Raw genomic sequence first — 43,726 nt, 5'->3', positions numbered from 1 at the left:
CCCGCCGAGGGGCGGGGCCCGCCGCGGGCGCTTGACGACCACCCGCCGCACCGGCTGCGCCAGAGCCCAGGTCACCAGCGCGGCGGCGGTGGCCTCGTCGTCGTCGAGAAGGTGCTGCAGCACCGTCATCGCCTTGCCGGATGCAGCGCGTTTGCGGGCCGCGGGGAACATGGGATCAAGGTAGAGCGCGTCGGCGCCGGCCAGGACTCCGGGCGCCAGAGTGCGGACGTCTGCCGGGACGAGCTGCAGGCGCCCGGCGACCTCCCGGAGCCAGGGATCGCCGCTCGCTGCGGCACTGGCAAGCGCCTCCCCGAGGAGCGCCGCGAGCACTGGCTGACGCTCGCAGACGGTGACCTCGGCGCCGAGGTCGGCGAGCACAAAGGCATCGCGCGCAAAGCCGCCGGTTCCGTCGATAATACGCATGCCCGGCGCGCGGCCCACCGCCAGGGCCCGGCCGATGGCCTCGTTGTGACCATTGCGGCGGCGATGGCGGAGGCTGCCGTCATCGAAGCGGCAGCGCACCGGGCCCGAGGCGCCAGGCCCGAGCGGCCGAAGCGCCGGGCCCGCTGCGTCCACGAGCAGAAGCAGATCCAGGCCCTGCTTCCCGTCGAAGCCGTCGCCGGGGACGGCCAGCAGAGGCAGGCTCAAGGTTTCGGCGAGCTGGCGCGCCAGCGCCGGGTCGCCGCCGTCGCCGAGGGCAACGGCGAGCCGCGGTATCGTGGTCACGGGTCCCCGGGGCGCAGGCCAAGGTGCAGAGGTTCGCCCTCGAGGTCGACCTCGAGTTCAAGGTTGTAGGCACGGTGGGCGAGGCCGTGTTTATCGCGAAACGCCAGCGCCCGCGGCTCGCCGCCGCCGGCGGTGCCGGTGAGCCAGCAGCGCAGCCCGTCGAGGGACTGTCCCATCATCTTCAGACCCAGGACCCGCGCCAGGCCCGCGCTGCGCTCGGCGACGAAGGCCGGTGCGCCGGCGCGGAAGTCACCGACGAGCAACTGGCCGGGCTGTGCAGCCTCAAGCATACGCGCCAGCTCGATGGTGACCGTACCGACGATGTAGCTGAAGACGCTCGGGTTGACACCTTCGGCCTGGTAAAGCTCGTAGTGGCTGCCGCAGTGGAAGCCGGCGCGAAGCACCGGCACGGTTTTGCCCCGGGAGGCGGCCCGGGCCAGGGCGTTATCCAGCGCCGTGAGCACCAGGAAGTCGAAGAGCAGCCGGTCGGCCTCCGGCCCCGTATCCCGGTTCCACACATAATAGCCGTCGCCGGTGGTGGTCCTTGCGAAGTGGATTTCAAGGCCCAGCGCAGAGAGCTTGTTGTAAACGGAGTTCATGGAGTAAGACAGGCTGTTCAGCTGGCTTGCCTGCTCAAAGGGTGTATGCAGCGAGAAATCGCAGATGTCGAAGAGCAGTACCCCGCGGCCTTCGACAAAGTTGAGGCCATAGCGCCGAATGAGCTCCTCGACACCATCGATCACCGGCGGGGTATCCTGCAGAGGCTGATCGAGCTTTATGAAGGTCGGCGCAGCGCTCAGGCGCTCGGCGATAGCAAAGAGTTCGTCCCTGGCCTTGCGCCGGCAGCCGGAAATCAGGCTGCGCACGTAGCGCTCGTTGTCCTCGGCGCCCACCCTGCCGTCCCGCCCCGGCGCGCAGAAATTGCCGAGGAAGTAATGCGGTACGAAAATCACCAGCAAACCGTGCTCATCCAGCGACCAGCAGAGGACGATGTTCTGCCCAAGACGCCACTGGCGGCGCAGCGTGCGCTCGAGGCTCTGCAGGTTTCCTCGCTGTACGAGACTGATTGCTTCCACGGGGGTCCCACTCCTTAGAAGGTGCGGCCGGCATCGGCGCAGCCGGCAGCAAAAACGCGTGCTATGCTACCACGACCTGCGGCAGCCCCGATGGACCCGCCCATGCGACCGCACCGCTTCGCATTGCTGTTCGCCGCTCTGCTGACCGCGGGCTGCGCCGATTACGCCGTCACCTTCAACGACCGCACTCTGTACACGCCGCCGGCCCTGTTCAGCGACTTCTCGCTCGCCGACGAGGCCCTGCGTGAATGCGTCATCCAGCACATCATCGATCAGGAGGTCACCAGTGCCGACGAGCTCACGCTGCTGGACTGCAGCCAGGCGGGCATCACGGACCTCACCCGTCTCGAGGTGTTCACCGGGCTCACGCGGGTGCGCCTCTCCGGCAACGCGATCGAAGACGTAACACCGCTGACCGCGGCGACGGGCCTCGAGATTCTGCTGCTGGCGAACAACCGCATCGACGACCCGGCGCCGCTGTTCGCCCTGGATGCGCTCGAGCGCCTGGATCTGTCCGGCAACGACCGGATGACCTGCCCGTCGTCTCGCCTCAAGATCGCCGAACTGAACCTGCCGGAACACTGCTGAGGCCCTCCCGGAGTGTACCTGCTAGTGGATTCCCGGGGCGCCAGCGGGAAGATGCCCTCAGTCGCTCCCCGACACTACGCAAGTCCCCGACAAAACCATTCATTCACCCGTCGAGAGCAATCCAGCCGAAGCCCTCGCCCTGGCAGGCCCAGTGCGCCCGCTCCAGCCAGCCGGGATGCTCCGCCGCGAGGACCTCGCGTACCGCCGCCTGGCTGTTGTTCTGCTCGCTCATGTGAGCGATCACCAGGTGCCGGAGCGCCGGGCCGTCGACGGCCGCGAGGAGCTCGCTGGCCTGGCGGTTGTTGAGGTGGCCCCAGTCGCCGCCGACCCGGCGCTTGAGTGCCGGCGGATAGGTGCCGGCGGCGAGCATGGCGGTATCGTGATTGAACTCGAGCACCAGGCCCTGACAACCGCGGTAGGCGGCCACCACGTGGGGGGTGACGCTGCCGAGGTCCGTGAGGACGCCGAGCTCACGGCCGCCGGCGGCGAGGCGGTACTGGCAGGGCTCGCGGGCGTCGTGCGGCACGGCCACTGAGCACACGGTTACCCCGCCGACGGTAAACGCCTCCCCGGCGTTGAAGCGGACGAGGGCGGCACACTCGCCGAGGCGGCCACTGGCGGCCGTGCCGTGGCTGGCGTAGACGGGAATGCCGTGGCCCCGGGACAGGGTGCCGACGCCGGCAGCGTGGTCGCTGTGCTCGTGGGTGACGAGAATGGCGTCGAGATCGCCGGGGACAAGGCCGAGGCGGGCCAGGCGCCGGGTCGCCTCGCGCACAGAGAAACCGCAGTCGACAAGCACACAGGTGTCGCCGCTGGCGACCACGGTTGCGTTGCCTTTGCTGCCGCTGCCGAGGGACGCGACGCGCACCACTGTCCCCTAGTCGATGTTGCTCTGAATCTTCGCCAGAAGTGACTGATGCTGGCGCTTTTCCAGCGGATCGCCGTCGTCATCCTGGGCCAGGCGGATCTCCACGCCATCACCGTTCACGGCGTCCACGGTGAGCAGGAAGCGGCGGTCCGCAAGTGGGTCGCGTTCCTTGCCGCCCGTGAGCCAGTCGAACCAGCCGCCCTCGTCATCCTTGTCGGGGCCGAGGAAGCGCAGGTAATAGCGGCCAGCACTGCGGTCGCGGTCCGTAATCTCGAAATAGGCATCCTCCACCGCCAGGGCGAGGGACGCCCATGCCCGGTTGAAGGGCAGGCCAAGGGCTATGTAGGTCTCGCCATCGTCGGCCTCTTCCAGGGAAACGCGTCCGCCGGCGCTGATCGCCTGGTCCGCCATCATGGACACCGGCGCGGTCTCGGCGCTGTTGGCGAGGTACTGCGCAACACCGCGCAGCATATCGGCCTCCTGCGCCCTGTCGTCGGACACCGCCGGCCATTCGTCGTCCTCACCAAGGCGGGACTTCTGCAGCACGTGCAGCTCGCTGCTGCCGCGCTGCACTCCCCGCTCGATGCGGAAGCGGAAGCGCGACTCACCAGAGGCGTCCTGGAGCTGCAGCCAGTCTGTGTCGATGATGCCCTGGCGCGCGTCGGCCCGGGCGACCTGCACGCCGGCGGCGGAGAGGAAGCTGCGCACCTGGGGCCAGAGCTGCCCGGGAGCAACGCCGATGAGGGCCCAGCTGTCGTCGCCGAGCTTCTGGATGCGCACAAGCTGCTCCGCCGAACCGGCGGCGAGCGGATCCGGCCTGGGTACTTCGAACTCCCCGGCGAGGAGCAGGTCGCTCTGCACCGGCGGAATAGCGTAAAGTTCCTCGAGGGCCGTGCTGTCCATGTCCGCCGGCACGTCGATCACCGCCAGTTCCACCGCTTCGCGGTAGGCCTGGGAACGGTCCTGGAAATACCCGTCGTCGCCAAAGAGATAGCCGCAGCCGCTGAGGGCGATCGCGAGCAGGCCGGTGGCCAGGACGCCGGCACCCCCTCTCATGCCGTGACTCCCGCCAGCGCATCGCGCAGGACCGCTTCAAGCTTGTGGTCCAGCGGGGTCAGCGGCAGGCGGATGCCGGGGCCGATGAGCCCGAGGTGGGCCAGGGCCCACTTCACGGGAATGGGGTTCGGTTCCAGAAACAGGGCCGAGGTCAACGCGGCGAGGCGCTCGTCAAGGGCAGCGGCTTCCTCCGCGTCGCCGGCAATGGCCGCCCGGCAGAGCGCGGCCATGAGTTCCGGCACCACGTTGGCGGTGACAGAAACATTGCCGTGGCCGCCGGCGAGCATCAGCTCCCGCGCCGTGGGGTCGTCGCCGGAGTAGACGGCAAAACCCTCGGGCGCGCGGGCCAGCAGGTCCCGGGCGCGCTCCATGTTCCCGGTCGCGTCCTTGATCCCGACAATATTGTCGTGCCGCGCCAGCGCCAGTGCGGTGTCATTAGCCAGATCCACACCGCAGCGCGCCGGCACGTTGTAGAGAAGCTGGGGGATGGCCACGGCGTCGGCGATGGCGCGAAAGTGTTCGTACATACCGGCCTGGGTCGGCCGGTTGTAATAGGGGGTGACAAGGAGACAGGCGTCGGCGCCGGCTTCCGCGGCAGCGCGGGTGAGCTCGATGGCCTCACGGGTGGCGTTGGCGCCAGTGCCGGCAATAACCGGTATGCGGCCGCTCACATAGTCGACGCAGTGGCGGATGATCGCCATATGCTCGGGCACGGAGAGCGTCGCGCTCTCGCCGGTGGTCCCGGTCACGCCGACAGCAGCGGTCCCGGACGTGATATGAAGATCCAGGAGCCGCTCGAGCGCTGCCCAGTCGAGACTGCCGTCGACGTGCATCGGGGTGACGAGGGCGACAATACTGCCAGTGATCATGCGAGGACTCCGGGGGACGGGACAGGCGAGCGGCGCTCGGCGGCCGCACCGCGCCAAAGGCGCAATTATCCACGCCGCGGCCTCGAACACAACCGGATTGAGCGTCAGCGCCCTCCGCGCTACTCTCCGTACATGATGTTGTCCGGTACCCCCACCATGGCCACTATGCTTCTCTCCAAGCGTTTCCCTGCCCGATTTTCCGCCCGTCCATCGCTGAGCACCCTGGCGCCGGTGCTCGCGTTCTGCCTCCTGCTCTGCGCGCTGGCCCCAGCGCCGGCCGGTGCCCAGGGCACAGGCACGCCGGGCGCGGGCCTCGAAGCGCGCATCGACGAGCTGACGGATCTCGACCGCCGCTACCTGGCGCAGCAGCGCGAAGACCTCGAGGAACTCGCGCGCAGTGAGCTGGGCGCTTTTTTCACCGGCGACCCGGCCGAAGACCTGCCCGTGCTGCAGCGACTCCTGGACCAGGACGTCGTCACCGCTGACGACCGCCGGAACCTCCAGGCCATGGGCGTCGTTCTCGGCGACCTCCTCGCCGAGGAACTGGACATGCACTGGGTCATCTACGAGGACCGCGTAGGACGCAGCCGGGCCCTGCGCTATCGGCAAAGCGACAATTACCTATTCCCCGCTACAATGGTGTCGCGCCGCCGGGAGGCCGGAGACCTGACGCCGGTGCAGGCCATCTATGACAAAGCGGTGGCCATCATCCGTCCGCTGCAGGATCCGCTGCCTTTCCAGTAGGCAGCCCACACACCGCTGCTTCAATGGCGCCTCGCCGCCGGCGGCCGTAGACTGCCCCGGGGCAGTTAAAGCAAGGGGAGCAAGGCACCGCGATGGCTGACGTCGGGCCCAGCTGTGATCTCACCGTCGATGCCGATGGGGCGTGCCTGCGCCTCGCAGGCCCCTGGCGAGGTACCCGGCTCCCGGATACCGATGCGATTGTCGAACGCCTGCGTGCAGTGCCGCCAAGGCGGCTCACCGTGGCGGCCGATGCCGTGGCCGACTGGGACTCGCGCCTTCCGGCCTTCCTGCTGGCCTGCCATGAGGCCTGCCGCGGGGCCGGGGGCAGCCTCGACAGCACCAGCCTGCCCGACGGGCTTGCCGCGCTCCTGCGGCTGGCCACCGCCACCGCTCCGGCGGCGTCCTCGCGGGCATCGCGGCACGGCCTTTTTTCCGCAGCAGCCCTGCGGCAACAGCTGCACGAGATCGGCGAGGAAGTCCTCGACTCCCTGGCCTTTCTCGGTGACGCCCTGCGCGCCTGCGGTCGCACTTTCGTGCCGGGCTCCGCGACCCGCTGGGTCGACCTGCGCGACTGCCTCTACCAGGCCGGCCCCGACGCCCTGCCCATCATCACCCTGACCAGCGTGCTGGTCGGCATGATCCTGGCCTACCTCGGCGCCGTGCAGCTGCAGCAGTTCGGCGCGGAGGTCTACGTGGCCGATCTCGTGGCCATCGGCATGCTTCGGGAGATGGGCGCGCTGATGACCGCCGTCGTTATGGCCGGGCGCACCGGCGCCGCCTACGCCGCACAGCTCGGGACCATGCAGGGAAACGAGGAGGTCGACGCCATCGCCACCCTCGGCCTGTCACCCATGGAATTCCTCGTCGCGCCGCGGATGCTCGCCCTGGTGGTCACCATGCCGCTGCTTGTGGTCTACGCCGACCTCCTGGGCATTATCGGCGGCGGCATCGTCGCCGGGGGCATGGGCATCAGCGCCCTGCAGTACCTGAGCCAGCTGGAGGATGCCTTTTCCTTTACCCATGCCTTCGTGGGAATCGGCAAGGGCGTGCTCTTCGCCTTCCTCATTGCCCTCGCCGGCTCCCGTGCGGGCATGAGTGCCGGCCGCAATGCCGCCGCCGTCGGTCGCGCAACGACCGAGGCTGTGGTCACGGCCGTGGTCTATCTCATCGTTGCCGACGCCGGCATGAACATTCTCTTCCAGCAACTGGGGATCTGAGGTGGACCGCGCCGATGCCGCCATTTCCGTCGCCGGGCTGACCATGGCCTTCGGCAGCAACGTCCTGCAGCGCGACCTGACCTTTAACATCAACCGGGGCGACATCTTCGTGATCATGGGCGGCTCCGGCTGTGGCAAGAGCACGCTGCTCAAGCACCTCCTCGGGCTCCTGCGCCCCGCCGCCGGCGACATCTGCTACGGCGGCGAGAGCCTGGTCCGGGCCGACGCTCGCACACGGCAGCGGCTCCGGCGCAGCTGGGGCATCACTTACCAGGCCGGCGCCCTGCTCAGCGCCATGACCCTGGCGGAGAACGTGGCGCTACCGCTGACGCACTACACCGACTACAGCACCGACGCCATAGCAGGTATCGTCCGCTACAAGCTCGCGTTAGTGGGGCTTGCCGGCTACGAGGACTATCTGCCCTCGGCGATCTCCGGCGGCATGCGCAAACGAGCGGCGCTGGCCCGGGCCATTGCCCTGGACCCGGAGATTCTCTTTTTTGACGAACCCTCCGCCGGCCTCGACCCGATCAGCTCGCGGCGCCTCGATGACCTGATTCTCGAGCTGAAGGAGTCCACCGGCGCCACGGTGGTGCTGGTCACCCACGAGTTGCCGAGCATCTTCGGCATCGCCAGCAACTCCGTGTTTCTCGACGCCGGCTCGAAAACCATGATCGACGGCGGCGATCCGCGCTGGCTGCGGGACCACAGCAGCCAGCCGCTGGTGCGACAATTTCTCAATCGCTCGGCAGAGCCGGAGAACGACTCCCATGGATGAACGCAAACACAGCGTCCTCATCGGCGCATTCGTGGTCGGCGCCGCCGTCGTAGCCATCGGCGCGGCGCTGTTTTTCGGCGGCGCCGGCTTCACCGGCCAGCGCGACAAGGTAGTGATGGTCTTCGACGGCTCCGTGAAGGGCCTCAATGTCGGCGCACCGATAGCCCTGCGCGGCGTCACCGTGGGCCAGGTCACGGACATCCAGCTCGTGCTGTCCACGGAGCGACCGGAAATCAAGATGATCGTCGAGGCCGAGCTGGTCGCCAACAACCTTCTGGTTCAAGGTCAGAAACTGGGGCGCGGCGCCATGCTCGACTACCTGGTAGGCAATGGTCTCCGGGCCCAGCTGAACATGCAGAGTGTGCTCACCGGCCTGCTCTATATCCAACTGGACTTCCACCCGGAGAGTCCGGTCACGGCCGCGGCCATCGACTCACCCTATGGGCAGATACCCACTATACCCACAGAGCTGGAGATCCTGCGCAGGACTCTTCAATCCGTGGACTATGCGGCCATGGCAGAAGCGGGGCAGAGCATCGTTACCAGCTTGCGCACCTTCGTGGAGGATGAGGATTTCCTTGCCCTCCCCGGCGAGCTGCGCGGAACGCTGGCCTCCCTGGCGCGGGCGGGCAGCCGTCTTGATGACAGCCTGGCAACGCTGCAGCCGGAGCTGAGCCGCACGCTCGGGAGCGTCGGTGACGCCGCCGCCGGGGTGGACAAGGCGCTGCCGGCGCTCAACGCCGAGCTGACGGCCGCCCTGGTGAGCCTGGACGAGGCCCTGCGTGCAACCCGCGACGCCATTGGCGGCCTCGGCCGGCAGGTCGCCGACGATTCGCCCACGCTGCAGCAGCTGGGGGCGACGCTGCGAGAGATGTCCCGCGCCAGCCGGTCCCTGGAGGGCCTTCTGCAAACGCTGGAAGATCAACCGGATGCGCTCCTCCGCGGGCGCCGGGAGAAATAGCCATGAAGCACCCTGCCCGCCGTCCAGCGGCCCTGCTTGCCCCCGTTCTTGTCCCCCTGCTTGCCCCCCTGCTCGCGCTTCCGCTGCTGCTCGCCGGCTGCGCCTCGCCGGTGGAGCTCAGCTATGTGACCCTCGCGCCAGCGGCACCGCCCGCCGCGCGCGGCGCCGGTCCACCGTTGGCGGTGGGCCCCGTCACCCTGCCCGAGTACCTGCTGCGCGCCGATCTCGCCGAGCGCCTCGATGCGCACCGTATCAGCTACCGGCGGGACCGGCGCTGGGCGGAGCCCCTGGACCACGGGATCCAGCGCGTCCTCGTCGCCAACCTGGCAGCGCAGCTCGATTCTGCCGCGGTAAGCGAGTTCCCGGGGCCCATGCCCGTGACCGGTCAGCGCGTGAGTCTGGTGGTGCACCGCTTCGAGGCCCAGGGCACAACCGCCGTGGCCGTCGCCGACTGGACCCTGCACGGCAGCGCCAAGGAAAATGCCCCGGCCCGGGGCACCTTCGAGGCGCGGGAGGCTCTGCCCGATGACAGTGCCGCCACCCAGGCCGCAGCCCTCAGCGAACTGCTCTCGGCCCTCGCCGGCGTTATCGCCGCGGCGGTTACAGCGGCCGGGCACTGACCCCCGGGGTCAGGGCGTCGCGCCGAGGCGTTCGTCAAGGCGCAGCAGGCGCCGCGCCCCCGGATGTACAGAAATGGCGCGCGAGATTATTATCTCGCTTTTCATACTGCAACCAGAAAGGGCAGCACGATGGATGTGATCAATCAGCTGGACCTGACAGCGCTCGTGAACGACTACGCGATTCCCTGGGGAATCCGCATCGTCTTCGCCCTGGTCATCTTCTACCTCGGCCGTGGCGTGGTAGCGCTGGTAGTCCGGGGCGTCGAGAAAGTGCTCGAGCGGCAGAAGGTCGACGATACACTCGTCAGCTTCATGACATCGATTCTGCGCTGGCTGCTCTTGCTCTTTGTGGTCATCGCCGCGCTGTCGCAGCTCGGCATCGATACGACCTCCCTGATCGCCCTCCTCGGTGCCGCGGGCCTGGCCGTCGGCCTCGCCCTGCAGGGCTCCCTGGCGAACTTCGCCGCAGGGGTGCTGATCATCATCTTCCGGCCGTTCACGCGCGGTGATTTCATCGATGCCGGCGGCGCCATGGGCACGGTGGACAAAATCAGCATCTTCACCACCATCCTGACCACCCCGGACAACAAGGAAGTGATCGTACCCAACGGCAGCGTCATCGGCGGCGTAATCACCAACTTCTCCGCGCGGCCCACGCGGCGCGTGGATATGGAGTTCGGTGTCGCTTACGATGACGACCTGCGCAAGGCCAAGCAGATCCTGGAGGAGATCATCGCCGCGGACGAGCGGGTGCTTGCCGAGCCTGCGCCCGTGATCACGGTGGGGGCGCTCGCCGATTCGAGCGTGAACTTCCTGGTGCGGCCCTGGGTAAACGCCGCCGACTACTGGGACCTGCTCTGGGATACCACCGAAGCGGTGAAGCTGCGCTTCGACGAGGCCGGTATCACCATCCCCTTCCCGCAGCGGGAGGTGCACCTGCGCCAGCCGGCGACGCCCGTCGCCGACTGACGCCGCACCCTCAGGGCGCGCAGGCCAGGCACAGCATGTACAGGTCGGCGGGATCCTCGAGGACGTCGAGGGTCTCCCGCACTGCCGTGAGCGGTGCCCGCAGGGAACGAGGCACCGGGAGAGCCGCCTCCAGGGTGGCGGTAATGCCGAGCCGGTCCGCCAGGGTCTGCAGCAGCAGCTGTCGCGGCGACTGCGGCGGATTGACGTAGTCCACCCGGTATTCTCCCTCGTCCAGACCGGCCAGACCCGCCGCCGCACGGGCCGCCTCGGCGAGGCTGCCCAGCTCATCCACCAGGCCGACGGCCTTAGCCGCTGGCGCGCTCCAGACGCGCCCCTCTGCCACCGCCTCCACCTGCGCCGGGGCCATGTCCCGGCCGGAGGCCACGATCGCGACAAACTTGCGGTAGCGATCGTTCACGGTCAGCTGCAGAGTCTCGGCCAGGGCCGGCTGCAGGGGCCGATCGAGGCGCAGGGCACCGGCCCGTTCTGTGGTCCCGACCCCATCCGTGGCGATGCCCGCGCGCTCGAAAAGCTCCTCCACCGTCGGGAAGGCGAGAAAGACCCCGATAGAACCGGTGATCGTCGCCGGAGTGGCCCAGATCTCGTCCGCCGGGGCGGCGATATAGTAGCCGGCTGACGCCGCTACCCGGCCCATGGACACCACCACCGGGAGCTCCCGCCGCCGGGCGAGGTCCTCGAGGCCGGCGCGCACGACCTCGGCACCGAAGGCGCTGCCCCCCGGGCTGTCAATACGCAGAACGATCGCAGCGACATCCGGCTCGGAAGCCACCTGCCGCAGCTGGCGTACCAGCGTCTCGGCGCCGATAGCACCCGGATCCCGTTCGCCGCTGAAGAGTGGCCCCGCGGCGGTCACCACGGCAACCCGCTTTCCGGCCTCGGCAGCCGGCGGCCGACCGCGCCGCGCAAGGTAACGCTCAAAGGGCACAGCCTCAAAGCGGCCTTTGTCATCCGCGGCGCCGACCAGCTCCACAAGGTAATCGTTGGCCGCCTCCCGCGAGAGCAGCCGGTCAATGAGCCCGTCTGCCAGGGCGAGCCGCGCCGGGTCTCCGCCTTCGGCCGCGAGCCGCGTCGGATAGCTGTTGATGTGCGCAGCAACGGCCCCGGCCGGCAGCGCCCGACGTGCCTCTACCAGCGCCGTGTACTGGCTCCAGAGGTCGTCGAGCCAGGCCCGGGTGATCGTCTTCTCATCCTCGGACATGTCCATGCGCGTGAGCGGCTCGGCGATGGCCTTGTGCTCCCCGGCGCGAAAAACGTGCATGTTCACGGCGAGCTTGTCGAGGGCATCACGGAAGTAGTTCTGGTAGCTGGCAAAGCCTTCCAGCGCCAGCGCACCGTGGGGATGGAGGATCAGCTCGTCCGCCTGCACTGCGAGCAGATACTGGTCCTGGGTGAAGTAATCCCCGAGGGCAACGATGGGCTTGCCACCGGCCCGGAAGCGCTCGAGGGCCGGCGCCAGCTCCTGGGCCCGGCTGAGGCCGAGGTAGAGCAGGTCGTCGGTGTCGATGACCAGGGCGGATATCGCGGGATCATCGGCAGCACGGTCCACGGCATCGATCAGGTCGCGGAGACGGACTTCCGCCGTCGCCGGAGACGGATCGCCGAGAAGCGCCAGGGGCTCTACCCGGCTGCGCTCGTCCACCACCCGCCCGGCCGGGGCGAGGAGCAGCGCCGCCCGCTCCGGCAGTTCCCGGGAAGGCCCGCCCGTCAGGGCAAAGTAAAGCAGGAGCAGCGCAACCAGGAACAGCAGGTTGGCCAGCGCCAGGCGCAGCACCGTGATGCCGCGCCACAGGCCGCGGAAGAAGCGTCGTAAAAAGGAAGCTTTAGCCATCGGTATCTCCCGGGGCAGAGTCCTCAGCGCGGCGAAGCTGGGGGCCGCGCTGGCGCACATAGAGCATGGCGCAGGTAAACAGGCCGATAACGGCAACCATGCCGACGATCGGCGCCGGCGCACCGGGCTCGGCGAAGAGCCGCTCCACAAGCCGGATGAAGTAGAGCAGGCTGACGAAGCACAGCCAGACATAGCTGCGCAGCCGGTCCCGGAGCATACCCGGGAGGAAGATCAACAGCGGCACCAGGTAGGCCACCCAGATGATCCAGGGCGCCCCGCGGGTGAAGGCGTCCAGGCCCTGCTGGAGCAGCAGGACGAGCCAGCAGCCCCAGCTCAAGCCCCAGAACCAGGCCGCGGCGCCGGTGCGCGGCACAGCGCTCATGACACACCCCCACCGCCCGCCAGGGCCGATGCCAGCCGGGCCACCCGCGCGCCGAGGCTGCGACAGAGGCCGGCTTCGTCTTCATCGAGGGCTCGCTGGTTGTCGACACCACCGACGTGGCTGGCGCCGTAGGGCGTACCGCCGCCTTCAGTGCGCATGAGGCCGGGCTCGCCGTAATCGAGGCCCACGATCACCATGCCGTGATGCAGAAGGGGCAGCATCATGGACAGCAGCGTGCTCTCCTGGCCGCCGTGCAGACTCGAGGTGGAGGTGAAGACGCCCGCGGGCTTGTCCACCAGGGCACCGCTGAGCCAGCTGTCTCCGGTCTGGTCGAGGAAATACTTGAGGGGCGCCGCCATGTTGCCGAAGCGGGTGGGGCTGCCGAGCACCAGGCCGGCGCAGCCGCGCAGGTCTGCCTGGCTGCAGTACAGGGGTCCCTCGGCGGGAACCTCGTCGGCCACCTGCTCCGTTTCCGTGGAAACGCGGGGCACCGTACGCAGCCGCGCCTCGAGGCCGGAGACCGTGGCCACCCCGCGGGCGACCTGCGCCGCCATGGTCGCCGTGGCGCCGCCGGCGGAATAGTAGAGCACCAGAATGTAGGGTGCTGAGCTCACGACAGGAGCTCCAGCACGCGCTCCGGCGGCCGGCCGATCACCGCCCGCTCACCGGCGACTGCTACCGGCCGCTCCATGAGCTTCGGGTGCGTCGCCATGGCGGCCAGCAGCTGGTCCTCGTCGCTGGCGGGGCCGAGGCCCGCCGCCTTGTACTCGGGCTCGCTACGGCGCACCAGCTCCGCCGCTGGCCGCCCCAGGCGGCGCAGCAGCTCGCGCAGCCCTGCCTCATCCAGCGGCGTAGCAAGATAGCGGACAACCTCGACCGCCGCGCCACGCTCCTCAAGAAGCGCAAGCGCCGCCCGGGACTTGGAGCAGCGGGGATTGTGGTACAGGGTGACCGCGACCATGCGGGACCTCCTTGTCATGCAGGGCGCCGCAGTATAGCAAAGGGTGGCCCCGGCTCCGGGGCGCCTTGCCGCGGCGAGCGGCCGCGCCCCCGGGGCACGGTTCGCCCGGGGGAGCCATCCCGCCAGCGCCGGATTTCATGCGATACTGACCCCCATGCCGGCGATACCCGCTCAATTCCTCCCCTGGCTGCACCGGCTGCAGTACCTCTACGAGCGCTTCATCAGCGATCGCTGCCGTGACACGGCTGCGGCGCTCACCTACATGAGCCTGTTCGCCATGGTGCCGCTGCTCACGGTGCTCTACACCATGGCATCCGCAATACCGGCTTTCCAGGGCGTCGAGGCCAACATCCAGAACCTGCTCTTCGAGCACCTCATGCCCGAGACGTCCTCGGAGATGGAGCAGTACCTCGAGGATTTTTCGCGCCAGGCCAAGAACCTCACAGGCTTCGGTATCGCCTTCCTGGTGGCCACCGCCATTCTGATGCTGCGCAACATCGAGCGCAGCTTCAACCGGATCTGGCGCACTCCGGAAAACCGCAGCCCGGTGTCCAGTTTCCTGCTCTACTGGGCCGTGCTCAGCCTGACGCCGCTGACCATCGGCCTGGGGCTGGCGGCCAGCACCTACCTCGCCTCCTTCGCCAGCCGTCTCGACTACCTCGACGTCCTCGGCGCCGGCACCGCGCTGCTGCGCGTCGCACCCTTTCTGCTCAGCATCCTCGGCTTCACCCTGGTCTACGCCGCCGTGCCCAATTGCCGGGTTCCCCTGAAGCACGCGCTCATCGGCGGGGCACTGGCGGCGATCGCCTTCAACATCGCACGCTCCCTGTTCACGACGCTGGTGGCCGGCTCCAGTATCACTTTCATTTACGGCGCCTTCGCCGCCGTTCCGCTGTTCCTGTTGTGGATTTTCATCTCCTGGAATATTGTCCTCATTGCTGCCATCGTCGTGCACAGCCTCTCCGCCTACCAGACCTCGGAGCAGGCAGCCCGGCCACTGGTGCTGAAGGCCCTGGAAGCGCTCTATTTACTCTGGATCCGGCAACGCCGCGGCGAGGCTCTGCGCGAGATCGACCTGCTCACGGACCGGAGCTGTGGTATCGACAGCGAGAGCTGGGGCAGGCTGCGGGACAGCCTCCTCGCCCAGCAGGTGATCTCCCAGAACGACCGCGGCCACTACCTCCTGGCCCGGGACCTGCACGACATCACGCTCTGGCAGGTGCTCCACTGGACCCGCGGCGATGCGCTGGCGACGGCGTACGACCGCTCCCACAGCGTCAACGGCTGGGAGCAGCGCGCGCTCGCTCTGCTGGCAGCCCAGGAAGACAGCAACCGGGACGCCCTCTCCATCAACCTAGCGGAGCTTTTCGACCAATGACCCTGCCTGCTCGTATCGCCTGTCTCACCCTGTCCCTCGGCCTCACTCTGGGCGTCGCCGGCTGCGGTGAGCGCCCGGGGGCCCTCGGTCCCATCGAGGAGCAGCTTGGCAGCTGGGTGCTCGTCAACTACTGGGCCGAGTGGTGCAAACCCTGCATCCGCGAGATCCCGGAGCTGAACAGCCTCGATGGCGAGGATGATATCGCGGTCCTCGGGGTGAACTACGACGGCGTCACCGGCGACGCTCTGGCCGCGCAGATCGACGCCCTGGACATCCGCTTCGCCCAGCTGCCGACGGACCCGGCCGCCGACCTCGGCATCGACCGGCCCCAGGTCCTGCCCACAACGGTAGTGATCGATCCGGACGGCCGCCGCGTCGCAACCCTGCTTGGCCCGCAGACCGCCGAGAGCCTGCGTGAGGCCATGGCCGGGAGCGGAGGCTGACAAAAGGTTCCTCGTAGCTTTCCGGGGCGGAGACCGTGGTTGCACCGTACCGGGGTGAGCACCGAGGGCAGACGCGGCTGCAGGAGGGTCCCCCCACCAGGCGAAGATCGTGGAGCGACCGGGGACACCCGCCTGTGGCCGCGCCGGCAAGCTAAAACGAGCTCAAACCATGGAGCGCCCCGACCGGATAAGGCCTGGGGCATACCCCCGGCATCCGCCCCGGAAATCCACGATGAACCAAAAAAAAGGCCGGCAAAAAGCCGACCAGGGAGGAGTCTCGCTCCAGAGGGGTTTACATGACCTGAACGTCGTCTGTTCATGGGGAGCGGGCGCAGAAAGCAACGCCCTCCCAGTCACTATGACCCCCTCCTGCCGCCCCGGTTCCACCGCCGGACGAATTTTTTTCAGGTCAGCAGCGTCGGCCGCCAACCTCGGCCACGGAGACCGCGCGGACGGTCATCGTCGCGACCGTGTCAGGACCCATCCGCACCGTAGCGTTCAAACCAGGCGAGCACCGCCGCCACCTTCCCGGCGAGCTGGCTCGGCCGCTTGGCAATGCTGTGGAAGGCACCGGGCATGCGCACCAGGGCCGTCTCCACCCCGCGGAGCTTCAGGGCCTGGTAGTACTGCTCGCTCTCTGAAATCGGCGTGCGCAGGTCAGCCTCCCCGGTGAGCAGCATCGTCGGCGTGGTGACGTTGCCGACCAGGGAGAGCGGAGAGCGCGCCCAGTAGCCCTCAGGGTCCTCCCAGGGCATCGCCGGGAACCAGTAGCGGGCGAAATACGGCGCCATATCGGCGGTGAGCACAAAGCTTGCCCAGTTGATTACCGGCTTGGCCACCACCGCCGCGCGGAAGCGGTCGGTCTTGCCGACAATCCATGCAGTGAGCACACCGCCCCCGCTGCCGCCGGTGACAAAGAGCTGCTCCGGGTCGACGTAGCCCTCGTCGATCACTGCGTCCACAGCGGCCATGAGGTCATCGTAGTCCCGGCCCGGATAGGCGTGATGGATCAGATTGCCGAAGTCCTCACCGTAGCTCGTACTGCCGCGGGGGTTCACGTAGAGCACGACATAGCCCTGCGCGGCATAGAGCTGCACCTCGGCGCTGAAGCGGAAACCGTAGTTGGTAAAGGGGCCGCCGTGGATCTCGAGGATCATCGGGTACTGCTTTGACGGATCAAAACCCGGCGGCAGGGCCACCCAGGCCTGGATGTCGCGGCCGTCGGCGCCGGAGGTGACCCAGCGCTCTTCAACGCGGGCCAGCTCGCGATGGCCAAGGAGGTTCTCGTTCAGTGCCGTGACTTTCCTGACCCCGTCGCCGCCGCGGCGACCGACAGCGATATCCGCAGGCCGCGCGGTGTCGCCGGCGGTGTAGGCGAAGCGGTCCCCGCCGCCCACGGCAAAGGCGGCCCCGGCGTAGGGGCGCCCGATCGTGGTGCCGCCGAGCCCGGCGGCGAGCTGCTCGAGCCCCCCGGCCAGATCAGTGGCTGCGAGCACGGTGTCGCCACGATCGTCATAGCGGAAGAACAGGCGTTTGCCATCGGCCGACCACCGGGGGGCTTCGATAGCGCGGTCAAGGTCCGGAAGCAGCTCGCGTCGGCCGCTGCCATCGAGCCCCATGACATAGAGCCGGCTGCGATGGTAGCCGAGCCGCCGGTCATCCCAGCCCGTCCAGGCGACCGCTTTGCCGTCCGGGGAAACGACGGGGCCGCTGTCCGGGCCCTCGCGGTCCGTCAGACGCGTCATGGCGCCACCGTCCAGGGGCACATGGAAAAGATCCGTGTTTGCCGGATTCGTCTCCCAGTCCTCGCCGCGGTTGGCGGAGACAATCAGCGCCTGGCTGTCGGCAGTCCAGGCGAGGCCGCCGTCGTGCTCGTAGTCGCCCCTGGTGAGCTGGCGCGGGCTGCCGCCCTCGGCCGGAATCACGAAAACATGTTGAAAGCCGTAGGGGCGCGGGCCCGTGCCATCGTTGCGGAAGACCGAACGCTCCACAATCACGGGGGGCGGCGCCCATTCGGCGCCCTCCGGTTTTGCCGGCAGTTCGCCCAGTACCGTCGGCTCGTAGGGCACCAGCATGGTGAACGCCAGCCAGCGGCCGTCGGGAGACCAGGCCAGGCGGCGCGGCGTGTGCGCAACGCGGGTCAGCTGGGCGCGCTCGCCACCCTCGACCCACTGCACAAAGATCTGCCGGCCCACGTCATCGGCATCGACGTAAGCAATCCGGCGCCCGTCCGGTGACAGGGCGGGGTTCGACAGGCTGCGTGGGCCCGTGGTCAGGGGCCGGTGGCCACTGCCATCGGCGCCGACGGTCCACAGGTTGGCCCGGCGCCGGTCCTTGAGGGCATCCATGGTGTGGCGCAGGTAATAGACACGCTCCCCGGCGGGGTCGACGATCGGATCGCTGGCGTAGGCGAGGCCGAAGACATCGGCGGGAGCAAAGGGCTTGCCGGCCGTCGCGGCGTCGACAGGCAGGGCCAGGGCGGCAGCGCAGAAAGCCAGAGCGGTGCGAAAGGCACGGGTTGCAACAGGCATAATGATCCCCATTGACACTAGACGTCACTTTGAATGTGGTCGCCGGTGGCACGCCGTCCTGCGTCAGGACCGCGGGCCCGGGCCGGCCCGAGCGCGGAGTATAACCCCGATGAACCACCCCCTGCCGGCAGACGCCGAACTGCCCCGTTACGGCGCCATTGATCCCGCGAGCATCGAAGCGGACCTCGACCAGCTGCTGGCGAGCAACCGTGCCGCCATCGAGGCGCTGCTTGCCGAGCCGGGCCCGGCCACCTGGGAGCGGCTCTGTGCGCCCCTCGAGGAGCTGGAGGACGACCTCGAGCGCTTCTGGGCGCCGATCAGTCACCTGAACAGCGTCAACAATAGCGAGCCCCTCCGCCACGCCTACAATGTGTGCCTGCCGAAGCTCTCCGCCTGGCGCAGCTGGCTCGGCCAGCATCGCGCGCTCTACGAGGCCTTCCAGGCGGTGGCGAAGGAAGACCCGTCGGTCGATGCCGTGCCCGGCCGGCGGCGTGCCCTCGACAACGCCCTGCGCGACTTCGCCCTCGCCGGCGTCGCCCTGGAGCCGGCGCAACGGGACCGCTTTGCCGAGCTCAGCCAGCACCTGGCGACGCTCAGCGCACGCTTCAGCGACAACCTGCTCGATGCTACCGACGCCTGGTCGCTCACCGTGGACGAAGCACGCCTCGCGGGCCTGCCCGGGAGCACACGGGCCGCCGCCCGGCGGAACGCCGACGCGGCGGGCGAGAGCGGCTATCGGCTCGCCCTTGACGGCCCGACCTACCTCGCGGTCATGGCCCACGGCGAGGACCGCGACCTGCGCAAAGCCTTTTACACCGCCTGGCAGACCCGGGCATCGGACCAGGGACCGCACGCGGGGCAGTGGGACAACAGCACGGTGATGCACGAGATCCTCGACAGCCGCCGCGAACTTGCCGATCTGCTGGGCTTCGCCAATTACGCGGAGCTATCCCTGGCGACCAAGATGGCCCCGGACACGGCGAGCGTCATCGCCTTCCTCGAAGACCTCGCCGCCCGCGCCCGGCCCCAGGCCGAGGCCGAGTGGGACGCCCTCTGCGCCTTTGCCCGGGAACACGATGGCACGACGCAGCTCGAGGCCTGGGACGTGCCCTACTACAGCGAACAGCTGCGGCAGGCCCGTTATGCCATCTCCCAGGAGGACCTGCGCCCCTACCTGCCGCTACCGCGGGTTCTCGAAGCGCTCTTCAGCCTTTGCGGCGAGCTCTTCGGTATCGAGTTCCGCCCCGGGGAAGCCTTCGACAGCTACCACCCGGACCTTGTTCTCTATGCGATCTACCGCGACGGCGAGCTGCTGGCGCACTGCTATCTGGATCTCTACGCCCGCAGCGGCAAACGCGGCGGGGCCTGGATGGGCGACTGCCGGGTGCGCCGGGAGGGTGTCCACGGTCTGCAGCGGCCGGTAGCCTGGCTGGTCTGCAACTTCTCGCCGCCGGAGGACGGGCGCCCCAGCCTGCTCACCCATGACGAGTTGACCACCCTGTTCCACGAGTTCGGTCACGGTCTGCATCACCTGCTGACGCGGCAGACTGTCGCCGCCGTTTCCGGCATCAACGGCGTCGAGTGGGACGCGGTGGAGCTGCCGAGCCAGTTCCTCGAAAACTGGTGCTGGGAAGCCGGCTTCCTCGCCCGCCTCGGCCGGCACGTGGACAGCGGTGAAGCTATCCCGCAGGCCCTCGTCGAGCGCCTCCTGGCCGCCCGCCGCTTTCAGGCCGCAATGCAGACCGTGCGCCAGCTCGAGTTCGCCCTGTTCGATTTCCGCCTGCATCTGGTTTGGAAACATGCCGAAGAAACGCCGGTGGAGACGGTGCTGGAGGCGGTACGCCGGGAGGTCGCCGTGGTCCATCCACCCGCCTGGAATCGCTTCCAGCACGGCTTCGGCCATATTTTTGCGGGGGGTTACGCGGCAGGCTATTACAGCTACAAATGGGCCGAGGTGCTGTCGGCGGACGCCTACGCGCGCTTCGAGGAGGAGGGCATCTTCAACGGCGAGACCGGCCGGGCTTTTCTCCGGGAGGTGCTGGAGATGGGCGGCTCACGGGATGCGATGGCGACGTTCCTGGCCTTCCGGGGCAGAGCGCCCGACATCGAGCCCCTGCTCAGACATAGCGGCATAGCGGCCTGAGACTCAGCCGGCGCGCCAGCTGGCACAGCCCTTCTGCCCCGGGCCGGAGGCCACGCAGACCCGCAGCTCGCGAAGATCGTCGCCGCGGGAGGTGTGCTGCAGCCGCTCGAGCAGATAGCGGGACAGCTCCTCAACGGTGGCATTGACAATGGGGAGCACCAGCGTGTCGCTGCGCAGGAAGTGCATCACTTCGTCGCCGAAGGTCACGCGGTACTCGTGGCCATGCTCCTCGATGCGCTGGTACGGTGAATCCGCCGGGAGAATCAGGTACTCGTCGAGCTCGTCGCAAAGCGCCTTGATGCGATCTTTATACACATTGTAGTCAGCGGCAAAACCATTGTTGCCCATGGGCGCGACGATCTTCGCCGAGACAGCGTAGTTGTGGCCGTGCAGCCGCTCCCGATCGCCGGCGGCGAAGATCGTGTAGTGCGCAACGGAGAACTTGTGACTCTCCTTGTCGATATACAGCGTGGTCAGGCGCTCACGGTTGCTCATCAGCGTTCCTCGCTCGGCATGGGTGCGGGAGGATGGCATGGCCGCTCACCGCGGGCAATGCGCAAGCCAATCCAGTGGCGCCTGCAGCCGGTATAATGCTGGACAGGCGGCGGCCAACCGGCCGCGAAAGCACCGTACAACTTCCGGGGGAATCCATGCCCATCGCCATCATCACCGGCGCCAGCGTCGGCATCGGCCGCGCCAGCGCCGCCCGCTTCCTGGACCGCGGTTTCACGGTCTACAACCTGTCCCGCCGGCCCTGCCCGCTTGACGGCGTACACAACCTTGCCTGCGATCTGACGGACGCCGCCAGTATCGCTGGGGCCCTGGAGACCCTGGCACCGGCGGTGGCCGCCGCCGACAGCGTGGCCCTGGTGCACAACGCAAGTCAGATGCACAAGGATTCAGCCCTCGACTGCCCCGATGCGCAGCTGCGCGCCGTGCTGGAAAGCAATGTCCTGGCGGTGAATGCCCTCAACCAGGGCCTGCTGCCGGCGCTGCCCGCAGGCTCGAGCGTGGTGTACGTGGGTTCAACGCTCTCTGAGAAGGCGGTCGCCGGCGCCTTCAGCTACGTGGTCTCCAAGCACGCCCAGCTCGGCCTCATGCGCGCGACCTGCCAGGACCTCATGGGCCGCGGCGTGCACACGGCGCTGGTCTGCCCCGGCTTTACGGATACGGAGATGCTGCGCACGCATCTGGGCAACGACAGCTCGGTGATCGACGCCATCGGTGCCATGAACAGCTACCATCGGCTGGTCGACCCCGACGAAATTGCCGAGCTCATCACCTGGGTACATCACAACCCGGTCATCAACGGTGCTGTGCTGCACGGTAACCTGGGGCAGCGGGAAAGCTGATGGCTGAGCACATTCTGCAGGAGCGGCGCGAGCGGGTCTTTCTGGTCCTGGCCGGGACCTTTCTCTGCGCGATGACGCTGCTCAACGTGATCGGCATCACCCGTTTTGTCCAGCTCGGGCCCCTGGCGCTGGCCGTGGGTGTTCTGCCCTACCCGCTCACTTTCCTGTGCACGGACCTGGTCTGCGAGCTTTACGGCAAAGCGCGGGCAAACTTCCTGGTAACGGTGGGCCTGGGCCTGAACTTCCTGATTCTTTTTGTGCTCTTTCTCGGCAACAGCATGCCCTCAGTGCCCCTCGAGGCCATGCCGCCCTGGCAGATCCTCCAGCTTGCCGCACCCGTCGCCCTCCCCAACGGCGAAATGGTCGAGTCGAGTATCGGTCTGTACCAGCTCATCTATGCGACCACTTCCGGGGCCGTCTTCGCGTCCATGCTGGCCTATATCGCCGCCCAGTACTGCGATGTGCACCTGTTTCACTTCTGGAAGCGGGTCACCCGCGGGCGCCACCTGTGGATCCGCAACAACTTCAGCACGCTCATGAGTCAGATGGTGGATTCGCTGATGGTGGTGTCGGTGACCTTCGGCGCCGCCTTCCTCCGCGGCGAGATCGCCCTCGGCGCGCTGCTCGTGCTCGTCGGCAGCAACTACGCCTTCAAAGCGGCGGTGGCGCTCCTCGACACGGGGCCCTTCTATTTGGCCGTGCACCTGCTGCGCCGCTATCTGTGCCTGGAACCGGGCCAGGCCGCCGTGCCAGGCGGCGCCTCGTTGTCACCGGCGGCGGACTGAGACCACAACGCAACTGCGCTAAACTGAGGCCCCCTGGCCGAACGGACTCCCTGCAGTGACCGACCGACGCAGTGCCTCCCTGTCTCTCAAACAGCTCGCCTACCTGCTCGCCGTACGCGACACGCTGAACTTCACCCGCGCCGCCGAGCAGTGCTTCGTCACCCAGTCCTCCCTGTCCGGCGGCCTCGCCGAGCTCGAACGCACCCTCGGCATGAAGCTGGTGGAACGGAGCCGGCAGCACGTAGCCATGACCCCCGCCGGCGAGGCGGTCTGCGGGCGCGCCGAGCAGATCCTGAGTGCCAGCGAGGACCTCCTCGCCTTCGCCCGGGCGCAGGCGGAGCCAGGGACCGGCAGCCTGCGCCTGGGCATGATCCCGACCATCGCTCCCTACCTGCTGCACGAGTTCCTTGCCGGCACCGCGGAGCACTTCCCGAAGCTCGAGCTGTTCCTCCACGAGCGCCAGACCGAAAGTCTCCTGGAGCAGGTCTCCGGGGGCGAGCTCGATGCCGCGGTGCTGGCGCTGCCGATGGATACGGGCACCCTGGCGGTCACCCACCTGTTTGACGACCCGCTGCGACTGCTTGCCGCTCCCGGGCATGCGGTAGCGCAGCAGAGGGCGCCGCTGCGCCTGTCGGCGATCGATACCAGCCAGGTGATCCTGCTCGAGCCCGGGCATTGTCTGCGCGAACACACCCTCTCCGCCTGCGGGGTCGGCGCCCAGGCCAGCAGACGCTTCGAGGCAACAAATATCGATACGCTGGTGCAGCTGGCCGAGGCCGGTTGCGGTCTCGCCCTGCTCCCGGCCATGGCCGTCGCCAGCGGGGTCCTCGAGGGGACCTCCCTGCGCGAAGTACGCCTGCAGGCACCGCCACACCGCGGGATCGCCCTGATCACCCGCGCCTCTCACCCGTTGCGGGCTTTCCTGGAGCGCGAAATCGCTGCTCTTCTCACCGGCAATCGATGATCGGAGCCGGGAAGAAAAACGCGAACAGGCTCACAAGCTGCGAAAAAACTTTGAGCGTTGCAACGCAAGAACTAGGCGAAACGAGAGTTTTATTGCAAAATGCATGGCTGGATGTGACCGTGTGGGACAACAAAGACGGTTCACGTGAACGAGCGAGGCGGGCGCAACGACACATGAGAAATTCTCCCAGAGTATTACTGGTCGAAGACAGCCAGTCGATGACCTCTATTTATCGGGGCTATCTCAGCAACGCCCCCTACGAAGTCTCGGCCGTGGCCTCCATCGGCGCTGCGCGCCAGGCCCTGGCTGAGATGCCCGTCGATATCGTTCTGCTGGACGTACAGCTGCCCGACGGCAACGGCCTCGATTTCGTCGATGAACTCCTGTCCCACGAAGACGCGCCGGATATCGTGGTGATGACGGCTTATGCCACCGCCGACATGGCCGTCGAGGCCGTACGGCGCGGCGCCGTCGACTTCATCACCAAGCCCTTTGACGCCACCCGGTTGCTGGTCACGCTTGACAACACCGTTGCCCAGCAGAAGCTGCGTCGCGATTACGCCCGCATGACCCGCCGCCAGGGCACCGGCTTCGAGCAGTTTGTCGGTGATTCGCCGGCCATGCAGTCGGTCTACCAAACCATCGAGGCTCTCGCCGCAAGCGATGCAGCAGTGTTCGTGGTCGGCGAGAGCGGCACAGGCAAAGAGCTCGCCGCCCGCGCCATCCACGACAACAGCGTTCGTGCCGACGCCGGTTTCGTCGTCCTGAACTGCGGCGCCATGCCCAGTGACCGCCTCGACCATGCCCTCTTCGGCAGCGATGGCGCCGCCCGCAGCGCCGATGGGGGGACGCTGTTCCTCGACGAGGTCTGCGAGCTCGAGCCGGAGCTGCAGACCAAGCTGCTGCGTTTCGTCCAGTTCGGCACCTTTCATGGCAGCGGCAGCGACGAGACGCAGGTGGACTCGCGCATTATCTGCGCCACCAATCGCGACCCGCTGCGCGCGGTACAGGAAGGCACCCTGCGCGAAGACCTGTACTACCGGCTGCACGTGGTACCGCTGCGCATGCCCCCGCTGCGCGAGCGCGGAGGCGATGTTGCCCTCCTCGCCGCGCACTATCTCGCCCGCTTCGCCAGCGAAACGGGCAAGCGTTTCCGCGGCTTCAGCGAGGACGCCATGGAAGCGCTGCAGCGCTACCCCTGGCCCGGCAATGTCCGTCAGCTCCAGAACGTGCTGCAGGAGATTGTTGTGCTGCAGGATGCGGGTCAGGTCAGCGAGGCCATGCTCCCGAATTACCTGCAGACCGGGCATATACCCATGGAGGAGCCGACGGCGGAACCTGCGTCCCCAGTCGTCGCCTCGCCCACCGCCCGGGAGGTGGTCGAACCGCTCTGGATGGTGGAAAAACGCGCCATCGAGGATGCCATCGCCGCCTGCGACGGCAATGTCAACCGCGCTGCCGGACTCCTTGAGGTCGCCCCCTCCACGGTGTATCGCAAGCTGCAGTCCTGGAAGCAGTCCGGGGACGAGGAGTAGACGGATGAGCCGGGGCACGGCCTACGGGCCGGATCAGAAGCAGCTGGCGCGGCTCCGCACGGACCTTGGCAGTGAGACCCTGACCGCGATCCTGGCCCAGTGCCATGTCGAGTCCGGCGAACGGCTTGCGGCGCTGCGCGAGGCCCTGGCTCTGGGCGAAAGAGAGACCGCGGCCCGGGAAGCACACACCCTTGCCGGCCTCCAGCGCAGCGTCGGCCTGCCGGCGCTGGGCGAGGCCTTCGCGACCCTCGAGGGCGGGATCGAAACCGGCGAACAACCCGACGACGATCGCCTCGACGCCCTCGCCGCGGCACTGGCCGAGGGTCACCGCGCCGCGCAGAGCTTCCTCGGCGCTTGAGCCGCTAGCGGAGCGCCTGCACTCGGCAGACCACCTCAGGCGGCCTCAACGATAGTGACCGGGTCCCCGGCGCTCCTGCCGCGAAGCTGACTTAACAGCCGCTCCCGCCGCGGGGCCAGCTGTTCCCGATGGCGGTCCTTGACGTGCCCGAAGCCGCGAAGCTGCAGCGGCAGTGCTGCCAGCTCGACCACGAGCGGGTAGGCGTCCTCGTCCAGCTGCGGCAGGGCCTCGTCCAGGAGCGTGAGGTAGTCGGCGATGTCGGCACGCTCCTGGCGCCGTTCGGCGGTGTAACCGAACAGATCAAGGGCCGTGCCGCGCAGAAAGCGCAGCTTTGCCAGCAGCCGGAATGCCGGCAGGATCCAGGGGCCGAACTCACGCTTGCGCAGGTGTCCGGTCACCGGGTCCCTGCGGGCCAGCAGCGGCGGCGCCAGGTTAAAGCGCAGGCGGGGCCTGCCCTCGAACTGCGCCTCAAGTCCCTCAAGGAAAGCCGGAGCGGCATAGAGCCGGGCGACCTCGTACTCGTCCTTGTAGGCCATGAGCTTGTACAACGACCGGGCCACGGCCCGGGTCAGCGAATCCGCGGCCTCCGGTCGGGGGTCCACAGCGCGCACGGCGGCAAGGCGGTCAGCATAGCGCTGGGCATAGCGCGCATCCTGGTAGTCCGTGAGCCGTTGCACGTGGTCCGCTAGCAGCGCATCGACGCTGTCGTCCCGGGCATCGGCCTCTCCGTCCTCACCGGCTAGACCGGCCGCGGCCAGCACTTTCGCAGGCTGATGCGCGTAGCGGCGGCCCCAGAGGAAGGCCTGCTTATTGAAGTCCACAGCAACGCCGTTGAGCTCGATGGCGCGTTCGAGGGCCGCCGCGGACACCGGCACCAGGCCCTGCTGCCAGGCGTAGCCGAGGAGGAACAGGTTGCTGGCGATGGCATCACCCAGCAGCCGCGTGGCGACCTCGGTACTGTCGAGGAAGTTGCAGGCATCGCTACCGACCTCACGGCGGATGGTTGCCTTCAGTGCCGCCGTGGGAAAGGGCGCGTCGGGGTCGAGGATGAACGCGGCCGTGGGTACCTCCGCGTCGTTGATCACCGCGTGGCTGCGGCCGACGGCGGCCTTGCCCATGGCTTCATAGTTGGTCGCCACAACAAGGTCACAGCCGACCAGCAGGTCGGCCTCGCCAGCGGGAATACGCACCGCCTTGATGGCGTCCTGCGTTGGCGCCACGCGCACGTGACTGACCACCGCGCCGAACTTCTGCGCAAGGCCCGTCTGATTCATGGTGGCGCAGCCCTTGCCCTCGATATGCGCCGCCATGGCAACGAGCGCAGTGATCGTGAGCACGCCGGTGCCACCGACGCCGGCGACAACGATGTTCCAGGGCTGTATGAGCTCGCGCAGCGCAGGCTCCGGGAGCGGATCGAAGACCTGCTGGCTGTGCGCTGCCGCCTCCGGCTTGCGCAGGTCGCCGTCAAGCACGGTGACAAAGCTCGGGCAGAAGCCCTTGGCACAGCTGTAGTCCTTGTTGCAGCTACTCTGGTCGATCTGCCGCTTGCGCCCGAGAGGCGTTTCCTTCGGCACCACGGACAGGCAGTTCGACTGGATGCTGCAGTCGCCGCAGCCCTCACAAACCGCATCGTTGATGTACAGCCGCTTCGGTGGATCGGCGAGGATACCCTTCTTACGCCGGCGACGTTTCTCCGCCGCACAGGTCTGCACAAAGACAATCACCGACACACCCGGGACCTCGCGCAGCTCACGCTGCAGCGCATCGTAATCGTCGCGGTGGTGCACCGTAAGGCCGTCGAGGCGCGGCAGCCGACCGCGCCAGGCGCCGGGATCGTCACTCACCAGGGCAATACGCCGGACCCCTTCCCCGGCCACCTGGCGAAGGATTTCCGGCACCGTGAGAGAGCCGTCGATGGGCTGGCCACCGGTCATGGCTACGGCGTCGTTATAGAGAATCCTGTAGGTAATGTTCACGCCGGCGGCGACAGAGGCGCGGATCGCCAGCGACCCCGAGTGGAAGTAAGTGCCGTCGCCAAGGTTCTGGAACACATGCGGCGTGTCCGTGAACGGCGCCTGGCCGATCCAGGTGGCCCCCTCCCCGCCCATCTGCGTGAAGGTTTCTGTCGGCCGGTCCGGCATCCAGGTCGCCATGTAGTGGCAACCGATGCCGCCGAGGGCGTGGCTGCCCTCAGGCACCCGGGTGGAGGTGTTGTGCGGGCAGCCGGAGCAGAAGTGGGGCACGCGCTCGACGCGGGTCTCCAGCCGTGCGAGGGAGGCTTCCTTCTCGTCGATCCAGCGGATGCGCCGATCCATGGTTTCGGACCGGTAGAAGCGGCGGATGCGGCTGTGGATAGCCAGGGCCACCGTTGCCGGCGTCAGCTCCCCGAGATTGGGCAGCAAGTCCCGGCCGTTCTCGTCGAACTCGCCGAAGACCTTCGGCCGAGAACCGACGGGGTAGTTGTAAAGCTGACCGGTGAGCTGGTCCTCGATGATCGAGCGTTTCTCTTCGACCACGAGAATCTCCTCGAGGCCCTCGGCGAAATCGTGGGTCGTCCGCGGCTCCAGGGGCCAGGGCATACCAACCTTGTACACCCGCAGACCGATCTCCGCCGCCACGGCCGCATCGATGCCCATGTCCTCGAGGGCCTGCATGACGTCGAGGTAGGCCTTGCCCGAGGTAATGATGCCGAACCGGGGCCGCGGACTGTCGACGACAACCCGGTTGAGGCCGTTCACCCGGGCAAACTCGCGGGCGGCGTAGATCTTGTACTTGTTGAGGCGGCGCTCCTGCTCGAGAGGCTTGTCGGGCCAGCGTGCGTGCACACCGTCCGCCGGCAGCTCGAAGTCCTCGGGAATAACGATGTTCACCCGCGACGGATCGATGTCCGCGGAAATGGCCGAGTCCATATTCTCGGTGATTGCCTTCAGCGCCACCCAGCAACCGGTGTAGCGCGAGAGCTCCCAGCCGTAGACGCCGAGGTCCAGCACCTCCTGCACGTTGGCGGGGCTCAGTACCGGCACGGAAGCGGCAATGAAATTGTGCTCGGACTGATGCGGCAGCGTCGAGGATTTACAGGCGTGGTCGTCACCGGCCACAGCGAGGACACCGCCGTAGCGGGCGGTACCGAAGGCATTGGCGTGCTTGATGACGTCCATGCTGCGATCAACGCCCGGGCCCTTGCCGTACCACAGCGAAAACACACCATCGTAGCGCGCGCCCTGGAACAGGTTGGTCTGCTGGCTGCCCCAGACCGCGGTGGCGGCGAGTTCCTCGTTGATGCCGGGCTTGAAAACGACGTTGTGGCGGGCCAGCCAGCGCTGCGCTTTCCAGATGGCCTGGTCGACGCCGCCGAGCGGCGAGCCGCGGTAGCCGGAGATGAAGCCGGCGGTATGGAGGCCGCGCTGCTGGTCGCGTTGATGCTGCAGCATCGGCAGCCGCACGAGCGCTTCAACGCCCGTCATGTACGCGCGGGTGGCGTCCAGGGCGTACTTGTCGTCAAGGGAAACCTGCGCAAACGCGCCTGACTGATCCGTGCCCACCGTTCGGCCTCGCTATGCTGTTATGCGGTGGTAACAGTCTAGCGAACGCCTCAGGAATTATTATCTTTCTTATCCTCTTTTACCGGCCGCTATTGCATACTTTATGCATCAAAACGCTCAAGGAGACATGAAATGGCTAATTCCCTGGCACAGGCCGATCTGCAGATCCTCTCGCTGCTGCAGAGCGACGCCACCCTCAGCACCGGCGAGATCGCCGAGCGCGTCAACCTGTCGCAGTCGCCCTGCTGGCGGCGCATCAACAAGCTGGAGCAGGAGGGGCTGATCCGTGGCCGGGTCGCTCTCCTCGACCGCACGGCCCTGGGCATGGACGTGGTGGTCTTCGCCACCATCAACCTCACCTCAACGGGGCGCCAGAACCTTCTCACCTTCGAGCAGGAGATCGTCCGCCACCCGGAGGTCGTCGAGTGCTACACCATGACCGGAATCTGGGACTACATGCTGAAGATCGTCACCCGGGACATCCGCCATTACGAGCGCTTCGTCCGGGACACGCTGGCGGCCAGTCCCTCGGTGCGGGAGATGCACTCGCACGTGGCCGTCACCGAAATCAAGAACACCACCGCCCTGCCCCTTGAGACACAGTCCGCAGGTTGAGCGTTACCAGCTCATCACCTCGCGGACGAAGGGCTGGGTGAGGGGCCGCCGGGCGGCGAGGGACGCCTGGTCGAGACGCTCGAGCACCGCGAGGAGATCAGCCAGGCCGCGGGGCGCCCGTGCCAGGATGTAGCCAGCAAGTTCCGGCGCCAGGCGCAGGCCCCTCCGTCCGGCGCGGAAGCTGAGAATCGCCCGGCGGGCGGCGTCATCGGGCGCCGGCAGGGCAAAGACCAGGCCGGCGGCAAGGCGCGAGCGCAGGTCCGGCAGCTCCAGGGGCAGCGTCCCCGGCGGCCGGGCAGCAGCCACGCAGAGGCGGCAGGCGCTTTCCCGGGCGCGGTTGTAGAAATGGAACAGCGCCTGCTCCCAGTCCTCGCGTCCGGCGAGCAGGTCGAGCTCATCGATACACACCAGCGCCAGGCCCTCGGCCCCGGAAAGCACCTCCTCGGCCGGGTAAGCGGCCACGGCGGACCCCGGCAGGTACAGCGCCCCGGGGCCGGCTGCGTGGCAGAGGGCCTGCAGCAGGTGCGACTTGCCGCCATCGGCGGGACCATGGAGGTAGACCTGATCTTCGCCGCCGCTGCCCAGTGCCTCCAGGGCGGCGCTGTTGCCCGGCAGCGACAGGAAATTCTCCAGCGTCGCGTCGTCCCGCGGCCGGAGGTTGAGGAACAGCTGCCGGGGCGCTAGCGCTGCCACCGGTAGGCCCGCTCTGCCCGCACAGTGTCCGGCACCGCCGGCAGCGGCTGCAGCCGCTCGTTCAGCTCGATCACCGGCGCCAGGCGGGCGAGATCGGTCCGCGCAACAACGCGCAGCACCAGACCGTCGCCATCGATAAGCTCCGGATTGACCCGGTCGACAAGATCCAGTCCCTCGAACCAGGCCATCACCTCAGCGTACGCAGCAAAGCTGTCGATGCCCAGCACCAGAACGCGGGTTCCGCCGGCCGCAGCCTCACCGGCAGAGGCAACCGCGTAGCGCCGGGCGATAGCCCCGGCGGCAAGGGCAGCACCGGCCTCGGCAAAGGCGGCCGGGTCGGAGGCGGTCACGGCCCGGTTCAGACGTTCGCCGTCGTGAAGATAGACCCAGTCGCCCAGCCAATCGCCACTGGAGAGCGGCAACACGCGGCCGGCGAGCACATCGGCCAGGCCGTAGCGCGCCGAGGCTGCGGCGATGCTCGCCGCGTCCAGGCGCCAGGCCGGGCCGGGACCGAGGGCGGCACTGTCCCGAAGGTCCAGCAACGGTGTCCGCAGCGGCACCCCCCGGCGTGCAAAGGCCTCCGTGAGCGCCTCGGCCAGCCCGGGCTGGTGCGCAGGCCTCACGAAATCGCGCCCCCCGGGGCCCTCGGCCACCAGCCAGACCAGCACCGGCGGCCGCCGGGCCGTCCACAGGGGCGCGCCGGCCTCAAGGAGCAGGCCCCGGAGCACGGTCTCGTCATACAACAGCTCCGCCGAGAGGGCGCCGTCTTCGGCCTCGCGGTAGGTGTACTGCTGCAGGTAGCGACTGGCGTCGTCCAGGGCCGCCTGCACCGGAGGCAGCGCAAGCGCCTCGTCGCTGCCGGTTACCTTCAACACCACCGCGGCGAGGCCCTCCCGGGCCGCCGCATCCAGCGCGCGCCGACCGCGATCGTCCACCATCACCTCGGCCTGGTAGAGGTTATCGATGACCGCCGCGCGCAACCCCGGTGCGAGGAGCACGGCTACGCAGAGAGTGGCGATGACGAAGAGGAGACGCATGGCGACAGTTTACCAGCACGAACCTCAATCGCGGCACAAGCACAGAAGACGAGCTCGCTCAGAGGCTTTTCGCCGATTCCCGGAACGGCTGCGGTCCGGTGCCCCCAGTCGCTCCCCGATACACGCCTGGTAGGGGCACCGGACCGCACCCGTCCCTACCGCCCTGGCAATTCTATCGCGCTGGAAGTACGCGACGCGCCAGGGGCGGGCGCGGGAGAGTTCTCTCACAAACCGTGTACCGGGGAGCGACTGAGAGAATTCTCCCGCGCCCGACCCGACCCGGCACGGCACGGCTGCGAAGGCTTGAAAAACAAACTACGTTACGACGCAGCTGGCACCTCGCCGGGCCCTGCCCTAAACTAGCGCGCCTGCGAAGGGGGCCGGCCCATGGGTGACAGCGACAGACAACAGCTCAGCTACCGCGACGCGGGGGTCGACATCGACGCCGGCAACCGCCTCGTCGAGCGCATCCGCCACGTCGCCGCGCGCACGCGCCGGCCAGAGGTGCTGGGCAACCTGGGCGGCTTCGGGGCGCTCTGTGAACTGCCTGCGGGCTACCGGCAGCCGGTGCTCGTGGCAGGGACCGACGGCGTCGGTACCAAGCTGCGCCTGGCCATGGACCTGGGCCGCCACGACACCATCGGCATCGACCTCGTCGCCATGTGCGTCAACGACCTCGTGGTCGCCGGCGCCGAGCCCCTGTTCTTCCTCGACTATTACGCCACCGGCCGTCTGGATGTCGACATCGCCGAAGCGGTGGTGCGCGGCATCGGCCGCGGCTGCGAACTGGCCGGCTGCGCCCTTGTCGGCGGAGAGACCGCAGAAATGCCCGGCATGTATGAGGGCGACGATTACGACCTCGCCGGCTTCTGCGTCGGCGTCGTCGAAAAGGACGCCATCATCGACGGCAGCACCGTCGCCGCTGGCAACCTGCTCATTGCCATCGGCAGCAGCGGGCCTCACTCCAACGGCTACTCGCTGATCCGCAAGGTGCTGGAAGTCAGCGGCGCCAGCACCGACCTGGACCTGGAGGGTACCCCCCTGGGCGAGGCGCTCCTCGAGCCCACCACCATCTACGTGCCGGCGATTCTCGACCTGTGCCGGCGCACTCGCGTAGGTGCCCTCGCGCACATTACCGGCGGGGGCCTCACGGAGAACCTGCCGCGCGTTCTCCCCACCGGTTGCCACGCGCGCATCGACACCGGCAGCTGGGAATGGCCGGCGGTCTTCCGCTGGCTCGCGGAGGCCGGCAACATCGACCGGGGTGAGATGTTCCGGACCTTCAACTGCGGCGTCGGCATGGTGGCCTGCGTGCCGGGCGCCGCGCGGGACGAAGCGCTCGCCTGCCTCACAGCGCACGGCCTCACGGCCTGGGTCCTCGGCGCCATCGAAGGCGGGGACCACGGCATCACCCTGACCCCTTGAGCGGGCGTATCGCGGTCCTCGCGTCGGGCGTCGGCAGCAATGCCGAGGCCCTGGCAGAAGCCTGTGAGCAGGGCCGGATCGACGGCCGGCTCTGCGTGGTAGCCAGCAACCGGCCGGAGGCGGCGGTGCTAGCACGCGCCAGTGCCCGGGGGCTGCCGACGCTGGCCCTGGACCACCGCGCCTACCCCGACCGGGCAACCTTTGACGCCGCCCTGCACGACGCCCTGGCGAACTTCGAGCCGGATCTCGTCGTCCTCGCCGGTTTCATGCGCATCCTGAGCCCGGCGTTCATCACGCCCTGGCGCGGCCGCCTGATCAATATCCATCCCTCATTGCTGCCGCGCTATCCGGGGCTGGACACGCACGCGCGTGCTCTGGCCGCGGGCGATCGCGAGGCCGGGGCCACGGTGCATTTTGTGATCGAGGCGCTGGATGCGGGTCCGGCGATCCTGCAGGCGCGGGTGCCTGTCGAGGTCGATGACAACCCGGAACGCCTCGCAGCGCGGGTACAGGAGGAAGAGCATCGCATCTACCCGCTCGCGGTGCAGGCCTGCCTGAGCGGACGCGTGCGCCTTGCCGGGGACCGGGCAGAGCTGCTCGGCCGGCCCCTGCCGCCGGCCGGCGCAGACCCGGCTGCGCTCGCCGGACGCTGACTCAGGCCCGGGGGAGAGTCACGCCGCGCTGGCCCTGGTACTTGCCGCCGCGGTCCTTGTAGCTCACCTCGCAGACCTCATCGGACTCGAAGAACAGCATCTGGGCCACGCCCTCGTTGGCGTAGATCTTCGCCGGCAGCGTCGTGGTGTTGGAAAACTCGAGAGTGACGTGCCCCTCCCACTCCGGCTCAAGCGGCGTCACGTTGACGATAATGCCGCAGCGGGCGTAGGTCGACTTGCCGAGGCAGATCGTCAGCACATTGCGCGGAATGCGGAAGTACTCCACGGTGCTGGCCAGCGCGAAGGAGTTCGGCGGGATCACGCACTCCTCGCCGCGCACGCTGACAAAGCTGCTCTCGTCGAAGTGTTTCGGGTCCACGGTGGCCGAGTTGATGTTGGTAAACACCTTGAACTCGTCGGAGCAGCGCACATCATAGCCGTAGCTCGAGGTACCGAAAGAAATGAGCTTGTGTCCGTCGCGCTCGCGAACCTGCCCGGCTTCGAAGGGCTCTATCATGCCGTGCTCCGCCGCCATGCGACGTATCCACCGGTCCGCTTTGATGCTCATGGCTGCGTCTCCCTGCTGAGGTCCCCGGCCCGGGGCCCCTGTCAATCGTCCGTGATGCTGATGGTGGGACCTGCGCCCCCATCGTCCTCGCCCGTTTCGACCACCGCGCGCAGGGCGCGGGCCGCGGCGATAAAGGCTTCTCCGGCATCGGACCCGGGCGCCGAAGCGACCGTCGGGCGGCCCGCATCGGTCTCGGCGCGAACGGCGGCGGTCAGCGGCAGGCTGCCGAGGAGCTGCACACCGTACTCTTCGGCAACGCGCTCACCGCCACCCTCGCCGAAGATGTGCTCCACGTGGCCGCACTGGCTGCAGCGGTGCAGTGCCATGTTCTCGATAATACCGAGGACCGGCACGTCCACCTTGCGAAACATCTCGATGCCCTTGCGCGCATCGAGGAGGGCGATGTCCTGCGGCGTGGTGACGATAACCGCACCGGCAAGCTTCGCCTTCTGCGCGAGCGTCAGCTGAATATCGCCGGTCCCCGGCGGCATGTCTATCAGGAGGTAGTCGAGCTCCCCCCACCGGGTCTGTTCGAGCATCTGCGCCAGAGCGCCGCCGGCCATCGGACCCCGCCAGACCATGGGCGTGCGCTCGTTGGCGAGATAGCCCATGGACATGGTGGCAAGACCCTGGGCCGGCACCGGCAGCAGCCATTTGTCGTCCTCAGTGTCCGGCCGGGTACCAGCGGGAAGACCGAGCATGGTCGGCTGGCTGGGACCGTAGATGTCGGCATCGAGCAGGCCGACCCGGGCGCCGTCAGCAGCCAGCGCCAGCGCCAGGTTGACCGTGACGGTGGACTTGCCCACGCCGCCTTTGCCCGAGGCGACAGCGATGATGTGGCGAATGGACTGCATGGCAGGGCTCGCGAGCTTGGGGTGAGTCGGAGACCGGGCAGTATAGGCACTCAAGGAAGTGCACACAATGCGCGGCAAAGCGCCCGTGCGCGGGCGCCGGGCTGCGTGAAAAGCCCTCGCAAAACCGCTATAGTGGCGCCCCTTTTTTTCGAGCCGGACCCCATCCATGAGTGCCCAGAAGCGCAGCATCCTGGTGACCAGCGCCCTGCCCTACGCCAACGGGCCGCTGCACCTTGGTCATCTCCTGGAGCAGGTGCAGACGGACATCTGGGTGCGCTTCCAACGCTCCCGGGGCCATGAATGTCACTACGTCTGTGCCGACGACGCCCACGGCACGGCCATCATGCTCAGCGCCGAGCGGCTGGGCATCAGCCCGGAGGAGCAGATCGCCCGGGTGCACGCCGAGCACAGCCGCGACGCCGGCGATTTTCTCATCAGCTTCGACAACTACTACACAACGCACTCGGACGAGAACCGACACTGGTGCGAGTACATCTTTGCCAGGCTCCGCGAGGGTGACCACATTGTCGAGCGCGAAATCACCCAGGCTTTCGACCCGGAAAAGGGACTGTTTCTCGCCGACCGCTTCATCAAGGGCACCTGCCCGCGCTGCAAGGCGCCGGACCAGTACGGGGACAACTGCGAGGCCTGCGGCGCCACCTACACACCGGCGGAGCTTATCGACGCGGTCTCCGCTCTGTCCGGGGCGACCCCCGTGGAGAAGCAGTCCCGGCACTTTTTCCTGTCCCTTGACAGCCTTGTCGACATGCTGCGCGAGTGGATCGATTCCGGCACGCTGCAACCGGCCATCGCCAACAAGCTGCGGGAGTGGACCGACGCCGGCCTGCAGGCCTGGGACATCAGCCGCGACGCGCCCTATTTCGGCTTCCGCATTCCCGGCGAAAAAGACAAGTATTTCTATGTCTGGCTGGACGCCCCCATCGGCTACATGGGCAGCTTCCAGGAGTACTGCGACCGCGAGGGCCTGGACTTCGACCGCTTCTGGCGGCCGGGCCACGAAACGGAGCTGTATCATTTCATCGGCAAGGACATCATCAACTTCCACGGCCTGTTCTGGCCGGCGATGCTGCACGCTTCGGGGCTGCGCACGCCCACGGGGGTGTTCGCTCACGGCTTCCTCACGGTAAACGGCACCAAGATGTCCAAGAGCCGGGGCACCTTCATCAACGCCCGCAGCTACCTCGACCACCTCGACGCCGAGTACCTGCGCTATTACTTCGCGGCCAAGCTCGGCGGCGGCGTGGACGATATCGACCTCAATTTCGACGACTTCGTCCAGCGCGTGAACTCGGACCTGGTCGGCAAGGTCGTCAATATCGCCAGCCGCTGCGCGGGCTTCCTCAAGAAAGGTCACGACAACTGCCTCGCTGCCGACTGCGCCGAGCCGGCGCTCCTGGAGGACTTCCTGGCCGCCGGCGACACCATAGCCGCGCGCTACGAGGAGCGCGAGTTCGGCAAAGCCATGCGCGACATCATTGCCCTGGCCGACCGCGCCAACCAGTACATCGACCAGCACAAGCCCTGGGTGCTGGCCCGGGACCCGGCAAACGCCGGCGAGGTGCAGGCCATCTGCTCCGTCGGCATCAACCTCTTCCGGGTGATCATGATCTACCTGAAGCCCGTGCTCCCGGCCATGGCCGACCGCGCTGAGAACTTCCTGAACGCCTCCCTCGACTGGCCCGCACTCGGCGAACCGCTCCTCGGGCACAGGCTTCGGGCCTTCACGCCGCTGATGACACGGGTTGACCCGAAGGCCGTGGACGCTCTGCTCGAAACCGGCCGCGAAGAAGCGCCGGCGGGCGATGCCGGCACCGGCGAAAAGCCGGTGGCCGCAAAGGCGAAGCAGCAGGGACAAGCGCCCCGGGCGGCAGACGCGGAGGGGCTCGCCGATACCATCGACTTCGATGCCTTCATGCGCGTTGACCTGCGCGTAGCGCGCATCCAGCGGGCAGAGCAGGTGGATGGCGCTGACAAGCTGCTGCGCCTGACCCTGGACCTGGGTGAGCTCGGCGAGCGCGAAGTCCTGTCGGGCATCCGCGCGGCCTACGATCCGGCCGCCCTGGAAGGCCGGCTGACCGTGGTCGTGGCGAACCTCGCACCGCGTAAAATGCGCTTCGGCGTATCCGAAGGGATGGTCCTGGCGGCCGGCCCCGGCGGCAGCGAGATCTTCCTGCTGTCCGTCGACAGCGGCGCCGCGCCGGGCCAGCGGGTGAGCTAAGCCCCTGCAGCAGCAAGGGTTTTTAAGCGCCGGAGCCTTGCGCCAGATCACTTTACCGGCTCATTCACGGTTATATACTTAGTGCGGATTGGTCGTTGTGTCGCCCGGTCGGCTTCCTTACCATTGCGCGCGAGCCATTTGGCATAAAGGTGTGTGAAGCCGCCCCGGCCTCGACGCACGCGGCGCGGCGTAACCGGACGGGGACAGCATGCTCGCGGAATATTCGGTGCTCCTGATCGGGGCCATCCTGGTCAACAACTTCGTGCTGGTCCAGTTTCTGGGCCTTTGCCCCTTCATGGGCGTCTCGAACAAGCTCGAGACCGCCATGGGTATGTCCCTCGCCACCACCTTCGTACTGACTCTCGCAGCCGCCAGCAGCTACCTCGTCTACAACGCCATCCTCGAGCCTCTGGGCCTTGGCTACCTGCGCACGATCTCCTTCATTCTGGTAATCGCCGTAGTGGTGCAATTCACAGAGATGGCCGTGCGCAAGTCGAGTCCGCTGCTGCACCGGGTTCTCGGTGTGTACCTGCCGCTTATCACCACCAACTGCGCCGTGCTGGGAGTGGCGCTCCTGAATATCAACAAGGAACACGACTTTCTGCAGTCACTGCTCTACGGCTTCGGCGCTGCCGCCGGCTTCTCTCTCGTGCTGGTGCTGTTCGCCGCCATGCGTGAACGCCTTGCGGTCGCCGACGTGCCCCAGGCCTTCGCCGGCCCGGCCATCGGCATGATCACCGCCGGGCTCATGTCCCTCGCCTTCATGGGCTTCGCGGGGCTGGTTTGATGCTTGCCTGGCTCGCCGACCACCCCCTCGCCGCCGCGGTCCTCGCACTGGTCGCCCTCGGCCTCGTCTTCGGTGCCGTGCTCGGCTATGCCGCCGAGCGTTTCCGTACCGAGGGCAACCCCGTCGTCGAGCAGATCAACGCCATTCTCCCGCAGACGCAGTGCGGGCAATGCGGCTACCCGGGCTGCCGCCCCTACGCGGAGGCCATCGCCGGTGGCAGCGCGGAGATCAACCAGTGCCCGCCCGGGGGCGAGGCCGGCATCCAGGCACTGGCGGACCTCCTCGACGTCGAAGCCAAACCGCTGGATGCTGCTCATGGCGAGGAGGCACCGGTGAAGGCTGTCGCCTTCATCCATGAGGACGACTGCATCGGCTGCACGAAGTGTATCCAGGCCTGCCCGGTAGACGCGATCCTCGGCGCCGCCAAGCAGATGCATACGGTCATCGGCAGCGAGTGCACGGGTTGCGACCTCTGCGTGGAGCCCTGCCCCGTGGACTGTATCGAGATGATTCCGCAGGCCGAAACGCTCAAGACCTGGCACTGGCCGCTGCCGGACCCGGCCGCCGGCCGGGTTGAAATAATCGCCACGGACCGGCTCCAGGACCGCGCGGCGTGAGGCGCGTTCACACCTTCCACGGCGGCATTCATCCGCCGGAGCACAAGGCGCAGTCGCTGCAGGCACCGATCCAGCCGGCGGGCATCCCGCCGCAGCTGGTGCTGCCACTCGCGCAGCACATCGGCGCCCCGGCGCAGCCGGTGGTCCGCGCCGGTCAGGCGGTGCGTGGCGGTGAGCTGCTGGCGGAGGCCGACGGCTTTGTCAGCGTCCCGGTGCACGCCCCGACCTCGGGCACGGTCAGCGCCATCGAGGAGCGGCCCGTCCCCCACCCGTCGGGGCTCTCGGCGCCGTGCATTGTCATCGACACCGATGGCGCCGACACGTGGCTGCCCCCGGCCCCGCTGGCGGCGGCGGAGCGAGCCGACCAGACACGGCTGCGCGAGTGCATTCAAGGCGCGGGCATCGCCGGCATGGGCGGCGCCGGTTTCCCGACGGCGGTGAAGCTGTCGCCGGGGCCCGGCAAGGCCATCGATACGCTCATTATCAACGGCACCGAGTGCGAGCCCTACATCACCGCCGACGATTCGCTCATGCGCGAGCGCGCCGGCGACATTGTCGCCGGTACGCGCATCCTCGCCGAACTGCTGGCGCCGAGGGACATTCTCATCGGCGTCGAGGACAACAAGCCTGAAGCGATCGCGGCGCTGCAGGCCGCCGCGGACAGCACCATGGAGGTCGTGGTCTTCCCCACCAAGTATCCCTCCGGTGGCGAAAAGCAGCTCATCGAGATCCTGCTGGGCAAGCAGGTCCCGAGCGGCGGCATCCCCGCCGATATCGGCGTGGTGTGCCAGAACGTCGGTACTGCGGTGGCCGTGCACGAGGCCGTCGCCCGCGGCCGCCCCCTCGTGTCGCGGGTAACCACGGTGACCGGCGAGGCCGTGACCCGGCCGGGCAACTATGAGGTCCTCCTCGGCACACCCATGGGCTGGCTGCTGGAGCAGGCCGGCGTGGACCCGGACCGGGCCCGGCGCCTGATCATGGGCGGCCCGATGATGGGCTTCAGTATCCCCGCGCCGGAGTGCCCGGTGGTCAAGACCACGAACTGCCTCCTGGTGCCCACGGAGGCCGAGCTGCCCACCCCGCCACCGGCCCAGGCCTGCATCCGCTGCGGCCTCTGCGCTGAGGCTTGTCCGGCGACCCTGCTGCCGCAGCAACTCTACTGGTTTGCCCGCGGTAAGGAATACGACAAGCTGGAGGGCCACAACCTCTTTGACTGCATTGAGTGCGGCGCCTGCTCTTACGTCTGCCCCAGCCACATTCCGCTGGTGCAGTACTACCGGGCGTCGAAGGCGGAAATCATCGCCCGCCGGCGCGAAGCCGAGAAGGCAGACCACGCCCGCGAACGCTTCGAGGCGCGGCAGGCGCGTATGGAGCGTCTGGCTGCAGAGCGCGAGGCCAAGCGCGCCGAGCGCAAGAAGGCGGCGGAGGCCAAAGCCAGGGCGAAGGCCCGGGCTGCAGCGACCGAAGGCGCTGAGACGGTCGACGGCGCGCAGGCTGCCGCCGATGAAGATCCGATCCAGGCCGCCATCGAGCGGGCCAAGGCGCGCAAGGCGGCGCTGGCCGCGGGCGACGCTGGCGAGCCCGCGGACCGGGTCGCGAAGCTCACCGCCAACGTCGACGCCATTGCGAAGCGCCTCGCCGCGGCCCGGGAAAAGCTCGAGAGCTACGACGGCGGCGAAGCCCCGGTCGCTGAGGCGCTGAAGCGCGGCGTCGAGAAGACGGCAGACAAGCTCGCGAAGGCCGAGGCGGAACTCCGGGAAGCCCGCGAGGGCGTCTCCGAGGAGGCCTGAAAAGGAAGCCTGCATGAGCCTGCTGCGCATCACCTCCCCGCACGCCCACGGCCCCCTCTCTACCACCCGGGTCATGCAGACGGTGCTCCTGGCAACGCTGCCGGGAGTGGCGGCCCTGGTGTGGTTTTTCGGCCCCGGGGTGCTGGTCAACATCGCTGTCACCAGCTTTTTTGCCATCGCCTTCGAAGCGGCGGTCTTGAAGCTGCGCGGCCGGCCGGTGCTGCGCACCCTCGACGATCACAGCGCGGTGGTGACGGCGACCCTGCTCGCCATCGCCCTGCCGCCCTATGCACCCTGGTGGCTGCTTGCCGTGGGCGCCGCGGCCTCTATTCTCCTGGCCAAGCAGCTCTACGGCGGCCTGGGCTACAACCCCTTCAACCCGGCCATGGTCGGCTATGTGGTCCTGCTCATCTCCTTCCCGGTGCAAATGAGCACCTGGGCGGCACCGCGCGGGCTCGCAGCGGAAGTGCCCGGTCTGGTCGATGCCCTGCAGGCCTGTTTCATCCCGGCGAGCTTCGATGGCGCGACCATGGCAACGCCTCTCGATATCCTGCGCCAGAACAGCGACCAGTCCCTGGCGGCGCTCTACGCCGGCACGCCGCAGCTCGGCGCCTGGGGCGGCGTCGGCTGGCAATGGGTGAGCCTCGGCTTTCTCGCCGGCGGCCTGTGGATGCTCTATCGCGGTATCTTTACCTGGCACGCGCCGGTGGCCATGCTCGCGGCCCTCGCCGCTCTGGCGGCGCTGTTCTATGACGGCGGCGGACCGGGCAGCGGCGGCTCCCCGCTGTTCCACCTGCTCTCCGGCGCGACCATGTTCGGCGCCTTCTTCATCGTCACCGACCCGGTATCTTCCGCCGTCTCGACGCGCGGGCGCCTGATTTACGGCGCGCTGATCGGGGTGCTCATCTACCTCATCCGCACCCGCGGCAACTACCCGGATGCGGTGGCCTTCGCCGTGCTGATCATGAATTTCGCCGCGCCGTTCATCGACTACTACACGCAGCCGCGCAGCTACGGCCACGCACGGGGAGACCGTCCGTGAGGGTGCTCGGCCAGTCGATCACCCGCAACGGCCTGATCCTCGCCGCCTTTGCTGTGGCCACGGCGCTGCTGATCGCGGGCACCTACCTCCAGACCCGGGAGCGCATCAGCGAGGAGCAGCGCGCCGCCGAAGAGCGTGCCCTGCTGCAGATCGTGCCCCGGGAGGCCCATGACAACTCGCTGCTCGACGACACGCTGCCGGCGCCCGTGGGTGACGACAAGCTCAAGCTGGCCGAACCCCGGCCGATCTACCGCGCTCGCCGGGACGGCCGCGTGGAAACCGTACTGGTGCCCGCGCGGGCCCCGGACGGTTACAGTGGCGCCATCGACCTGGTGGTGGGCGTGGAGCGCGATGGGAGCATTGCCGGCGTTCGCGTGCTCGCCCACCGCGAGACCCCGGGCCTGGGCGACAAGATCGACCGGCGCAAAGGGGACTGGATCGACAGCTTCGCCGGGCGTTCTCTCAAGAACCCTGCCCCTGCGCAATGGAAGGTCAGCAAGGATAAAGGCGTCTTTGATACCTTCACCGGCGCCACGATCACGCCGCGCGCGGTGGTTGCAGCTACCCGGCGCACCCTGGAATATGTAAAGGCGAACGAAGCGACCCTGTTCGCAGGCGACGCAGCGGCCACCGGCACGGAGAAAGGCCCATGAGCGAGCACGTTTACCGCGACCTGTCCCTGAACGGCCTGTGGAAGAATAACCCGGCGCTGGTGCAGCTGCTCGGCCTGTGTCCGCTGCTCGCGGTCACCGCCAGCGTAGTCAACGCCCTGGGCCTTGCCGCGGCAACGCTGTTCGTCCTGATCTGCTCGAACACGGCCGTGTCTCTGATCCGCCACGTAGTCTCCGACGCCGTGCGCCTGCCGGCCTTCGTCATGATCATTGCCTCGGCGGTGACCTGTACGGAACTGCTCATGCAGGCCTATGCGTATGAGCTCTACCAGATTCTCGGTATCTTCCTGCCGCTGATCACCACCAATTGCGTGATCCTGGGCCGCGCCGACGGTTACGCCAGCAAGAACGCCGTCGGCCGCTCGTGCTTCGATGGCGCAATGATGGGCCTGGGTTTCGGCGTGGTGCTGGTGCTGCTTGGTGCGCTGCGGGAGGTCTTTGGCACCGGGGCGCTGTTCGCGGACATGGACCTGCTTTTCGGGCCCGCAGCCGCTGGCTGGAAAGTCGTCCTCGTCGAGGGCTACCAGCCCTTCCTGCTCGCGATCCTGCCGCCGGGCGCGTTTATCTTCACCGGGCTGCTTATTGCACTGAAGAATCGCATCGATAGCGGCATCGAGCAGCGCGCGGCGGCCCGGCGCGAAGCGCCGGTGCGGGGCAGCAAGCGGGTGCGGGTAACCGGTACGATCAGCTGAGGTCCGGGTCCAGGGCAAGCGTGCCGAGAATCTCGTCCACCGCCGAATCATCCATACCCCGGTTGGCGAGGTCGCAGCTGTAGGTGATGTAAAGGGCAATAGCGCCGCGCCCGAGGCACCACTCGCGCAATGCAGCATCGCCGTCGAGGCCCGCCGCGTAGAGCCCCGGCACGCCGGCCACCATGGTCCGCGTCCAGCGCCCCTCACCACCGATGGCGGCAGCCAGGGTGGCGAGGGAGGCATCATCTACCGGTCCCGCCTCCGGGCGCAGTTCGCTGATCTCGATGCAGCCGACACCGTCGCGATCGCCGATCACGACCGTGTCCTCCTCCCGCTCGGCCCACCATTCCGGGGGCAGCAGCAGGCTCCAGCCATCGGTTTCCAGTACGTGCACGTTCACTCCCGCTCCAGCTCTCTGGACATGAGCACGGCATCCTCCCGCTCCAGGGTACCCGCACCGGGGTAATAGCCGCGCCGCCGGCCATCCTCGCGGAAGCCGGCGGCGGCGTAAAGGGCAAGCCCGGCGGCATTGGAGGCGCGCACCTCCAGCAGGCACCGGGTGGCACCAGCGGCAGCCAGGGCCTCAACGGAGGCTGCAAGCAGGGCCGTACCGAGGCCGCTGCCGCGCCGTGTCGGCTCGACCACGAGGGCGAGCAGAGTGGCCTCGTCAAGCACCTGCGAACAGGCGCTGAAGCCGGCAATATGCTCGCCATCGGTCTCGGCGACCAGCAGTAGCCCCTTGCCGCCCTCGCCGCCCTTACCGTCGGCGGCGCAGGGCAGCAGCTCTGCGTAGAGGGAGGGCAGGAGACCCACGCCGTCGTTGCCCTGGTCGATGGCGACAATCGCCGGCAGGTCCTCGGCCAGCGCCGGCCGCAGCACCGCGCTCACGAAGCTGCGAGGTCCCGCAGCACCGCCCAGGCGTCGCGCTTGGCGCCGGCGCTCACGAGCATGTCCCGCGTTGATGGAAGCGCAAAGGCCGGCAGCGCCAGCGCGCCCGCGCGCTCCCGGGCCTCGGTGCCAAGGAGGAAGATCCGGGTGAGCCCGGCCTCGTTCGCCAGCCTCGCCAGGAAGGCCTCCAGCGCCACGCCCGCGGCCGCAGCGCCCTGGTCCAGCTGCGGGTTGCGATGCATGGGCCAGGCAAACTCCTGCACCCGGGGCGCCTCAGACGCCCAGCCGCAGGCCCGGATCATGGCCTGCACGAGAGCAACCTGTTCCCGCGCCAGGGGCGCAGTGCCCAGATCCTCGAGCCAGAGCGCGCCGCCGGCGAGCACCGCCGCAAGGCGGAAGCGCAGCGCTTCACCCCGCGGCGCCGATACCCGGGCGGGCCCATCCACCCGCGGCGCGGAGC

43 protein-coding genes and 1 pseudogene are annotated in these 43,726 nt (G+C 68.0%); 25 read left to right on the top strand and 19 right to left on the bottom strand.

What is annotated here, in order from left to right:
* Together HRUBRA_RS09800 and HRUBRA_RS09795 are read right to left on the bottom strand one after the other, a co-directional pair.
* Positions 1–726, bottom strand: a 726-nt coding sequence (locus HRUBRA_RS09800) for a class I SAM-dependent methyltransferase (protein WP_052094629.1), incomplete at its 3' end; no start/stop codon positions are given.
* On the bottom strand, positions 723–1,802 hold the full coding sequence (locus tag HRUBRA_RS09795) for a hypothetical protein (RefSeq protein WP_035516694.1): 1,080 nt from the start codon (positions 1,800–1,802) through the stop codon (positions 723–725). The genes HRUBRA_RS09795 and HRUBRA_RS09800, both read right to left, overlap by 4 nt.
* A gap of 102 nt (positions 1,803–1,904) precedes the next feature.
* Here HRUBRA_RS09795 and HRUBRA_RS09790 point away from each other — a divergent pair, with 102 nt between their 5' ends.
* Positions 1,905–2,390, top strand: a complete 486-nt coding sequence (locus HRUBRA_RS09790; protein ID WP_052094627.1) for a leucine-rich repeat domain-containing protein — start codon at positions 1,905–1,907, stop codon at positions 2,388–2,390.
* Between the two features lie 103 nt (positions 2,391–2,493).
* Here HRUBRA_RS09790 and HRUBRA_RS09785 read toward each other — a convergent pair whose 3' ends face one another.
* From HRUBRA_RS09785 to dapA, 3 genes are read right to left on the bottom strand one after another with little or no spacing between them, the layout of a single operon-like run.
* A complete protein-coding gene (locus HRUBRA_RS09785) occupies positions 2,494–3,258 on the bottom strand; it encodes an MBL fold metallo-hydrolase (RefSeq protein ID WP_035516692.1) in 765 nt (254 codons plus the stop codon).
* A 9-nt stretch (positions 3,259–3,267) separates the two neighbouring features.
* A complete protein-coding gene (gene bamC, locus HRUBRA_RS09780; protein WP_035516690.1) occupies positions 3,268–4,314 on the bottom strand; it encodes an outer membrane protein assembly factor BamC in 1,047 nt (348 codons plus the stop codon).
* Positions 4,311–5,183 (bottom strand): 4-hydroxy-tetrahydrodipicolinate synthase, encoded by an 873-nt coding sequence (gene dapA, locus HRUBRA_RS09775; protein WP_035516689.1) that lies wholly within the window; start codon positions 5,181–5,183, stop codon positions 4,311–4,313. Before dapA ends, bamC begins: the two co-directional genes overlap by 4 nt.
* Positions 5,184–5,339: 156 nt before the next feature.
* Here dapA and HRUBRA_RS09770 point away from each other — a divergent pair, with 156 nt between their 5' ends.
* From HRUBRA_RS09770 to HRUBRA_RS09745, 6 genes are all read left to right on the top strand, one after another.
* Entirely contained in the window at positions 5,340–5,927 is a 588-nt protein-coding gene (locus tag HRUBRA_RS09770) for a DUF3806 domain-containing protein (protein ID WP_236629839.1), read from the top strand.
* 92 nt (positions 5,928–6,019) lie between these two features.
* Positions 6,020–7,144 carry an MlaE family ABC transporter permease gene (locus tag HRUBRA_RS09765; protein WP_035516687.1) on the top strand — a complete coding sequence of 375 codons (1,125 nt, stop codon included), beginning with the start codon at positions 6,020–6,022 and terminating at the stop codon, positions 7,142–7,144.
* Between the two features lies 1 nt (position 7,145).
* On the top strand, positions 7,146–7,922 hold the full coding sequence (locus HRUBRA_RS09760) for an ABC transporter ATP-binding protein (protein ID WP_035516686.1): 777 nt from the start codon (positions 7,146–7,148) through the stop codon (positions 7,920–7,922).
* Positions 7,915–8,883 carry an MlaD family protein gene (locus HRUBRA_RS09755; RefSeq protein WP_035516685.1) on the top strand — a complete coding sequence of 323 codons (969 nt, stop codon included), beginning with the start codon at positions 7,915–7,917 and terminating at the stop codon, positions 8,881–8,883. Before HRUBRA_RS09760 ends, HRUBRA_RS09755 begins: the two co-directional genes overlap by 8 nt.
* Before the next feature lie 2 nt (positions 8,884–8,885).
* Positions 8,886–9,503: a PqiC family protein gene (locus tag HRUBRA_RS09750; RefSeq protein ID WP_035516683.1), complete on the top strand. Its 618-nt coding sequence runs from the start codon at positions 8,886–8,888 to the stop codon at positions 9,501–9,503.
* A 129-nt stretch (positions 9,504–9,632) separates the two neighbouring features.
* The gene (locus HRUBRA_RS09745; RefSeq protein WP_035516682.1) at positions 9,633–10,472 is read left to right on the top strand and encodes a mechanosensitive ion channel family protein; all 840 of its coding nucleotides are present in this window, start codon (positions 9,633–9,635) and stop codon (positions 10,470–10,472) included.
* Positions 10,473–10,482: 10 nt separating this feature from the next.
* Here HRUBRA_RS09745 and sppA read toward each other — a convergent pair whose 3' ends face one another.
* Genes sppA through arsC form a run of 4 tightly spaced genes read right to left on the bottom strand, consistent with a single transcriptional unit; the run spans position 10,483 to position 13,664 of the window.
* The gene (gene sppA, locus HRUBRA_RS09740; RefSeq protein WP_035516679.1) at positions 10,483–12,321 is read right to left on the bottom strand and encodes a signal peptide peptidase SppA; all 1,839 of its coding nucleotides are present in this window, start codon (positions 12,319–12,321) and stop codon (positions 10,483–10,485) included.
* Positions 12,314–12,703, bottom strand: a complete 390-nt coding sequence (locus HRUBRA_RS09735; protein WP_035516677.1) for a DUF2069 domain-containing protein — start codon at positions 12,701–12,703, stop codon at positions 12,314–12,316. Before HRUBRA_RS09735 ends, sppA begins: the two co-directional genes overlap by 8 nt.
* Positions 12,700–13,317 (bottom strand): NAD(P)H:quinone oxidoreductase, encoded by a 618-nt coding sequence (gene wrbA, locus HRUBRA_RS09730; protein WP_035516675.1) that lies wholly within the window; start codon positions 13,315–13,317, stop codon positions 12,700–12,702. Before wrbA ends, HRUBRA_RS09735 begins: the two co-directional genes overlap by 4 nt.
* Positions 13,314–13,664 (bottom strand): arsenate reductase (glutaredoxin), encoded by a 351-nt coding sequence (gene arsC / locus HRUBRA_RS09725; RefSeq protein ID WP_035516674.1) that lies wholly within the window; start codon positions 13,662–13,664, stop codon positions 13,314–13,316. Before arsC ends, wrbA begins: the two co-directional genes overlap by 4 nt.
* Positions 13,665–13,818: 154 nt before the next feature.
* Here arsC and HRUBRA_RS09720 point away from each other — a divergent pair, with 154 nt between their 5' ends.
* A complete protein-coding gene (locus HRUBRA_RS09720) occupies positions 13,819–15,042 on the top strand; it encodes a YihY family inner membrane protein (RefSeq protein ID WP_052094625.1) in 1,224 nt (407 codons plus the stop codon).
* Positions 15,039–15,485: a TlpA family protein disulfide reductase gene (locus tag HRUBRA_RS09715; RefSeq protein ID WP_035516673.1), complete on the top strand. Its 447-nt coding sequence runs from the start codon at positions 15,039–15,041 to the stop codon at positions 15,483–15,485. Before HRUBRA_RS09720 ends, HRUBRA_RS09715 begins: the two co-directional genes overlap by 4 nt.
* Positions 15,486–15,958: 473 nt before the next feature.
* Here HRUBRA_RS09715 and HRUBRA_RS09710 read toward each other — a convergent pair whose 3' ends face one another.
* Complete coding sequence (locus HRUBRA_RS09710; protein ID WP_052094632.1) at positions 15,959–18,016, bottom strand: S9 family peptidase; 2,058 nt, start codon at positions 18,014–18,016, stop codon at positions 15,959–15,961.
* A gap of 109 nt (positions 18,017–18,125) precedes the next feature.
* Here HRUBRA_RS09710 and HRUBRA_RS09705 point away from each other — a divergent pair, with 109 nt between their 5' ends.
* Positions 18,126–20,159, top strand: a complete 2,034-nt coding sequence (locus HRUBRA_RS09705; RefSeq protein WP_035516671.1) for a M3 family metallopeptidase — start codon at positions 18,126–18,128, stop codon at positions 20,157–20,159.
* 3 nt (positions 20,160–20,162) lie between these two features.
* On the opposite strand, the gene HRUBRA_RS09700 is transcribed toward HRUBRA_RS09705, so the two are convergent.
* On the bottom strand, positions 20,163–20,654 hold the full coding sequence (locus tag HRUBRA_RS09700; protein ID WP_035516670.1) for a 6-pyruvoyl trahydropterin synthase family protein: 492 nt from the start codon (positions 20,652–20,654) through the stop codon (positions 20,163–20,165).
* 155 nt (positions 20,655–20,809) lie between these two features.
* Between HRUBRA_RS09700 and HRUBRA_RS09695 the strand changes: the two genes are divergently transcribed.
* The 5 genes from HRUBRA_RS09695 to HRUBRA_RS09675 all read left to right on the top strand — a co-directional run bounded on the left by HRUBRA_RS09695 (position 20,810) and on the right by HRUBRA_RS09675 (position 25,153).
* Positions 20,810–21,511 carry an SDR family NAD(P)-dependent oxidoreductase gene (locus HRUBRA_RS09695; protein WP_035516669.1) on the top strand — a complete coding sequence of 234 codons (702 nt, stop codon included), beginning with the start codon at positions 20,810–20,812 and terminating at the stop codon, positions 21,509–21,511.
* Positions 21,511–22,296, top strand: coding sequence for a queuosine precursor transporter (locus HRUBRA_RS09690; protein ID WP_035516667.1), 786 nt, complete (start codon positions 21,511–21,513; stop codon positions 22,294–22,296). The genes HRUBRA_RS09695 and HRUBRA_RS09690 overlap by 1 nt, the downstream gene beginning before the upstream one ends.
* Before the next feature lie 55 nt (positions 22,297–22,351).
* On the top strand, positions 22,352–23,260 hold the full coding sequence (locus tag HRUBRA_RS09685; RefSeq protein ID WP_035516666.1) for a hydrogen peroxide-inducible genes activator: 909 nt from the start codon (positions 22,352–22,354) through the stop codon (positions 23,258–23,260).
* A gap of 173 nt (positions 23,261–23,433) precedes the next feature.
* On the top strand, positions 23,434–24,795 hold the full coding sequence (locus tag HRUBRA_RS09680) for a sigma-54-dependent transcriptional regulator (protein WP_035516664.1): 1,362 nt from the start codon (positions 23,434–23,436) through the stop codon (positions 24,793–24,795).
* A 4-nt stretch (positions 24,796–24,799) separates the two neighbouring features.
* Complete coding sequence (locus HRUBRA_RS09675) at positions 24,800–25,153, top strand: Hpt domain-containing protein (protein WP_035516663.1); 354 nt, start codon at positions 24,800–24,802, stop codon at positions 25,151–25,153.
* 35 nt (positions 25,154–25,188) lie between these two features.
* Here the strand turns inward: HRUBRA_RS09675 and HRUBRA_RS09670 are convergent, their stop codons facing one another.
* The gene (locus HRUBRA_RS09670) at positions 25,189–28,695 is read right to left on the bottom strand and encodes an indolepyruvate ferredoxin oxidoreductase family protein (protein ID WP_035516661.1); all 3,507 of its coding nucleotides are present in this window, start codon (positions 28,693–28,695) and stop codon (positions 25,189–25,191) included.
* Between the two features lie 132 nt (positions 28,696–28,827).
* On the opposite strand from HRUBRA_RS09670, the gene HRUBRA_RS09665 reads away from it, so the two are divergent.
* Positions 28,828–29,310: an Lrp/AsnC family transcriptional regulator gene (locus tag HRUBRA_RS09665; protein WP_035516660.1), complete on the top strand. Its 483-nt coding sequence runs from the start codon at positions 28,828–28,830 to the stop codon at positions 29,308–29,310.
* 3 nt (positions 29,311–29,313) lie between these two features.
* Here the strand turns inward: HRUBRA_RS09665 and hda are convergent, their stop codons facing one another.
* Together hda and HRUBRA_RS09655 are read right to left on the bottom strand one after the other, a co-directional pair.
* Entirely contained in the window at positions 29,314–30,003 is a 690-nt protein-coding gene (gene hda, locus HRUBRA_RS09660; protein WP_052094623.1) for a DnaA regulatory inactivator Hda, read from the bottom strand.
* Entirely contained in the window at positions 29,991–31,040 is a 1,050-nt protein-coding gene (locus HRUBRA_RS09655; RefSeq protein ID WP_052094622.1) for a DUF2066 domain-containing protein, read from the bottom strand. Before HRUBRA_RS09655 ends, hda begins: the two co-directional genes overlap by 13 nt.
* A gap of 387 nt (positions 31,041–31,427) precedes the next feature.
* Here HRUBRA_RS09655 and purM point away from each other — a divergent pair, with 387 nt between their 5' ends.
* Both purM and purN read left to right on the top strand, forming a co-directional pair.
* Positions 31,428–32,465: a phosphoribosylformylglycinamidine cyclo-ligase gene (gene purM / locus HRUBRA_RS09650; protein WP_035516659.1), complete on the top strand. Its 1,038-nt coding sequence runs from the start codon at positions 31,428–31,430 to the stop codon at positions 32,463–32,465.
* Positions 32,462–33,118 carry a phosphoribosylglycinamide formyltransferase gene (purN, locus tag HRUBRA_RS09645; protein ID WP_035516658.1) on the top strand — a complete coding sequence of 219 codons (657 nt, stop codon included), beginning with the start codon at positions 32,462–32,464 and terminating at the stop codon, positions 33,116–33,118. Before purM ends, purN begins: the two co-directional genes overlap by 4 nt.
* Before the next feature lies 1 nt (position 33,119).
* On the opposite strand, the gene dcd is transcribed toward purN, so the two are convergent.
* Entirely contained in the window at positions 33,120–33,686 is a 567-nt protein-coding gene (gene dcd / locus HRUBRA_RS09640) for a dCTP deaminase (RefSeq protein WP_035516656.1), read from the bottom strand.
* 41 nt (positions 33,687–33,727) lie between these two features.
* Positions 33,728–34,540 (bottom strand): iron-sulfur cluster carrier protein ApbC, encoded by an 813-nt coding sequence (apbC, locus tag HRUBRA_RS09635; RefSeq protein ID WP_052094620.1) that lies wholly within the window; start codon positions 34,538–34,540, stop codon positions 33,728–33,730.
* 166 nt (positions 34,541–34,706) lie between these two features.
* On the opposite strand from apbC, the gene metG reads away from it, so the two are divergent.
* From metG to HRUBRA_RS09600, 7 genes are all read left to right on the top strand, one after another.
* A complete protein-coding gene (gene metG / locus HRUBRA_RS09630; RefSeq protein WP_035516655.1) occupies positions 34,707–36,779 on the top strand; it encodes a methionine--tRNA ligase in 2,073 nt (690 codons plus the stop codon).
* A 208-nt stretch (positions 36,780–36,987) separates the two neighbouring features.
* Complete coding sequence (gene rsxA / locus HRUBRA_RS09625) at positions 36,988–37,566, top strand: electron transport complex subunit RsxA (protein WP_035516654.1); 579 nt, start codon at positions 36,988–36,990, stop codon at positions 37,564–37,566.
* Positions 37,566–38,183 carry an electron transport complex subunit RsxB gene (rsxB, locus tag HRUBRA_RS09620; protein ID WP_035516652.1) on the top strand — a complete coding sequence of 206 codons (618 nt, stop codon included), beginning with the start codon at positions 37,566–37,568 and terminating at the stop codon, positions 38,181–38,183. Before rsxA ends, rsxB begins: the two co-directional genes overlap by 1 nt.
* Entirely contained in the window at positions 38,180–39,973 is a 1,794-nt protein-coding gene (gene rsxC, locus HRUBRA_RS09615) for an electron transport complex subunit RsxC (RefSeq protein WP_035516651.1), read from the top strand. The genes rsxB and rsxC overlap by 4 nt, the downstream gene beginning before the upstream one ends.
* A gap of 13 nt (positions 39,974–39,986) precedes the next feature.
* Entirely contained in the window at positions 39,987–41,015 is a 1,029-nt protein-coding gene (rsxD, locus tag HRUBRA_RS09610; RefSeq protein WP_035516649.1) for an electron transport complex subunit RsxD, read from the top strand.
* A 2-nt stretch (positions 41,016–41,017) separates the two neighbouring features.
* Positions 41,018–41,668: an electron transport complex subunit RsxG gene (gene rsxG / locus HRUBRA_RS09605; RefSeq protein ID WP_035516648.1), complete on the top strand. Its 651-nt coding sequence runs from the start codon at positions 41,018–41,020 to the stop codon at positions 41,666–41,668.
* The gene (locus HRUBRA_RS09600) at positions 41,665–42,378 is read left to right on the top strand and encodes an electron transport complex subunit E (RefSeq protein WP_035516646.1); all 714 of its coding nucleotides are present in this window, start codon (positions 41,665–41,667) and stop codon (positions 42,376–42,378) included. Before rsxG ends, HRUBRA_RS09600 begins: the two co-directional genes overlap by 4 nt.
* Here the strand turns inward: HRUBRA_RS09600 and HRUBRA_RS09595 are convergent.
* From HRUBRA_RS09595 to HRUBRA_RS15415, 3 genes and pseudogenes are all read right to left on the bottom strand, one after another.
* On the bottom strand, positions 42,371–42,778 hold the full coding sequence (locus HRUBRA_RS09595) for a hypothetical protein (RefSeq protein ID WP_052094618.1): 408 nt from the start codon (positions 42,776–42,778) through the stop codon (positions 42,371–42,373). The two genes, HRUBRA_RS09600 and HRUBRA_RS09595, sit on opposite strands and share 8 nt — an antisense overlap.
* Entirely contained in the window at positions 42,775–43,266 is a 492-nt protein-coding gene (locus HRUBRA_RS15190) for a GNAT family N-acetyltransferase (protein WP_035516645.1), read from the bottom strand. Before HRUBRA_RS15190 ends, HRUBRA_RS09595 begins: the two co-directional genes overlap by 4 nt.
* Positions 43,263–43,726 (bottom strand): annotated as a pseudogene (locus tag HRUBRA_RS15415) (hypothetical protein); the annotation flags it as partial. The gene HRUBRA_RS15190 and the pseudogene HRUBRA_RS15415, both read right to left, overlap by 4 nt.

Source organism: Pseudohaliea rubra DSM 19751, from assembly GCF_000764025.1.
Classification (GTDB): domain Bacteria; phylum Pseudomonadota; class Gammaproteobacteria; order Pseudomonadales; family Halieaceae; genus Pseudohaliea; species Pseudohaliea rubra.
Note: the sequence above shows the minus strand (reverse complement) of the source record. Positions and strands in the feature narration are given on the sequence as shown.

Excerpts from the sequence above, each read along its gene's own strand:
- HRUBRA_RS09790 (WP_052094627.1), top strand. The coding sequence starts at position 1,905 with ATGCGACCGCACCGCTTCGCATTGCTGTTCGCCGCTCTGCTGACCGCG.
- bamC (WP_035516690.1), bottom strand. The coding sequence starts at position 4,314 with ATGAGAGGGGGTGCCGGCGTCCTGGCCACCGGCCTGCTCGCGATCGCC.
- dapA (WP_035516689.1), bottom strand. The coding sequence starts at position 5,183 with ATGATCACTGGCAGTATTGTCGCCCTCGTCACCCCGATGCACGTCGAC.
- HRUBRA_RS09770 (WP_236629839.1), top strand. The coding sequence starts at position 5,340 with ATGGCCACTATGCTTCTCTCCAAGCGTTTCCCTGCCCGATTTTCCGCC.
- HRUBRA_RS09765 (WP_035516687.1), top strand. The coding sequence starts at position 6,020 with ATGGCTGACGTCGGGCCCAGCTGTGATCTCACCGTCGATGCCGATGGG.
- HRUBRA_RS09755 (WP_035516685.1), top strand. The coding sequence starts at position 7,915 with ATGGATGAACGCAAACACAGCGTCCTCATCGGCGCATTCGTGGTCGGC.
- HRUBRA_RS09750 (WP_035516683.1), top strand. The coding sequence starts at position 8,886 with ATGAAGCACCCTGCCCGCCGTCCAGCGGCCCTGCTTGCCCCCGTTCTT.
- HRUBRA_RS09745 (WP_035516682.1), top strand. The coding sequence starts at position 9,633 with ATGGATGTGATCAATCAGCTGGACCTGACAGCGCTCGTGAACGACTAC.
- sppA (WP_035516679.1), bottom strand. The coding sequence starts at position 12,321 with ATGGCTAAAGCTTCCTTTTTACGACGCTTCTTCCGCGGCCTGTGGCGC.
- HRUBRA_RS09735 (WP_035516677.1), bottom strand. The coding sequence starts at position 12,703 with ATGAGCGCTGTGCCGCGCACCGGCGCCGCGGCCTGGTTCTGGGGCTTG.
- arsC (WP_035516674.1), bottom strand. The coding sequence starts at position 13,664 with ATGGTCGCGGTCACCCTGTACCACAATCCCCGCTGCTCCAAGTCCCGG.
- HRUBRA_RS09720 (WP_052094625.1), top strand. The coding sequence starts at position 13,819 with ATGCCGGCGATACCCGCTCAATTCCTCCCCTGGCTGCACCGGCTGCAG.
- HRUBRA_RS09715 (WP_035516673.1), top strand. The coding sequence starts at position 15,039 with ATGACCCTGCCTGCTCGTATCGCCTGTCTCACCCTGTCCCTCGGCCTC.
- HRUBRA_RS09710 (WP_052094632.1), bottom strand. The coding sequence starts at position 18,016 with ATGCCTGTTGCAACCCGTGCCTTTCGCACCGCTCTGGCTTTCTGCGCT.
- HRUBRA_RS09705 (WP_035516671.1), top strand. The coding sequence starts at position 18,126 with ATGAACCACCCCCTGCCGGCAGACGCCGAACTGCCCCGTTACGGCGCC.
- HRUBRA_RS09700 (WP_035516670.1), bottom strand. The coding sequence starts at position 20,654 with ATGAGCAACCGTGAGCGCCTGACCACGCTGTATATCGACAAGGAGAGT.
- HRUBRA_RS09695 (WP_035516669.1), top strand. The coding sequence starts at position 20,810 with ATGCCCATCGCCATCATCACCGGCGCCAGCGTCGGCATCGGCCGCGCC.
- HRUBRA_RS09690 (WP_035516667.1), top strand. The coding sequence starts at position 21,511 with ATGGCTGAGCACATTCTGCAGGAGCGGCGCGAGCGGGTCTTTCTGGTC.
- HRUBRA_RS09680 (WP_035516664.1), top strand. The coding sequence starts at position 23,434 with ATGAGAAATTCTCCCAGAGTATTACTGGTCGAAGACAGCCAGTCGATG.
- HRUBRA_RS09675 (WP_035516663.1), top strand. The coding sequence starts at position 24,800 with ATGAGCCGGGGCACGGCCTACGGGCCGGATCAGAAGCAGCTGGCGCGG.
- HRUBRA_RS09665 (WP_035516660.1), top strand. The coding sequence starts at position 28,828 with ATGGCTAATTCCCTGGCACAGGCCGATCTGCAGATCCTCTCGCTGCTG.
- HRUBRA_RS09655 (WP_052094622.1), bottom strand. The coding sequence starts at position 31,040 with ATGCGTCTCCTCTTCGTCATCGCCACTCTCTGCGTAGCCGTGCTCCTC.
- purM (WP_035516659.1), top strand. The coding sequence starts at position 31,428 with ATGGGTGACAGCGACAGACAACAGCTCAGCTACCGCGACGCGGGGGTC.
- dcd (WP_035516656.1), bottom strand. The coding sequence starts at position 33,686 with ATGAGCATCAAAGCGGACCGGTGGATACGTCGCATGGCGGCGGAGCAC.
- apbC (WP_052094620.1), bottom strand. The coding sequence starts at position 34,540 with ATGCAGTCCATTCGCCACATCATCGCTGTCGCCTCGGGCAAAGGCGGC.
- metG (WP_035516655.1), top strand. The coding sequence starts at position 34,707 with ATGAGTGCCCAGAAGCGCAGCATCCTGGTGACCAGCGCCCTGCCCTAC.
- rsxA (WP_035516654.1), top strand. The coding sequence starts at position 36,988 with ATGCTCGCGGAATATTCGGTGCTCCTGATCGGGGCCATCCTGGTCAAC.
- rsxB (WP_035516652.1), top strand. The coding sequence starts at position 37,566 with ATGCTTGCCTGGCTCGCCGACCACCCCCTCGCCGCCGCGGTCCTCGCA.
- rsxD (WP_035516649.1), top strand. The coding sequence starts at position 39,987 with ATGAGCCTGCTGCGCATCACCTCCCCGCACGCCCACGGCCCCCTCTCT.
- HRUBRA_RS09600 (WP_035516646.1), top strand. The coding sequence starts at position 41,665 with ATGAGCGAGCACGTTTACCGCGACCTGTCCCTGAACGGCCTGTGGAAG.